Origin of the sequence: Marinobacter sp. CA1 (assembly GCF_020546665.1) — a bacterium.
Taxonomy (GTDB): domain Bacteria; phylum Pseudomonadota; class Gammaproteobacteria; order Pseudomonadales; family Oleiphilaceae; genus Marinobacter; species Marinobacter xestospongiae.
On record NZ_CP071785.1, the window covers coordinates 2,563,967 to 2,621,637 of the forward strand.

At 60.4% G+C, this 57,671-nt stretch carries 48 protein-coding genes and 3 tRNA genes (2 of these 51 running past the window's edge); 15 read left to right on the forward strand and 36 right to left on the reverse strand.

What is annotated here, in order from left to right; all coding sequences use genetic code 11:
* Positions 1–1,368, reverse strand: partial view of a PAS domain S-box protein gene (locus J2887_RS11710; protein WP_227171311.1) — the 5' end (the start) only. It extends 3,126 nt beyond the left edge of the window; 1,368 of the gene's 4,494 nt are visible here — the first part of the coding sequence; its start codon is at positions 1,366–1,368; its stop codon lies beyond the left edge, outside the window.
* 190 nt (positions 1,369–1,558) lie between these two features.
* Here J2887_RS11710 and J2887_RS11715 point away from each other — a divergent pair, with 190 nt between their 5' ends.
* Positions 1,559–3,934, forward strand: a complete 2,376-nt coding sequence (locus tag J2887_RS11715) for a TonB-dependent siderophore receptor (RefSeq protein WP_227171312.1) — start codon at positions 1,559–1,561, stop codon at positions 3,932–3,934.
* 36 nt (positions 3,935–3,970) lie between these two features.
* Here the strand turns inward: J2887_RS11715 and J2887_RS11720 are convergent, their stop codons facing one another.
* Positions 3,971–5,299 (reverse strand): DUF2252 domain-containing protein, encoded by a 1,329-nt coding sequence (locus tag J2887_RS11720; protein ID WP_227171313.1) that lies wholly within the window; start codon positions 5,297–5,299, stop codon positions 3,971–3,973.
* Positions 5,300–5,384: 85 nt separating this feature from the next.
* On the opposite strand from J2887_RS11720, the gene J2887_RS11725 reads away from it, so the two are divergent.
* Positions 5,385–6,140, forward strand: coding sequence for a class I SAM-dependent methyltransferase (locus tag J2887_RS11725; protein WP_227171314.1), 756 nt, complete (start codon positions 5,385–5,387; stop codon positions 6,138–6,140).
* A 13-nt stretch (positions 6,141–6,153) separates the two neighbouring features.
* Here J2887_RS11725 and J2887_RS11730 read toward each other — a convergent pair whose 3' ends face one another.
* The 14 genes from J2887_RS11730 to J2887_RS11795 all read right to left on the reverse strand — a co-directional run bounded on the left by J2887_RS11730 (position 6,154) and on the right by J2887_RS11795 (position 24,172).
* Positions 6,154–8,223: a TonB-dependent receptor gene (locus J2887_RS11730; protein ID WP_227171315.1), complete on the reverse strand. Its 2,070-nt coding sequence runs from the start codon at positions 8,221–8,223 to the stop codon at positions 6,154–6,156.
* A 178-nt stretch (positions 8,224–8,401) separates the two neighbouring features.
* Positions 8,402–9,712, reverse strand: coding sequence for an NtaA/DmoA family FMN-dependent monooxygenase (locus tag J2887_RS11735; protein WP_227171316.1), 1,311 nt, complete (start codon positions 9,710–9,712; stop codon positions 8,402–8,404).
* 22 nt (positions 9,713–9,734) lie between these two features.
* A complete protein-coding gene (locus J2887_RS11740; protein WP_227171317.1) occupies positions 9,735–10,550 on the reverse strand; it encodes an ABC transporter ATP-binding protein in 816 nt (271 codons plus the stop codon).
* Positions 10,551–10,564: 14 nt separating this feature from the next.
* Positions 10,565–11,608, reverse strand: coding sequence for a FecCD family ABC transporter permease (locus tag J2887_RS11745; RefSeq protein ID WP_227171318.1), 1,044 nt, complete (start codon positions 11,606–11,608; stop codon positions 10,565–10,567).
* A complete protein-coding gene (locus J2887_RS11750) occupies positions 11,605–12,630 on the reverse strand; it encodes a FecCD family ABC transporter permease (RefSeq protein WP_227171319.1) in 1,026 nt (341 codons plus the stop codon). The genes J2887_RS11745 and J2887_RS11750 overlap by 4 nt, the downstream gene beginning before the upstream one ends.
* The gene (gene fepB, locus J2887_RS11755; RefSeq protein WP_267461601.1) at positions 12,627–13,553 is read right to left on the reverse strand and encodes a Fe2+-enterobactin ABC transporter substrate-binding protein; all 927 of its coding nucleotides are present in this window, start codon (positions 13,551–13,553) and stop codon (positions 12,627–12,629) included. The genes J2887_RS11750 and fepB overlap by 4 nt, the downstream gene beginning before the upstream one ends.
* A gap of 177 nt (positions 13,554–13,730) precedes the next feature.
* A complete protein-coding gene (locus J2887_RS11760; protein ID WP_227171321.1) occupies positions 13,731–14,789 on the reverse strand; it encodes a helix-turn-helix transcriptional regulator in 1,059 nt (352 codons plus the stop codon).
* Between the two features lie 83 nt (positions 14,790–14,872).
* The gene (locus tag J2887_RS11765) at positions 14,873–15,655 is read right to left on the reverse strand and encodes a substrate-binding periplasmic protein (RefSeq protein ID WP_227171322.1); all 783 of its coding nucleotides are present in this window, start codon (positions 15,653–15,655) and stop codon (positions 14,873–14,875) included.
* Positions 15,656–15,665: 10 nt separating this feature from the next.
* The gene (locus J2887_RS11770; protein ID WP_227171323.1) at positions 15,666–17,456 is read right to left on the reverse strand and encodes a sensor histidine kinase; all 1,791 of its coding nucleotides are present in this window, start codon (positions 17,454–17,456) and stop codon (positions 15,666–15,668) included.
* Positions 17,457–17,874: 418 nt separating this feature from the next.
* Positions 17,875–18,228 carry a hypothetical protein gene (locus J2887_RS11775; protein WP_227171324.1) on the reverse strand — a complete coding sequence of 118 codons (354 nt, stop codon included), beginning with the start codon at positions 18,226–18,228 and terminating at the stop codon, positions 17,875–17,877.
* A 102-nt stretch (positions 18,229–18,330) separates the two neighbouring features.
* The gene (locus tag J2887_RS11780) at positions 18,331–20,979 is read right to left on the reverse strand and encodes an AAA family ATPase (protein WP_227171325.1); all 2,649 of its coding nucleotides are present in this window, start codon (positions 20,977–20,979) and stop codon (positions 18,331–18,333) included.
* Positions 20,976–22,097, reverse strand: coding sequence for a metallophosphoesterase family protein (locus J2887_RS11785; protein ID WP_227171326.1), 1,122 nt, complete (start codon positions 22,095–22,097; stop codon positions 20,976–20,978). Before J2887_RS11785 ends, J2887_RS11780 begins: the two co-directional genes overlap by 4 nt.
* Before the next feature lie 332 nt (positions 22,098–22,429).
* Positions 22,430–23,218, reverse strand: a complete 789-nt coding sequence (locus J2887_RS11790) for an alpha/beta fold hydrolase (RefSeq protein ID WP_227171327.1) — start codon at positions 23,216–23,218, stop codon at positions 22,430–22,432.
* A gap of 585 nt (positions 23,219–23,803) precedes the next feature.
* Entirely contained in the window at positions 23,804–24,172 is a 369-nt protein-coding gene (locus J2887_RS11795; protein ID WP_227171328.1) for a VOC family protein, read from the reverse strand.
* A 353-nt stretch (positions 24,173–24,525) separates the two neighbouring features.
* Here J2887_RS11795 and J2887_RS11800 point away from each other — a divergent pair, with 353 nt between their 5' ends.
* Positions 24,526–25,929, forward strand: coding sequence for a diguanylate cyclase (locus J2887_RS11800; RefSeq protein ID WP_227171329.1), 1,404 nt, complete (start codon positions 24,526–24,528; stop codon positions 25,927–25,929).
* Between the two features lie 206 nt (positions 25,930–26,135).
* Here the strand turns inward: J2887_RS11800 and J2887_RS11805 are convergent.
* The 7 genes from J2887_RS11805 to J2887_RS11835 all read right to left on the reverse strand — a co-directional run bounded on the left by J2887_RS11805 (position 26,136) and on the right by J2887_RS11835 (position 31,593).
* Positions 26,136–26,209 (reverse strand) — tRNA-Cys (locus J2887_RS11805).
* A gap of 88 nt (positions 26,210–26,297) precedes the next feature.
* Positions 26,298–26,373: transfer RNA gene (locus J2887_RS11810), tRNA-Gly, on the reverse strand.
* A 117-nt stretch (positions 26,374–26,490) separates the two neighbouring features.
* A complete protein-coding gene (pgsA, locus tag J2887_RS11815) occupies positions 26,491–27,072 on the reverse strand; it encodes a CDP-diacylglycerol--glycerol-3-phosphate 3-phosphatidyltransferase (RefSeq protein ID WP_227171330.1) in 582 nt (193 codons plus the stop codon).
* Between the two features lie 6 nt (positions 27,073–27,078).
* Entirely contained in the window at positions 27,079–28,935 is a 1,857-nt protein-coding gene (uvrC, locus tag J2887_RS11820) for an excinuclease ABC subunit UvrC (RefSeq protein WP_227171331.1), read from the reverse strand.
* Complete coding sequence (uvrY, locus tag J2887_RS11825) at positions 28,919–29,578, reverse strand: UvrY/SirA/GacA family response regulator transcription factor (protein WP_227171332.1); 660 nt, start codon at positions 29,576–29,578, stop codon at positions 28,919–28,921. Before uvrY ends, uvrC begins: the two co-directional genes overlap by 17 nt.
* A 129-nt stretch (positions 29,579–29,707) precedes the next feature.
* A complete protein-coding gene (locus J2887_RS11830) occupies positions 29,708–29,944 on the reverse strand; it encodes a hypothetical protein (RefSeq protein WP_227171333.1) in 237 nt (78 codons plus the stop codon).
* 38 nt (positions 29,945–29,982) lie between these two features.
* Positions 29,983–31,593, reverse strand: a complete 1,611-nt coding sequence (locus tag J2887_RS11835; RefSeq protein WP_227171334.1) for a methyl-accepting chemotaxis protein — start codon at positions 31,591–31,593, stop codon at positions 29,983–29,985.
* 154 nt (positions 31,594–31,747) lie between these two features.
* On the opposite strand from J2887_RS11835, the gene J2887_RS11840 reads away from it, so the two are divergent.
* The 4 genes from J2887_RS11840 to J2887_RS11855 all read left to right on the forward strand — a co-directional run bounded on the left by J2887_RS11840 (position 31,748) and on the right by J2887_RS11855 (position 33,325).
* The gene (locus J2887_RS11840; protein ID WP_227171335.1) at positions 31,748–32,452 is read left to right on the forward strand and encodes an AzlC family ABC transporter permease; all 705 of its coding nucleotides are present in this window, start codon (positions 31,748–31,750) and stop codon (positions 32,450–32,452) included.
* Positions 32,445–32,768, forward strand: coding sequence for a branched-chain amino acid transporter permease (locus J2887_RS11845; protein ID WP_227171336.1), 324 nt, complete (start codon positions 32,445–32,447; stop codon positions 32,766–32,768). Before J2887_RS11840 ends, J2887_RS11845 begins: the two co-directional genes overlap by 8 nt.
* Positions 32,769–32,842: 74 nt before the next feature.
* Complete coding sequence (gene yccX / locus J2887_RS11850; RefSeq protein ID WP_227171337.1) at positions 32,843–33,121, forward strand: acylphosphatase; 279 nt, start codon at positions 32,843–32,845, stop codon at positions 33,119–33,121.
* Positions 33,122–33,234: 113 nt separating this feature from the next.
* Positions 33,235–33,325: transfer RNA gene (locus J2887_RS11855), tRNA-Ser, on the forward strand.
* Positions 33,326–34,020: 695 nt separating this feature from the next.
* Here J2887_RS11855 and J2887_RS11860 read toward each other — a convergent pair.
* The 4 genes from J2887_RS11860 to J2887_RS11875 form a co-directional block, all read right to left on the reverse strand.
* Positions 34,021–34,221 (reverse strand): hypothetical protein, encoded by a 201-nt coding sequence (locus J2887_RS11860; protein WP_227171338.1) that lies wholly within the window; start codon positions 34,219–34,221, stop codon positions 34,021–34,023.
* 138 nt (positions 34,222–34,359) lie between these two features.
* Positions 34,360–35,061: an RES family NAD+ phosphorylase gene (locus tag J2887_RS11865; protein ID WP_227171339.1), complete on the reverse strand. Its 702-nt coding sequence runs from the start codon at positions 35,059–35,061 to the stop codon at positions 34,360–34,362.
* Entirely contained in the window at positions 35,055–35,450 is a 396-nt protein-coding gene (locus J2887_RS11870; protein ID WP_227171340.1) for an antitoxin Xre-like helix-turn-helix domain-containing protein, read from the reverse strand. The genes J2887_RS11865 and J2887_RS11870 overlap by 7 nt, the downstream gene beginning before the upstream one ends.
* Before the next feature lie 66 nt (positions 35,451–35,516).
* Positions 35,517–36,467: an ROK family protein gene (locus J2887_RS11875; RefSeq protein ID WP_227171341.1), complete on the reverse strand. Its 951-nt coding sequence runs from the start codon at positions 36,465–36,467 to the stop codon at positions 35,517–35,519.
* An 85-nt stretch (positions 36,468–36,552) separates the two neighbouring features.
* On the opposite strand from J2887_RS11875, the gene J2887_RS11880 reads away from it, so the two are divergent.
* Entirely contained in the window at positions 36,553–37,500 is a 948-nt protein-coding gene (locus J2887_RS11880; protein WP_227171342.1) for an AEC family transporter, read from the forward strand.
* Between the two features lie 3 nt (positions 37,501–37,503).
* Here J2887_RS11880 and J2887_RS11885 read toward each other — a convergent pair whose 3' ends face one another.
* From J2887_RS11885 to J2887_RS11895, 3 genes are all read right to left on the reverse strand, one after another.
* Positions 37,504–38,118 (reverse strand): flavin reductase family protein, encoded by a 615-nt coding sequence (locus J2887_RS11885; RefSeq protein ID WP_227171343.1) that lies wholly within the window; start codon positions 38,116–38,118, stop codon positions 37,504–37,506.
* 90 nt (positions 38,119–38,208) lie between these two features.
* Positions 38,209–39,036 carry a CheR family methyltransferase gene (locus J2887_RS11890; RefSeq protein WP_227171344.1) on the reverse strand — a complete coding sequence of 276 codons (828 nt, stop codon included), beginning with the start codon at positions 39,034–39,036 and terminating at the stop codon, positions 38,209–38,211.
* A 38-nt stretch (positions 39,037–39,074) separates the two neighbouring features.
* The gene (locus J2887_RS11895) at positions 39,075–40,004 is read right to left on the reverse strand and encodes a chemotaxis protein CheV (protein ID WP_227171345.1); all 930 of its coding nucleotides are present in this window, start codon (positions 40,002–40,004) and stop codon (positions 39,075–39,077) included.
* Between the two features lie 187 nt (positions 40,005–40,191).
* Between J2887_RS11895 and flgA the strand changes: the two genes are divergently transcribed.
* The 3 genes from flgA to J2887_RS11910 all read left to right on the forward strand — a co-directional run bounded on the left by flgA (position 40,192) and on the right by J2887_RS11910 (position 41,939).
* Positions 40,192–40,890, forward strand: a complete 699-nt coding sequence (gene flgA / locus J2887_RS11900; RefSeq protein WP_227171346.1) for a flagellar basal body P-ring formation chaperone FlgA — start codon at positions 40,192–40,194, stop codon at positions 40,888–40,890.
* 248 nt (positions 40,891–41,138) lie between these two features.
* Complete coding sequence (gene flgM / locus J2887_RS11905) at positions 41,139–41,462, forward strand: flagellar biosynthesis anti-sigma factor FlgM (RefSeq protein WP_227171347.1); 324 nt, start codon at positions 41,139–41,141, stop codon at positions 41,460–41,462.
* 6 nt (positions 41,463–41,468) lie between these two features.
* Positions 41,469–41,939, forward strand: coding sequence for a flagella synthesis protein FlgN (locus J2887_RS11910; RefSeq protein ID WP_227171348.1), 471 nt, complete (start codon positions 41,469–41,471; stop codon positions 41,937–41,939).
* Between the two features lie 76 nt (positions 41,940–42,015).
* On the opposite strand, the gene J2887_RS11915 is transcribed toward J2887_RS11910, so the two are convergent.
* Complete coding sequence (locus tag J2887_RS11915; protein WP_227171349.1) at positions 42,016–42,765, reverse strand: pilus assembly protein PilB; 750 nt, start codon at positions 42,763–42,765, stop codon at positions 42,016–42,018.
* Positions 42,766–43,068: 303 nt separating this feature from the next.
* Between J2887_RS11915 and J2887_RS11920 the strand changes: the two genes are divergently transcribed.
* The 3 genes from J2887_RS11920 to J2887_RS11930 all read left to right on the forward strand — a co-directional run bounded on the left by J2887_RS11920 (position 43,069) and on the right by J2887_RS11930 (position 46,356).
* A complete protein-coding gene (locus tag J2887_RS11920; protein WP_227171350.1) occupies positions 43,069–43,698 on the forward strand; it encodes a peptidylprolyl isomerase in 630 nt (209 codons plus the stop codon).
* The gene (gene mnmC / locus J2887_RS11925) at positions 43,695–45,590 is read left to right on the forward strand and encodes a bifunctional tRNA (5-methylaminomethyl-2-thiouridine)(34)-methyltransferase MnmD/FAD-dependent 5-carboxymethylaminomethyl-2-thiouridine(34) oxidoreductase MnmC (RefSeq protein WP_227171351.1); all 1,896 of its coding nucleotides are present in this window, start codon (positions 43,695–43,697) and stop codon (positions 45,588–45,590) included. Before J2887_RS11920 ends, mnmC begins: the two co-directional genes overlap by 4 nt.
* Positions 45,591–45,723: 133 nt before the next feature.
* Positions 45,724–46,356: an HPP family protein gene (locus J2887_RS11930; protein WP_227171352.1), complete on the forward strand. Its 633-nt coding sequence runs from the start codon at positions 45,724–45,726 to the stop codon at positions 46,354–46,356.
* A 79-nt stretch (positions 46,357–46,435) separates the two neighbouring features.
* Here the strand turns inward: J2887_RS11930 and J2887_RS11935 are convergent, their stop codons facing one another.
* The 5 genes from J2887_RS11935 to J2887_RS11955 form a co-directional block, all read right to left on the reverse strand.
* The gene (locus J2887_RS11935; protein ID WP_227171353.1) at positions 46,436–49,318 is read right to left on the reverse strand and encodes a hypothetical protein; all 2,883 of its coding nucleotides are present in this window, start codon (positions 49,316–49,318) and stop codon (positions 46,436–46,438) included.
* A 138-nt stretch (positions 49,319–49,456) separates the two neighbouring features.
* A complete protein-coding gene (gene ligA / locus J2887_RS11940) occupies positions 49,457–51,496 on the reverse strand; it encodes an NAD-dependent DNA ligase LigA (protein WP_227171354.1) in 2,040 nt (679 codons plus the stop codon).
* A 65-nt stretch (positions 51,497–51,561) separates the two neighbouring features.
* The gene (zipA, locus tag J2887_RS11945) at positions 51,562–52,590 is read right to left on the reverse strand and encodes a cell division protein ZipA (RefSeq protein WP_227171355.1); all 1,029 of its coding nucleotides are present in this window, start codon (positions 52,588–52,590) and stop codon (positions 51,562–51,564) included.
* A gap of 114 nt (positions 52,591–52,704) precedes the next feature.
* Entirely contained in the window at positions 52,705–56,199 is a 3,495-nt protein-coding gene (gene smc / locus J2887_RS11950) for a chromosome segregation protein SMC (protein WP_227171356.1), read from the reverse strand.
* 62 nt (positions 56,200–56,261) lie between these two features.
* Positions 56,262–56,948: a GntR family transcriptional regulator gene (locus J2887_RS11955; protein ID WP_227171357.1), complete on the reverse strand. Its 687-nt coding sequence runs from the start codon at positions 56,946–56,948 to the stop codon at positions 56,262–56,264.
* Positions 56,949–57,292: 344 nt separating this feature from the next.
* On the opposite strand from J2887_RS11955, the gene J2887_RS11960 reads away from it, so the two are divergent.
* Positions 57,293–57,671 carry the beginning of a GGDEF domain-containing protein gene (locus J2887_RS11960; RefSeq protein WP_227171358.1) on the forward strand. Its footprint extends 554 nt past the window's final position, so 379 of the gene's 933 nt are visible here — the first part of the coding sequence; its start codon is at positions 57,293–57,295; its stop codon lies off the right edge, out of view.

A 57,671-nucleotide genomic window follows, 5' to 3' on the forward strand; every position in this document is an offset into this window, starting at 1 on the left:
CGGTCTGCGCCCGAGAACCTTTTCCAGAATGTAGCCGCTGATCTCAGTGAAGCCCTGGTTGACCCAGGTAATCCGGCCCTCGGGGTCGGTAACGATCACCGCGTTGTCGGTATTGTTTGCAACCAGTGACATGGTGCGCAAATCGGCGTTCGCGTTCTGAAGACGCTGCTCGAATCGCCTGCGTTCAGTGATATCGTGAATTATTCCGGCAAAGCGCAACCCGCTTGCCAGTTCCAGGCGGCTAACGCTCAGCTCGATGGGGAATACAGTACCGTCGACACGCCTGGCCTCCACTTCGCGGCCAGCACCGATCACTCGAGCCTCACCGGTTTCGTGATAGCGACGCAGATAACCATCGTGATTCTCGGCGTGGGGCGCTGGCATCAGCATGCTGATGTTGTTGCCTACCAGGTTGGCCGCCGGATAACCGAAAAGGCGTTCAGTGGCCGGATTCACCGACTCGATGATGCCATTGCGGTCGATGATCACAATCGAGTCTACAGCCGTGTCGACCACGGCCTTGATTCGGCTCCTTGCTTCTTCGGCAGCCAGATGCGCCTGTCGAGCCTTGCCGAGCAGTTGCGCCTGGCTGGAGCGCCAAGATGCAAAGATACGCCACATCATCAACCAGATAGTAACCAGCACGGCGAGTCCAACGCTTGAGGCGACAACGGCAAGCCAGGAGCTTCGCTCAACGAAGCGCTCTGTTTGTTCAATCTCTTCCTGCAAAGTGTCAGCAACGGTTGCCATCCCAGAAGCATAGGCCTGCTTCAGTTCGCGATAGGTTGGACTATTCAGCAGTGTATGGGCCGCTTCGGCGTCACCGGCATCGACAAGGACGAACGACTGACGCTCTAATTCCACCAGTTGATTGTTGGCTGTCTCAGTCGCCTTGACGGCCAGCTTGAGTTTGCCGGTGTTACTCAGTGCCAGCGCATTTTCGAGGGATGTCAGAAGGCGGGGTTCGTATCGATTGTAGCGATCAATCCACTCGCGGTTGCCGGTAGCCGCAGCCATGGAGGCGGACATCGTCAGTATTTCGTCATACAGCAGTATATTGGCGTGTTCTTCGGCCAGGGCGTGGCCACGCTTGAGCGTCTCATTAACACGCCCCTCGATGTGACTGAAAAAGACCACCATTGCAACCAGGAGGAGCACCGAGACACCCAGCAATGCCAAGAGCAAACGTTTCGATCCTTCGTTAGCTTCGTGCTTTCCGGGTTCGTGCATTAACGCGCCCTCCTGACCTTCAGCACCGAACTGCTCGCCGGGGCTGAAGCCGAACTGTCCGATCTGTTCGATTTCGCGGTGGAAGATGCCTTTGTCATGCAGGCTAGTGTCCCGAGCGGTTAACACCCATGGCATCATAACTCGATAGTAGCACCTCGAAAGCCTCTCTCAAGCAGTGCATCCCGCGCTGCCATCGGTTACCCGATACCGCCAAATCGCCTCAAAGCGCGCCCTTCGGGACCTGGCCGAAAAAAGTTCCCCGGATCTGTCCCCTTTTCGTTTCCGCTGCGTCTTTGCCGATGAACCGACTGCTTAGGACACCGTTTCCATGATCCCAACTTCGATCCTGACCCCTTCCCTGTCTCGCCTGCGGCGGGGGATTCTCTGCTCGATCCTTGCCGGCGGCGCCGTGCTGCCGGGTGGCCCGCTGCTGGCAGCGGAGGCTCAGTCTGCCCAGCCGTACACCATTGATAGCGGTCCTCTCGCCACCGCGCTGACGGCGTTTGCAGCCCGGGCGGGTGTCACGGTGCAGTTTGATCCCGGACTTACCCGGGGGCTTGAGAGCGGTGGCCTGGACGGTCGTTACTCGGTCGACAGCGCCCTCGCCACCCTGCTGTCCGGGTCCGGCCTGACGGTGGTCGATCAGGGCAACGGTGTTTACACCCTGGTGCGCAGTGACAACACCAGCCTGCGGCCGCTGGAGGTCAGCGCTGACCACTACGCCAACCAGTCCGCCGGTACCGGCGCCTACACCTTTGAGGGCAGCAGCTTTGGTCGCGGTCTGGGCGAGCGTCAGAACGTCCCCCAGTCCGGCAGTGTGGTGACCCGTGCGCAGATCGAGGACCAGAACCTGACAACTCTGCGGGAGGTGATGCAGCGGGTCACCGGCGTCACCGTTGAGGACTATGGCGCCGGTGCTGCCCAGTTCCTGTCCCGCGGCTTTGCCATCGACACGGTCAGCATTGACGGCGTCGCCACCGGTTCTACCGGCAACGGCACCCACGGTGTCGGAGCTCCAGACATGGCACTGTATGACCGGGTGGAGGTCCTGCGGGGCCCGGCCGGTCTGCTGCAGGGCGCCGGCGAGCCCGGCGGTGGCATCAACCTGGCCCGTAAACGCGCGCTGGCTGACACCACCCGCCAGTTCAACTCCAGCGTTGATTCCTGGGGCGGCTACCGACTGGAGGCGGACCTCTCCGGCGCGCTTTCACAGGACGGAGCTCTCCGCGGTCGAGCGGTGACGGTGTATGAAGAGCTGGATTCGTTCATTGACGACATCGACTCCCGCAAAACCGTGCTCTACGGCACGATCGAGTACGATCTGGCGCCGACGACCACGGTCTCCGTTGGCGGAAGTGCCACCCGCGCAGACCGGGTCCCCTACGTGGGCTGGCCCGTGGGGCCGGACGGCGAGTTTGGCGATTTCAAACGCTCCACCAACCTGGGCTCGGACTGGAACAGCAAAGAGGAACGGCCAAAGCACCTGTTCATTGAACTGGAGCACCTGTTCGCCAACGGTGGCGAAGCCAAGATCAACCTCAGTCGCCGCACCGGCGATTTCGACTACAAACTGAACTACACCACCACAACCATCGATCCGGAGACCAACGAAGTCGGCCGGATCGCGCTGAACAGGGGCGGCAGCCGCGACGACCTGGCGCTGGATGCCTACCTGAATCAGCCATTCCGGCTGATGGACCGGGAACACTCGGTGCTGGTGGGCGTGAGTGGCCGCAAGAACGAAAGCGACCTGTACACCGGCGTCAACTATGACTACCCACCGGTGAATGTTTATGACCCGGTACGGGATCTGCCCCTGCCGGAGTTCGAATACGGCCCGCGCAGCAAATCCGAAACCAAGCAGTATGGCCTATACAGCCGCACTAACCTGGCCGTCACCGACAGCACCACCCTGGTGTTGGGCGGCCGGCTGAGCCACTGGGAAACCGGCCCCGACTCAACCCATGAGGAAAAAGGTCAGTTCACCCCCTACGCCGGCGTCATCCAGAGCCTGCAGCCGGACCTGTCGGTGTACGCCAGCTTCGCCGAGATTTTTCAGCCCCAGACCGCAACCGATCGCGATGGCAAGGTACTGGAACCGCGAGTGGGCAACCAGTTCGAGCTCGGCATCAAAGGACAGCTGAATCAGGGACGCCTGGACTACAGCGCCGCGCTCTTCCGCATCATCGACGAGAACCGTGCCATTGCCGACGCACTGATTGAGGACGCTTCCGTCGCCGGCGGCAAAGTGCGCAGCCAGGGCCTGGAAGCCGAACTGAGCGGCCGTCCATTGCCCGGGGTTGATGTGGTGATCGGGTATGCCTACACCGACACCGAACTGCTGGAAGATGCCGACGAGAACGCCGAGGGCAAACCGTTCGCACCCGGCACACCGGAACACAGCCTCAAGCTCTGGGGCCAATACGGCTTTGCCGGCGGCAGCCTCAATGGTCTGACCCTGGGCGCAGGCATGGAATACAGCAGCGGTATCCACACCGAACGGGATGGAGCACGCTATGAGCAGGGTTCCTACGCCACCCTGTCGGCCCGGGCGGCCTACCAGATCGAGCCAGGCACCACCGTCAGCCTTACCGGCACCAACCTCACCGACCGCCACTATTACAGCCGCATCATCGGTGGCGGACGCCAGAATTACTTCGGCGATCCCAGCCAGTTGGTGCTGGCACTACGCACCCAGTTCTGACGGCAATGCACCGGGGGCCGGCCTGCCGGGCCCCGGTTAATCTTGTGCCGAGATTGGCCCTGCGAGTGGCGCCAGAGTATCCATGAACGTGTGGTAGTCGCGCTCGACACACTCGGCGTAGTGAACAGCAATTGCCGTCACCAGGCCGGCAAACTCGGTTTCCCGGTCCTGCGTCATGGCCGCCAGCGTCTGCTCGAACAGAAACGGCTGGTCAGGATTGAGGCTGCGGCTGGCCCGCTTGTGCTCTGTCGCCAGGATCTCGCCCCATTGTGCCGCCATGCGGAAGTAGTGCTTTTTCTTGCTGAGACCGGTGGTGTCAAAGTCGTCCTTGAAGGGAGACCGCTCCCGCACCGAGTAAACCCCATCGTCCATTTCCAGCCAGCCCAGGTAACGGTCCGGATGCTCCGCCAGTGCCCGGAAGGCCTTGGCATGCCTTACCCCTTCATTCGGATAGGCGCGGGCATAGGCATCCTGCTCAACGGCCGTCATCGCCTGCAGCAGCGCCGGCCCATCCTGGCGTTTGACGTCCAGGATCAGGTCATTCTCGTGGTCACCACCCTCGCCCTCAACCAGCACGTAGTAACGGGGCGTCCCCATGGACCCGGTGCCGGCACGGATACGGCGCACCACGTCCTTGACCGTAAAGTCGTCCTCCAAACCCTCACCGCGGGTCTGGCGATAGTCTTCAAACGCCGCCAGAAACTGCTTGCGGGCCTGGGGCGACAGCCGCTTCAGCTTCGGATTCTCGGCATCGAACACCCGTTTGCCGTTCTTCTGGAAGCGGGTCCACTTCGCCAGCATGCGTTGGCGCCCTTTCTTGCGGGCCACTTTCTTCAGGAAGCCGTCCAGCGGTTTGGTGGCTGTTTCGGCGGTGAAGTGCACCTCCTGATCCAGGTCCTGCTCCTGATAGCAGGAGGCCACCTCCAGATAACGGCTGGCCAGGGTGACCACCGCTTGCCGGCAGTGATCGGCCTTGAACTGGCCGTTCTCGCGGGTGTCCAGCACCAGACTGATGGCCAGGCGCCAGAGGTCGTACTGGTAGTCGCTGACCACAGCGTCATCAAAGTCGTCCAGACCGTAGATCACCTCCCCGTCGTGGTTGGCGAAGGCACCAAAGTTGTAGACATGGGCATCGCCCTGAATCCAGGTCTGGGTGCCGGCCACGCCGCCAAACAGGGCAAACCGCCAGTCGTTGTACATGTCCTGCCAGAACAGGTGACTGGTGCCACGAAAGAAGCGGTAAGGTGACTCAGCCATGGCAGTAAATTTGCGGCTACGGGCGTCGGCATCCAGCTCGGCGTTGTTGGCCTCAATGGCCCGCACCACCTGCTGGTTGCGGTTATGCAGGGTCAGTTCCTTGTCCATGTAGACTCCCGTTCACAATGATTAACAGGACCCTACCTTAAAAGGTTTGGCGGTATGATGCGACGATCAACAGGGAGTGACAGAGATGATCAACCGATACGGAACCCTGGCCGCCTGGGTCTACCACCTTGATAAACCCATCGGCCATTCCTTTGGCGATATCGAATATTATCGTGACCGCCTCGCAGCCTGCACCGGCCCGATTCTGGAGCCGGCCACAGGCAATGGCCGGGTGCTGATACCACTGCTGGAAGCCGGCCTGTCGGTGACCGGATTTGACGGTTCAGAGGACATGCTGGCCTATTGCCGGCAGGAGTGCCGACGCCGTGACCTGGAGCCGCCGCTGACCTGCCAGCGGTTTGAGGACTTTCACTACGACCATCCGTTTGATGCCATTATCCTGCCGGCTGGCTCGTTCCAGCTGATCACGGACACCGCCGTCGCCCAGCAGGTGCTGGCCCGCTTCCTTGCGGCGTTGGCCCCGGGAGGCCGGCTGCTACTCGATCTCGACCCGATGTCATCACTGATCCATGCGGGCGCAAGCTGCCGCCACTGGCAAACCGGCGATGACCTGCTGACCCTGCAGCACACCCCGCTGGCAACCGATTACCTTCGGCAGACCACCCACGCCCAGCTCCGCTACGAGCACTGGCACAACGGCGAGCTTGCCCGCAGCCAGCTGGAGACCTTCCACCTGCGCTGGTGGGGCGTGCACGAAATGACGCTGGCTCTGGCAGCCGCCGGGTTCGCGGACATTGAGGTCTGCGGCGACTACCGGCATGGCCAGGTGCCAGGGCGTGATGCCGGCATACTCACCTTCGAGGCGACCAGACCCGGGTAGCAGCCGTGCCCCGTTAGAAACGGTACTCGAACGATGCCCCGGCCAGGCGCGGCTGAACCCGCAAGGGGTTATCCACCAGGCTGTTGAAGATCATGGTCTCGGCGTCGGTGTCAAACAGGTTGTTGACGAACACCGTCATGTGGGCCGGGCCATAGGTGTAGGCCAACTGCACATTGGCCACGGTGTAGCCCTCGATCTTCTCCGCCGGCAGGTTATCGTAGTCGGCGTAGTAGCTGTCGCTGTAGCGCACGTTGCCACTCAGCTCGAGGTTGTCGAGGGGCTCATAGACGGCTCCCAGGGTGGCGGCGTAGGCCGGTGCCCGGGGCAGTTCGTTGCCTTCGATCACGGTACCGTCGAAGTCTTCGACATCGGTCTTCAGCAAGGCCAGGCTGCCGGTCAGGGCGAAAGCCGGTGCCGGCATCCAGCGTGAGCCCAGTTCGGCGCCATAGCTGATGGCCTTGTCAGCGTTGCGGATGATGATGTCGTCGGCACCAACGTACTCCGGCAGCTGCATGTCACTGTAGTCGTTATAGAAAACGTTGGCGGTCAGTTCCAGCTCACCGTCCAGCAGGGCGTTGCGGGCGTAAACCTCGTAATTGATCACCGTTTCTTCGTCGTACTCGTAGGGCTGGAAGTTGGTGATCGACAGGCCGGCGCCGCCGGCGTTGTAGCCTTTGGCCACTTTCATGCCGAAGGTCTGCCCTGCCCGGGGTTTCCAGGCCAGGTCCAGGCGTGGCAGCAGGACGTTGTAGGTTTCATCGAAATCCAGATCCACACCAAAGACCGGATTCAACTGCACCAGCGCGGTCCGCTGGCGCCGCTCCCACTCGTATCGCAACCCGAAGGTCAGGTCCACGGTGGTTGCCAGCGGGTAGGTCAGTTCGCCAAACGCGGAGCGGGTCTGGGTCTCATCCTTCATCGGCTGGTTGCCAACGGCGTTGATGAACGCTTCATCGGCATCGGAATCGTACAGTCGAACGCCCACCAGACCACGGACGGACTCGTCGTCGGCGCCGAAATGCAGCAATGGCTCGATCTGGAACTCATCGCCGTCCGAGGTGAAGTTGGCAGAGGTGTTCTGGGTCCGGCGCTCGAACTCCAGCCTGCTGAAGGTCACGTTGTTCTCGAACCGCATCTGGCGGCCCAGGTCCCAAACCACGTCCCAGCTGGCGCTGGTGGAATCGGTGGTGTAGACCGGCCGGAACTCATTGGCCTGGCGCGAGGGCGGGTTGGACAGCTCGTACTCGGCCTGGGGTGCACGGGTATCCATATCGCTCACCGTCAGCGTGGTGCCAAAGTCCGGCAGGGCCGCAGGCTCATACTGCAGCTTGAAGCGAGCGGCGGTGGATTCCACCTCACGGGCGTCTCCAACCGGCTCGTAGGTGGCCAGATCAACGTAGCTTTCCCGCTGCTGGCGATCCACCGACAGGCGGAAGGCAAGCTCACCCTCGACAATCGGACCGGACACCAGGGCAGCGGTCTGGGCGTAGCCCTGGTTACCCACCGCCCCTTTCACCGCCCCTTCCCACTGGAAGCTGGGGCTATTGCTTTTCATCACCACCGCACCGGCCAGGGCGTTGCGACCCTGGATGTGGCTTTGCGGGCCGACGTAGGTCTCGACCTGACGCATGTCCCACAGCGAGCGGGGGCCAAACGCCATTTCGCTGTAGCTCAGCGAACGGCCATCCAGCGATACATTCAGCCGTGGTCGGACACCGGCAAAGGTGGCCAGGCCACCAATGGAGGAACCGGAGCCATCCACCCCGCGGACTGCTGGCATGTGGTTGCCGATACCCGGATCAACAATCGCCGGGTTCAGGTCCAGCACGTCGGACAGTTCGGTCGCACCGGGGGTGGACTCGATTCGTTGCTGGTCGTAAACCTCAACGCTGGAGCTGGTGTCGTAGATGGAACGCTCGACCTTCTCCCCGGTGACTACGATGGGCGGCAGGGCGTGAGCCGCTGGTGACGCATTGTCCGCCCAGGAGACCTGCACCGAACACAGACCCAGGCCAAGCACCAGAATCGGAAAACGTGGTTTCTCGGCAGCCAGGCACGGCTTTGCAGGAACAAGCTGGGGCATCGGGACATCTCCTTCTAAGCAGGTAACAACGCGGATCGCACAGAGTGCGGGAACGGTGCCGACGGAGCACGTTGGCACTCGCCCATATGAGAATGGGAATCTCTCTTAAATTTGCGTGAGACACCCACCCCCAAAGGGAAAAAAACACCCCCGATTGGAAAACCCGGGGGTCACCTCTTTACCTCCCAGTGATGCCGAGATGGTCTGCAAAGGTGGAACCGGCGTAGTCACGCCGGAAGACGCCCTGTTCCACCAGCTTCGGCACCACTTCGTCGAGGAACAGGTAGAGGGAGGCGTCCGAGCCCCCCGGCAACGCCACAAAGCCATCGGCGGCCTCGGCCCGAAAGCGCTCGAGAATGCTGGCCACGGCGTCGTCCGGTGTCCCCACCACCAGCCAATGGGCGGAGCCTGCCACCTCCGGCCGCACCAGCAGTTCACGGACCGTCGGTTGCTCCCGCTCGATTAGTCGACGCAACAGGTCGGCGTGGGTGCGACTGCGCACTGGCCGTTGCGGGTCCGGCAACAGCGCCGGGGTAAGACGCTGATCCGGAGCCAGTTCGCTGACATCCAGCCCCAGTGCCTCGCGGATAAAAGCGTATTTGCGCTGCGGGTTCTGGTCGGCATGGGTTTCGCGGTACAGCGCCTGAGCCTCCTCCCTGGTTCGGCCTAGGAACAGGCTCAGGCCGGGCAACACCTTGATGGCCCGAGCATCACGGCCATGATCCCGGGCACGGCTGCGGATGTCCGCGACCAACTCGGCACCGGCCTCCAGGTCCGGGGTCGCCGCAAAAATGGCGTCGGCCACCCGGGCGGCAAAGTCCCGCCCCCGATCCGACGCCCCGGCCTGCAGAAACGGCACCCGGCCAAAGTCCGACGCCGGCACGTTCAGCGGGCCCTTGACGCTAAAGCACGGCCCCTGGTGATTAACCGGCTGGATCTTGGCGCTATCGACGTACTGCCCTTGCACCCGATCATTCAGTCGCGCCGCCTGGGGGAAGCTCTGCCACAGCGCCTGCACCAGCTCCGTGAATTCCATCGCCCGGTCGTAGCGGGCATCGGCGTCCGGCATCACCTCCATACCGAAGTTCTCGTTGCCATCCAGCGCGGTGACAATGTTCCAGCCCGCACGCCCCTGGCTGAGCCAGTGCAGCGACTGAATCGACCGGGCCACGTGGTAGGGGTGGTTGAAGGTGGTCGACGCCGTGGTGACCAGGCCAATACGGGAGGTTTCCCGGGCCAGGGTCGCCAGCAGCAGGGTGGGATCAACCCCTGCCAGTCCTGGTGACTGGTTGAGTGTGTCCGGGTTGAGGAACAGGGAGTCCGGGCGAAACAGGAAATCCAGTTTGGCCGCCTCAGCCCGGCGGGCGTAGTCGACATAGAAATCCGTCTGGCAGATCTGTTCTACCCGGCTCTCCGGGCGGCGCCAGGCGTTGCCCGTCAGCCAGGTGGTCGCCAGGGACAACCCGATACACAGTTTTCTCTCGCTCATCCGACTCCTCCGTCTCCTTTTTTCAGTCGTCCATCTGGCCAGTGCTGGATACTGGCAGTACCCATGGACTGCCGCTCTCCGGGTCTATGCCCACCCGGGCGCGAATGCTGAACACCCGCTCGATCAGTGCTTCGGTCATTACTTCGGCCGGAGTCCCGGCGGCGACCACCTCGCCCGCTTTCATCGCCACCAGGTAATCGGCGTAGCGGGCAGCCTGGTTGAGGTCATGGAGCACCATCACCAGGGTCCGACCCTGGTCGCGGTTCAGACGTCGGCACAGCTCCAGCACGTCCAGTTGATGGGCAATGTCCAGCCAGGTGGTGGGTTCGTCCAGCAGCATCACCGGGGTGTCCTGGGCCAGCAACATGGCCAGCCACACCCGCTGGCGCTGGCCGCCGGACAACTCTTCAAGGGTGGCGTCCGCCAGCCCCGTGACTCCGGTTGCGGCCATGGCCTGGTCGACCGCAGCCTCATCGGCGGCGGTCCACTGACGCAGGAGCGTCTGGTGGGGAAAGCGGCCGCGGGCCACCAGATCGGCCACGCAGATTCCCGGCGGCGCGGTGGATGACTGCGGTAACAGCCCAAGCCGACGGGCCACCGCCCGCGACGGGTAGCGGTGAATGTCGCGACCATCCAGCAGCACGTGGCCTTGATCCGGCACCAGCAGCCGGGACAGAGTTCGCAACAGCGATGACTTGCCACAGGCGTTAGGGCCGACAATGACAGTGATCTTGCCGGAGGGAATAGTCAGGCTGAGGTCCCGGAACACCTGCCGCGACTCATAGGACAGCGCCAGGGACTCACCCCGCAGCACGGCGGAATCGATCGTGGTCGTCATACACTTATCCTCAACTAGATCGATCGGGTGCGGCTGAGCAGCCACAACAGGTAGAGGCCGCCGACCACACCGGTCATGCGGCCAATGGGCAGCGCGGCCTCCACCGGCAGCATCTGGGTCAGGACATCGGCGAACACCAGCAGGCAGGCTCCCATCGCGGCGGCGGCCATCACCGGCAGACTACCGGCAGGCAGCAGGCGCCTAACCAATTGCGGTGCCGCCAGGGCAATAAAGGCAATCGGCCCGGCGGCCCCGGTGGCCAGGGCCGCCAACAGAACGGCAAAGATCACCATCAGCAGGCGGATGCGCTCCACTCGGATGCCCAGTTGGGCGGCCAGATCGTCCCCCATCTCCATCAGGTGGAGTTGCCGGGCAAACAGCAGGGTCACCGGAATCAGGACCAGGCACCCCGCCAGCACGGGCAACAGGTGCCCCCAGTTGCGGGCGCTCAGCGAGCCGGCCAGCCACAGGTTGGCGGTCACCGCGTTGTCCAGACTGCCTTTCACTAACAGCAGGCCGTTGACCGCGCTGAGAATCGAGCCAATGCCAATACCCACCAGCACCAGCCGATAGCTGCCCACCACACGCCCCTGCACCGCCAGAAAGTACACCAGCACCGACGTCAGCAATCCGCCGGCCACCGCGGCCAGCATGACGCCGGCGGCCTGCTGGCCAAAAAACACGATCTGGGCGATGGCGCCGGTCGCCGCACCGGTGGTAAAGCCGATGATGTCCGGCGACCCCAGGGCGTTACGCGACACCGACTGGAACACCGCTCCGGACACCCCCAGCGCAGCCCCCACAAACACCGCCGTCAATCCTCTCGGCAACCGGATGCCCACCACCACGCGCTCCGTCAGGTCGCCATCTCCGGCACCAGACAGAATCTGAAGCAGTTGCCAGGGGCCAACGTCCACTCGCCCGATCGACAGCGACACCAGCACCAGGCCGGCCGAGATGAGTAACAGAACAAGGGTGACCAGCAACGAACGCGGACAGACCAGAATGGCACCGCCCAGCGGCCTCCACACCCGATTGGCAGAGCGGTGACGAATCATAATTGCGCCAGCCTCCGGCGACGGGCCAGGGCCACAAAGAAGGGGCCACCAATCAACGCCACCATGATCCCCACCCCCACTTCGCCCGGGTGCGCCACCAGGCGCCCCAGCACATCCGCCGCCAGGGTCAGGATAGCGGCCAACAGGGTGGTGTACGGCAGCAGCCAGCGGTGATCCGGCCCCACGGTCATCCGGGCCAGATGCGGTGCCGCCAGCCCGACAAAACTGATGGGCCCCGCGGCGGCCGTCGCCGCACCCGCCAACAGCACGATGGCGGCGGCCGCCAGCAACCACACCAGCCCGGGCCTGAGCCCCAGCGACTGACCGAAGTCGCCGCCCAGCGCCAGCACATCCAGCGCCCGGGATAGGTAGAACGCCAGCGCCAGACCAAGGCATACCAGCACCAGAACCGGGATGATCAACTGGCTGCCCCGGCCCTGCAGCGACCCCACCGCCCAATGGCGGAACTGGTCGAACACCAGTTCGTTGCTGTTGATGATGATGATCTGCGCCATGGCCATCAGCATCACCGTGACCGCCGCACCGGCCAGCAGTACCCGCACCGGATTGATGCCCTGCTTGAGGCCGCCAAGCAGGTATACCGCCACGCTGGCCACCGCCGCGCCAACAAACCCCAGGCCAAGATGACCGAGTACGTCGGTCACCCCCCAGTAGGCGACACCGGCAACAATCGCCACGGCCGCCCCGGCATTGATTCCCAGCAGCCCCGGATCGGCCAGCGGATTGCGGGTGATCGCCTGTAGCACCACCCCGGCTACCCCAAGGGCACAGCCCACCAGCACCGCGACCAGGGTTCTGGGCAGCCGCAACTGGCGAACCAGCAGGTGGTCGCTGATACCGGGATCAAACGCACTCAGGGCGTCCAGGGTGACCGACACCGGCACCCAGCGCGCGCCGATACCGACGCTCAGGGCCATCAGTCCCAGCAGCAACAACACACCCGCCACCAGGCCACGCCGACGCTGTTGCTGTTGGCGTCGGCGCAGGTTCGACAGAATCACCGGCCAAACCGCGCCAGCATGCCGTCGATGATTTCCAGGCTGCTGTAGCAGTCGATACGGAAGGAGTTGGCCCCCAGGCCGTAGACCTGTCCGGTCTGTACCGAGGGCAGATTGGCCAGCACCGGATCATTGAGGAAGTCGCTGACCTGGTCATCGGTCTTCCGGGTCAGAAAGGTAGTCGGCGCCTTCAGCAGTGTGAGGTGTTCGTACTGGGCCCGCACAAAATCCTTGCGCTCGCCCCAGCCCGGACTGTGCCAGGCCGGGTCCGGCTCTTCGAGGGTGAACCCGAGGGCTTTCAGCAGCTTGCCGTGAACCCCGGCGTTGGTGGCAATCGGGTTGCTGATGCCGGGGCCGTGATAACTGACAATGTTCACCTTTCCCGGTGGCGGTTCCAGGCGGTCGCGGGCCTCAGCCAGATAGCGATTGAAGTTGTCGATCCGCTGCCGGGCGCGATTCTCCAGGCCGGTCGCCTCCCCCAGGCGGGCTGCCAGGGACTGCCAGCTCTGGGTGCTGTAATCCACCACGATGGTCGGGGCAATGGCCTGAAGCTCCGCCAGGGCATGCCGGGCCGAATCGCCGCCGGTGGAAGACATCACGATCAGGTCCGGCGCCAGGGTCATCGCAGCCTCCAGATCCACCTCACCCGCCGGCCACAGCTTGGTGACGCCGCGCTCGTGGGCAATGGGCTGCCACTGTCTGAAGAAGCTGCCATCCGCAGCAGCGGCGCTGGCGGCCAACGGAGCATCAATCGCCAGCAGCACACCGGTCACCGTCACCGAAGTAGACAGAATGCGCTCGGGTTTGGCGGGAATGGGGGTTACCGAACCATCGGCGTTTACAAACTCACGCCACACCGGCTCGCTGGCAACGTCAGGGCTGCCGCCGGATTGACCACAGGCGGCGAGTGCCAGTGCAAGACACACTGCTAGAAGCCTGTTCGAACGGAAGAATGACTGCATGCCGTGGCCCGTGAAGAGTGACTGGAAAACCGGGGCCAGACTGTGTCGCAACTGCTGGAATCCGGCCACCCGAAGCGGGAAAAACACCACCGCAAACGGGAAAACCGGACGAGAGCCTGCCAATCCCTGGCAGTTACAAAATCAATGACCAGCAGTGATCGCCGCTTCCGAAGGCCGATGGCCGAAGTACGAGCGGAACGCCGCCGAGAAGTGACTGGGGTTGGAGAAACCCACTTCCAGCGCGGCCTGCTGAACGGTATAGCCCTGCTTGGCCAGTAACTGCCTGGCCTGCTCCATGCGCAATCCACGCACGTACTGGCCGATGGTGGAGCCCACGACGTCCTTGAAGCCCACCTTGAGGTAGCACTCATTCATACCCACTCGCGCGGCCAGCTGGGCAATGGTGGGAGGCCTACGCCATTCGGCGTGAAGAATGTCTAACGCCTCGGAAATCAGCCGTTTCTGCCTGGCCTGGCGACGTTCCGTCACACTCAGGTTGAGCCCACCGTCCCCCATGCTCAGCAGGGATGCCAGCAGACTGAGCGCCATGGATTCGTACTCCAGGCGCATACAGAGACTGGTGGTGGGGCAGCGCAGCATCTTCAGCGCCAGCCGCTGAATGGTGGGCGTCATGGGCGTATAGGGGGCGCAGATGCCGCCCCGGTCCGCCAAGGCATCCCGCAATGCCCGCCGCAACGGCTCCGGAGCCTCATCCTGCCAGGCTTCCACCATCTGTGGCGACAGATCCAGGCCAATGCCAGTCATCCGTTTGCCCGGCACGTGGCGGGTGGTCACCGAGGCCAGTCGTCCACTGCTCACCCACACCGAGCCGGACTGCACCCGATCGCACACGCTGAGCTGAGGGATACGAACGTCAAAGGCGCCGTCGAGAATCAGGCTGAAGCCTAGGGTACGGGACACCTGCTGGTATCGACTGGTCATCGGCCGCGACAGCGCGCAATCCTTGCGGCTGATCACCAGCCCGCTCGGCAGCCGCATGGATTCCAGGTACCCCTCGCCCAACGGCGGGTTCAGGCAGAGCCGGGTGTGACCATTGCGTGGGTGATCAGCGAGGGAGGTTGCCTCCAGGGTGGTTTCGGCAGAGGCCCTGGATAACTGGTCGCCAAACTGCTGGAGACGACGGACCACCACACTGTCGTTCTGCAGCGACGACGTCTTGATATCGGACAATGCACTCATGCCACACCTGAACAATAATGAGTATCATTTGATTTTCCTCATTGTTCATGGCCCTGGCAAGGGTCGTGTCGGGAAGCTAGACCTTAATTCAGGTAGCTTGAGAGAATCTGATCGTATTCTCCTGATCTCTTGAGCGACTCCAGCGCCTCGTTGAACTTCTGCACCGTGTCTTTCTGAACAGCGTTCTTGCTGAACATCAAATGAATATGGTCGCTGTTCACCGCCATGGGGTGGGCCTGAATCCAGCCGGTTGGCCCATGCTCCCGAATCAACCGGGCCGCGACGAACTGATCGGCGAGAAAGCCGTCAATACGGCCAGCCTCCAGCTTAAGAATGTTCTGCAGATCGGTGTTCACTTCCTCCATCAAGCCACGGAATTGTGGATTCTTCATGACCTCCAGAAAGGCGTCGCCGTAGAAGAAATTCCGCGCCGTACCCAGCCGGAAGCCGCTGCCGACCATATCCTCGAAGCGGGTAAAATCGTAGCGCGCCAGGTCCTCCCGACGCATGAACAGTTGCATGGTCTCATCCCGATAAGGCTCCGAGAACCAGGCGTAATCCTCCCGTTCCGGTATGCGGGATGCCCCGGTGACCACCTGAAGGCTCTGCCCTGACCGCAGGGCCTCCAGCAGACGCCCCCACGGCATCCGCTCAAAACTCACCGCACAGCCCGCCTCCGCAGCCATCGCCCGGACCAGTACCACATCCAGGCCAGTAAGCGCCCCCTCCTCATCCAGGTAGCTGTAAGGCTTCCAGGGCTCCCAGCCCACCTTGAGCTCACAGTCCGCAACCGTGATCGTTGACATCAACATCAGGGCCGCCGCTGCCAGACATTGCAACAGGCGCATAGTGGGAATGAATGTCACTCGATACACCTCATATCTTTTGTGGCTGTGTGTTTTGTGATCCGGAGCTGGTCTCCCCGGCATCGGAGGGCGCATCCGGCTCCCGGGGGAACCAGAGCGTAAATCGGGTGCCCTCCCCGACCTGGCTTTCCATCTCGATGGTTCCGCCGTGCTTGTTGACCACAATGTCGTACACGATATTCATGCCAAGGCCTGTGCCCTCGCCCACGGGCTTGGTGGTGTAGAACGGGTCGAAGACTTTCTGCTTGGTGACCTCGTCCATACCGCTGCCGTTGTCCTCAATGGAGAAACCTGACTGGGTTGGTGTCTCCAGTAACGTCACCGTGATCTGGCCATGCACGCCCTTGGCCTTGATGGCGTGGGCGGAGTTCACCAGCAGATTGGAGGCCACCTGGCACAGCTCACCGTAGTTGCCCTGAATCGCGGCCACCGGGGACTCGTCAAACGACAGCTCGCAATCGTACTTCAGCTCATTCCACACCAGCTTGATGGTGTTTTTGAGCACCTGGTGCAGCCCCAGCTCGCCGTGTTCTCCGCTCGCCTCAATGTGGGAGAAGTCCTTCAGATTCTGAACAATGTCCCGCACCCGCTCACTGCCCTCCAGGCAGTCGCTGATCAGCTCGGGAAAGTCTTCGCGGATAAACTCGAAATCCGCATCCTTCTTGACCGCCTCAAAACGTTCGATCAACGCGGCCCGCTGTGGCTCAGGCAGCCTGCCGAGATCCTCTGCGACCGACACAATGATCTCCTCGTAACTGGCCAGATACTCACTCAGCCGGTTGAGGTTACTGGCGATGAAACCGATGGGATTGTTGATCTCGTGGGCGATACCCGCTGCCAGCTGGCCGATGGAGGCCAGCTTCTCCTGCTGCACCAGGGTGGATTGGGCGGTGCGCAGCGACGTCAGGGATTTCTGCAGCGCCTCGGTGGATTCCTCAAGCTCCCGGGTACGCTGCCTGACCCGCTCTTCCAGCTCATCGTTCAGGTGGGACAATGCCTCGGTCTTGGCGGAGAGCATGGCCGCCAGCCCGGAGTAGTTGGTCAATAACGTGCCAAAAGTGCGGGCAAAGTAGCCAAACTCGTCTTTCTGGCCTGGCTGAATGTCCGCCGCCTTGAACAGGTTCTTCCGGTCCGGCAGGGCGTTGGCGTCTGCACTGCCGCTTTTCTCAATACGCTTCTGGAAGCCCCGCAGGCGGTCACTGGCTTCGCTCACCACCGCATGCAGCCGCTGGAACGGTCGGCCAAAGAAACGGGCCAAAACCAGCCAGGTCACCAACAGGCTGGACAACAGCATCGCTAGGAAAATGATCACCAGTTCCAGCGTACGGCTGACGATGTCCTGCATCAGCTGATCGCCCTGGAAGTACAGGTAGACGTGGGCGATCTCTGCGCCGTTTCTCATCACCGGCGTGTGGCGGGTGAGAAAATCGTAGTAATCCGAGTCCGGCGGTACCAGCTCATCCAGTTCTATCCGCTGGGACACCGGCCCCAGGTGCTCCAGGTACCCAACAATACTGGGCGGGGCATCGTTTACGCTCGCCCTGTCCTGCACCACCAGGCAACCAGCCAGCGCCGGCTCCTGACAGAAGGCATCCGTGACGCGCTCAAGCACTGCGTTGTTGAAATTCCAAACCGGTTCCGAGGAGATGGAGGCGGCGGTATCAATCAGGTAATCCGCCCGCTGATCCAGCCTCGACCGCTCTTCCTTGTAGAAAAAATGAATCGCGATGGCAGCAAACAGCGAAAACAACAGCAACTGCGCCACCACACTGATCAGAACTACCCGTTTGGTCACACTCATGCCGTATTCCCTTCGGGCGCTGCATTCCAGAGCAGGCTCATCCTTGGGGTTGATGTCACTCTAACTGTAGCAGGTCAGCAGGGATGTGCCGGGAGTAGCAGCTGAACGTAGCCCGGCAAATCACCCGCGCTGCCCGGCATCATCATTGACAGTACCGGTATCGAGTCGACAACCACCCAATAGTTGCTATCCGGGCTTTGGAAGCTGCTGTAACCACTTGAGCATCGGGCTTTTTTATCGGGAAATGAAACAGATAGGCCTATGTGGCGACAACGCAGACGATTACGCCTGCTCCGACAAGAAGCCGCGAAGCGGCAGAGAAGCGAAATACTTTTTCATCTGTCGTGAAGTCCAGAACATCCTTCCCTATAAATAAGCCCGCACGCTCAATGATTAAATAAACTCTATTTTTCAGCCTTTAAGCACGCCACTGCAACCACCCATCCACACAGGTAATAGCCCGAACTTCATCTTCAGTTCCATCGTCGCAAGTCACAGTCCATAGACCATCTCTACTCAGTTTCAGGTCTTCCATAGACAGGCCAAGTTCCGAACGCTTTTTCTCCCATAAAGCCTCCTCTTCGCTCTCAGGCAGTTCTTGCTCTTCAAGTTCGATATCGAAATTTTTAAAAGCAGCAAGATTCTCCAGTTTGATGCCCAACTCAGCATTCTCAAACTTGACTGCGGCATATGCCCACGGAAATTCGTAGCTGAACTTAGTCAATCTAGCGACAACTTTTCCTTTATGTAAAAGCTTTTCTGGTGTTCTCATAGTTTCACCTAGCAAGACTGCGGGAAATGCTTAGCAACGCCATTTCTCATGGCATTGTTTCAAATATTTTCAGGCCAGCATCTGGCCGATTCCGGCGCCTAACTATGGGTGAATTGCACCCTGCTCCTTCGATACCTGAATATCCAAAGGCGGCACGCCAAGGTCCTGCCACTTCTCCGGATGGCAGGTCAGTAACAGTATCTGATGCCGGCTGGCCGCATCAAACAGGATGCGTTTCATGTCTTCGAGGCGATCGCTGTCACTGTGCACCAGGGTGTCGTCGAGTATCACCAGCGTCGGCCTTCCTGCTTCCCGCAGCAGATCGGCGTAGGCCAGGCGGCTGATGAGGCCCATCTGCTCCCGTGCCCCGAAACTCAGTTCGGTAATCTGCCCCAGTTCGGCGCCCCGGCTCAAGGTGCCCGGCCGAAGTTGCTCATCCACTTCCAGCGACGCTTCTGGAAACAGCACTGAAAGGTAGTGGTTCAGGTGTTTTTGTAGCGGTGCCTGTAGGCGGCGTGTGAGGGCCTGGCGCTTTTCGGTGAGCAGATTCAACAGCAGATCCAGCGCCTGGGCGCGGCGGTGCAGTTCCTGGTAGCGGCGATTGCACTGGTCGTACTCCGCTTCTTTCTCATTGAGCTGTTCTTCCAGTCCTTCTGCGCCCCAGGCTTCCAGCCTGACTTTGATATCTCGAAGCTCACGCCCCCGCTGCTCCTGGGTCTGGCGCAGCTGGTTGACCGCGTTTTGGTAGCGTTCGATGTCCTGTTTTAGAAACTCTGGGCGGGCCTCGCGGATTTCCCGTTCACGGCGTTCCAGGCTGGCTCCGAGTTCGGCCTGCTGTTTTTCGATGGTCGCCAGATCAGCGCTGATCTGGCGCAGCTGTTGCTGCCGTTCCGGGCTCTTCTCTTCATCCGCCAGCCGCTGCCATTCGGTTTGCGCGTTGTCCCGGGCCTGCTTCAGGGCAGACAGCCCGGACTGATGCTCGCGAGCGTCGGATTCGGCCTTATCCAGTGCCGCAGACGCCCGCGCGAACGCTGCCTCCGCTTCTTCCAGAACCGGCACACCCTCGTCCGGATTCGGTTTGGGCGTGGCTTCCAGTTGGCGTCTGGTCTTCTCCAGTTCGCTTTCTGCTTCGTTCTGTTCGGAGACCAGTTGCTCAAAACCGGCCGGCGCCACGGATTTCAACAGATCTTCGGCATGCTTCTGGGCTCTTCCCGCGCTCTCAAAAGCAGAAAGACGTTCTTCTGCCTGCTCCACGGAGTCCGCACCAAGGGCCTTCAGTTGCTCTGCCAGGTCTTCCTCAAGGGTTTTGAGTGTCCTGCGGGTGCTGGCCAGCTCTTCACCACCCGGTGTAATGCCGAGGGTGCCCACGCCTGGAATCACCAGTGTAGATTCTTCCAAAAGCTGCTGCTCGCCCTGCCCGGTGAGCGCTTCGTTGTTCAGGGTCAGGGATGCGTCAGCATCCAGTTGCCAGCTCAACCGGGTGGCGATGGTCCGTGAGCGAATGGTTTCATCGTTCAGCTGGTTTCCCGTTGCTCTCAGCTTTCTGACCAGTTCTGAGTCAGTACGGTTTTCCCGGGCCTGTTGTCTGGCTTGCTCCAACTGCTGGTGGTATTCCCTCGCTTTGGCCAGGTTCTGGCCCAGCATCTGTCTTTGCTGTTCGAGCCGCCGCACATCCTGCTCCAGACGCGCCCGGGTTTGCAGCAAGCCCGCCAGTTTGCGCCGCTTTTCCGCCTGCTCATAGGCGGTTTTTGCTTCGGTCAAACGGCCGGTGATTGCCGGCATTTGAGCTTCCGCCACAGTGAGGTCGCGCTCGGCGCGATCCAGTTCCGCCTTTCGGCCTTCAAGCTGGCGACTGAGCCCTTCCAGGTGTTCTTTGTTCTGCTGCAACAGGCGGTGGGTTTGCTGCTGTTGGGCGAGTGTGGCTTTCTCCTGCTCCTGTTGCTGTTGCAGGCGCTCAACCTGCTGATAACGCGCCCGTGCTTGCTCCAGTTGGCGTTGGGCGTCGTCCCAGGGGCGCTCGAGCTCTGCCTGATCATAGTCATGGGTCAGTTTTCCAAGCCGGTCGACCTGCTCCTGGTATTTGTGCACCCGCTCCTGCAACTGTTCAATCTCGAGTACATAGTGGGCGCGGTCTTTCTCCAGCTTCTGATAGTCACCCCGGGGCTTGCCGGTGCCTGTCAGCAAGGTGTCCCGCTGGCTGCGAACCGTCTCGATGAGGTCGTCTCCCCCGGAGCTGGCCACCTCTCCGACCATGGAGTTCAAGGCGGACTTGAGGTGATCGCCGGCATGCTCTATGGCCGCTTCAATGTCCTGCCCGGTGCCCTGCTCCACCCACAGCAATCCCGGTATGCCCCAGTGTTCGGCCTTGCTGGCACCACGTTTCGGGTACTGGTAGCCCAGCAGTTCAGCCAGCTTCTCTTCGGCGTCGTCTTCACTGTAGGTCTCGGTGCCGACAACCAGGTCGCACCGCTTGCGCTGGAGAAAGCTTTTGGTGAGACGCCAAGCGCGGTTGTCGTGCTCGAAATCCAGCTCAATGGTGGGTGCTGCGGCGGAGTCACCCCACGGGCGCAGATCGTCAACCGCCGTTGAGCGATAACGCTCGAAGAACGCGGCACGGATGGCTCGCACCAGCGTGCTCTTGCCGGATTCATTGGGGCCGTGAATCAGGTTGAGACCGGGTTGCAGGTTGTCCAGCACAAAGGGTTTGCGGAACTGGCGCAGCTGTTCAATGCGCATTCGCTGCAACTTCATTGCGCCGCCTCCTGTTCCCGCTCCCTGAGCAGACCCGCCAGAATGGCCAAGGCATCCCGGGCGACATCGTCCTGTGCTACTTCTTGGCGCTCTCGCAGGCTCTCAACCACCTCGCCCACGTAGCCATCCGCTTTCAGGGCCGCAATGTCTTCCTCGGTGGGGGCAAGCTGAAGCCCGCTCCGCTCGCAGCGAAGACTGCGGAATCGTGCTTCGGCAACCGACAACGCCTTCAACAGGGCTTCTTCGCCGGCCAGGGTCACCGAGCCTTCAAGGCGCAGATCAACAACGGCGGATTCCGGCAAGGAACTCAGACAATCCAGCAGTTGCTCAAGATCAGAGTGGACGGCCAGGGTTTCCCGCAACTGGTGCCATTGATACCGCCCTGTTGGAACAGGCGTTACCGTGGGAGTTGCACCCGGCTCGGATACGTCAACAATCAGGGCATTCCCCGCTTCGTTATTGCGGAACCGTTCCGGCTCCGGGGTTCCGCTGTACCAGGTACGCTCATCGATCTGTTTGGTGCCGTGCCAGTCACCCAGGGCGAGGTAGTCCAGCCTGCTGGCTTCGGCACGGTTCGGTGCGATGGGGTTGGCGGAATCAATCTCGTCCGGCAACAGGCCCTGGACACTGCCATGGGCCAGGCCGACTCGAAGAAAGCCTTCAGGTGTCTGGTAGCCGCTGAATGGCTCGGTCAGATCGCTGTAGGTGTGGCGTTGTGTCAGCGGGGCACAGAGGATACTGAGGCGCTGGGGTTCCAGATCAATCACACCGGGATGAAGCGCGAGATGCACGTTCTCAGGCACTGCCCCCAGGCGCTGAGCTCGCGTCCACACGCTCTCTGCCAGGGCGGCATCGTGGTTACCGGGAAGCATGACCCAGGGGCCAGCAAAACCCTGCGTGGCATTGAACACCCTGCGAATGGTCCGGTCAGCGACCGTTTGGGCGTCGAAGACGTCACCCGCCACCAATACCGCATCACACTGATTTTCTGTGGCCAGCCGTGCAAGCGTCTCGATGGCCTCAAACCGGGCCTCAACCAACGCAGCGCCATCTTCCGTTTCGAAGCGGGTAAACGCCCGGCCCATCTGCCAGTCCGCCGTGTGCAAAAACTTTAGCATCTTATCTTCCTGATAGATCTCGGAATTTTTGCGTCATTCTAGCCTACCTGTGACTACTTTACAGACGCGATGCAGCAGGTGTAGTGGTGGCAGCCCTTGAGCTTGGGGAGGAATCTGTATTCTTCAATTCGTTGGGGGTGTGGTTCGGTTGATAGCACAGTTACTTATTAAGTGACCGTAGCCACGCTTAAACCAATAGACTCCAATACCAATCATTGGGAGGCTGATACCAAATGAGCCAAGACTAGTGATGACCCACATACCCCTTCCTTGAATCACTTAGCGAATGACCAGGACTCCCCCTGTTCGCCGGCATCGGGTTGAATGAATCGCTAAGCCTCAGCCTGCACCTTCCTTGGATTGAGAAGGAACCGGCGGACAATTTCTCCAGTAATTTCGGGAGCTTCCTCTATCGCAGCATGTCCGGCAAATGGAATGTTGCCGAATGAAGAGCCAGAAATCATGGCTTGGGCCTCTGCTGCTTCCTCCAGCGAAAGAAGAAAGTCGCCATCCCCTCGGAGAATGAGCGTAGGGCAATCAATACTAGAGATCGAATCTTGGGGGTAGCCCGTCGTGCCGAGGTCGGTCCAGAGATTGACGCAGGACTTGACCAGTCCATTGAAACTCCCCTGCGGGTTAAGCGCACCATATTTTTGTGGCGCATCAGGGAACATCGCTGTCCACGCGGCTGCAGTCACCCCGTCAAGAATTTCGAATGACGGGTCTTGCGTGGAAAGTCGCCACTGAGCACCTATGGTGACGAGCGCACAGACTACATTGTTGGCGGCTGCAAGCCGGTAGGCGACGATGCCGCCATCGCTGAAACCCAGAAGCGAATACTCTTTCAGGTTTAGGTGCCTGATGAGTGACTGGATATCAGCCTGATGCTGCTGGTACGTGAGGGGTTTCGTGCCGAGTGTGGAACGACCGTGTCCACGCATGTCTATCGCGACGACTTGAAACGAATCTGGAATCAGGCCGGTGATGGGATGAAAATCTTCGAGGCTGCCAAGGCCTCCGTGCAGGAGAATGACCGGATGGCCGTGCGGTGATCCTGCCATTTCGTAATAGATGCGCGCATCGTCTAGATCAAGGAATGCGCCGCTTTGATGATCAAGCATGATTATTCCTTAGGCATACTAACGGGAAAAAGCGGCTTCGGGGTCTTAGATACCCGATGGCCGGGTCGGCCAGAACATCGGGTGGGCGAAGTCGATCCAGGTTCAGCGTGCAGCTCATCACATCCTTTAGAGGTGTCATCCGGCTGACAGACCGGCCATCACTCCGGAAGACCAGGTACCGCCATGGTCGGCAATGGGCTGCTGGCGACTCCAGAACCAACCACCGGCGCTTCATGACGTTGTGTTAGGTAAAAACTATCTCGCTCAGCGCTGTGTGGCAAGGGCGTGCAACAGTCTTTGGCAATTGTGGGGGCGTGAAGGATGGTGAGATCATGCATTTTGGGGCCGGTTACCGGTCTGCTAACCAGCACGGTTCCGCTCATCCCCTGCTTGGTGATAGAGGGCGGTCTCTGAAGGCCCTCATCATGTCGAGGAAACCAGGCAGACTCACGCGCCAGCCTGGCGCCCTACCCTCTGCTCGAGCAACTAGCCGCTGCGATCCGAGCTGTCGGCGTCCAGCGTACATCGCGTTCGATGCTACCTGGCCTTGTATCTTTCATTCGCAGATATAACGCTTAAGAAGCTTTAATCACTGGAGCTATCTGAAATGTCTTGAACAAAAGATATTTTGTTTCCGTCCGGGTCAACAGCTTCCGCCATTTTGATAACCCCTGGATACTCTACAACGTCTCCTACTGGCACGTTGGCCTCTGAACACGTTTTACACTGTGCCTCTACATCGTTTACACCAAGAACTACGGTTGTGCTGCCCGCATTTTCAGGGTCTATTGAAACCTGAATCCATGCTGATTCTACAACTTGCCATTCCGCGATACCTTCCATAGGTACAACATCCGGATCACGACCAAACAGCTTTTTATACCAATTGAGCGATTCCTCGAAGTTCTTTACAGGGATTACTGAGATCACGCTATTAATATTGTTAGCTTGCATCGTATTTCCTTATTTTGATTAATTGCACAATGGTTTCTGAGTGAGGCTCTGTCTTTTTTACTCGGCTGGGAAAGAGTTTCCTGATAGACACGATTGTCGGGGTTTCGGAAAGGTAAAAGTCATTCCCTATGGGCGGCTGGCGACTCCAGAGCCAGTCACCGGCACGCCATGACGTTGTGTTCGGTAAAAAGCTATATGGCTCGAGGCTCTGTGGCAAGGGCGTGGGACAGAGTTTGACCATAAAAGAGGCATGGCGCTGGTGCTCAAGAGTACCGTGTGTCGCCTTTGGTCCGACTTTCTGTGCACCTTTTGTGTGCTAACCTCTTAAAAAATCGGATTCATTGGAGCCAGTGATGGACCAGAACAACAGCATCGAGGCGCTGCCATCAAGCGTTGATCAGCTCTTGCCCTACATTTTCTCGCACATGGATGATGCTGTGATTATCGCCAACAGCGATCGGGAAATGGTGACCACCAATGATGCCGCAAGACTGTTGTTCGGATACAACGAACAGGAAATGGAGGGCAACAAGACCCTGATGCTGTACGCAAATGCCGACGACTATGCGGACCAGGGGAAGAAGCGCTTTAACCACGCTGCACAAGCGGCCGGTGAAGCCTATGTCACTTCCTATAAGCGCAAGGACGGCACGGTGTTTGATGGCGAAACACTGGGCGGGGCGGTCAGGGACAAGTCCGGTCAGGTTCTGTTTTTCATCGGGATTGTAAAGGATGTCTCTACCAGGGTGGCCACCGAGCAAACCCTTAACGAGCTGCACTCCATCACGTCTTCCCGTGCACTGGACTTTGAGCAGCGGGTTGATGCGATGCTGAAGCTGGGCAGTCGGCACTTCGGCCTGCCGATTGGCATCTTCAGTAAGATTGAAGGCAACACCTACACCGTGATGCAGGCCATTCATCCGGAAAACGCGCTCACTCCGGGCATGACGTTTGAGTTGGAAGGCACCTACTGCAGCCATGTTTATGCGGCCAATAACACCCAGGGGTTCCACCATGTAGCGCACAGCTCCATTCAGAAGCATCCCTGCTATCTCAATTTCGGACTGGAGGCCTACCTGGGGGCGCCAATCTTCGTTGACGAGAAGCGCTATGGCACGCTGAATTTCTCGAGCCCCAGTCCAACCAGGCCTTTTATCCAGCAGGACTACGAACTGGTGAAGCTGTTCGCAGAATGGATCGGCCATGAGTTGGCACGACTTTACGATCTTAAAGCTCTGGAGCAGGCTCGGCAGGAGCTGGAGACCCTCTCTCAGACCGACCCATTGACGGGCCTCTACAACCGGAGACATATGGAAGGCGTTATGAACGAGGAGGTTGAGCGGGCGGCTCGCTACGCAAAGCCTTTGTCAGTGGCCTTGTTCGATTTCGATCACTTCAAACGGCTCAATGACACCTATGGCCATGCGGCCGGTGATGATGCCCTGAAGCTATTTGCCCGTACGGTAAAGGACGCTTCCCGCTGTGTCGATCTCTACTGTCGGTGGGGCGGTGAGGAATTCATCGCGGCTTTTCCGGAAACGTCCGCCTCAGATGCGAGAAAGCTGCTGGAGCGCATCATCAGCAAGCTGAAGGATGCAAATTTCTCAGCGAACAATGAACACATTACACTGACAATGAGCATCGGGCTTACTGAAATCCGGCAAGGGGATTCTATCGACACTCTTATCCAACGAGCTGACGAGGCGATGTATGAAGCCAAGCATGGAGGTCGAGACCGGATCGTTACTCATCTTTGAACATTCGCCGACTTCCCTCAGCGACTCATGAGACCGAAGCAATGCGCAAACATTACCGATTGGTTCGCCCGCCAGAACGATCAAAATCGACTCTGAAATCGCTCCGCGATCCGGAAAATTCATGAATCGTTGTCGCCATGATGTCGCTGCCGAAACGCCGGCTCTGGCTCGAAACTGGTAACTGACTGTAAATAAGGGGAAAGAAATGGAGGCGCGGGTCGGAATCGAACCGGCGTACACGGAGTTGCAGTCCGCTGCATAACCACTCTGCCACCGCGCCGGGAAAGTCCGGTAGGAATCTGGACTTTATGCTCTCAGGTGGGCTGTGAGAGACTTGGATTTTCAACCGGTTGGACCGGAGGAAAAATTGGAGCGGGAAACGAGATTCGAACTCGCGACCCCAACCTTGGCAAGGTTGTGCTCTACCAACTGAGCTATTCCCGCTTTAAGTCACTTCGTTTGGCTGTTGCCGTTGAAGTGGCGCATATATTAATGGATTCCGGCGGAGAGTCAACCCCTTTTTTTCATTTTTTTCACTGTAACTGATTGATTACTTTATAGTCAGTCCGTTGACTGGGGATTTGCGCCCTGCTTCGCCTTGGCGGGAAACAGGTCCGGCCAGGCGGCACGCAGGTACAGCACCATGGACCACAGGGTCAGCGCCGCGGCGATGTAGAGCAGCACCGTGCCGACCAACGCCCAGCTGATACCAGGCGGGAACGCCAGCAACATGATGATCGCCACCATCTGGGCAGTGGTCTTGATCTTGCCGATGTAGGACACCGCCACACTGGCGCGGGAGCCCATCTCCGCCATCCATTCCCGCAGGGCCGAGATCACGATCTCCCTGCCAATGATGATAACCGCAGGCAGGGTGAGAATGGCGCTGTGGTGTTCTTCCACCAATACCGTCAGGGCCACCGCCACCATCAGTTTATCGGCCACCGGATCGAGGAAGGCGCCGAACGGGGTGGCCTGGTTGAGGCGGCGCGCCAGGTAGCCGTCCAGCCAGTCGGTGGCGCCTGCCAGCGCAAAGATCGCGGCGCTGACGCTGAAGCGCCAGTCGACCGGTAGATAGAACACCGCCACGAAGACCGGGATCATGACAATTCGTGACATCGTCAGTATGTTGGGCAGATTCATGAAGTCCTACTCATCGTGCAAGGCCGCGTAGATGCTCTCCGCCAGCGTTTTGCTGATGCCTTTCACCTTGGCAATCTCGTCAACGCTGGCCTTGCGAATTTCCTGGATACCACCGAAATACCGTATCAGCTCCCGGCGGCGCTTGGCGCCCACTCCGTCGATCCCTTCCAGGGTGGACTGCCGTCGTTTCTTGTCGCGACGAGCCCGGTGCCCGGTAATGGCAAAGCGGTGCGACTCGTCCCGTATGTGCTGGATCAGGTGCAATGCCGGTGAGTCGGCGGGCACCCTGAATACATCGCCTGTCATGGCGTCGATCAACTGCTCCATTCCCGCTCGCCGGGTCACGCCTTTCGCCACACCGATCAGCGGAATGTCGGAAATCTCAAGTTCATCAAAGACTTCCCGAGCAATATTGAGCTGGCCTTTACCACCATCGATAAACACCAGGTCCGGCCGCTTGCCCTCGCCCGCAGCCACCCGCCGGTAGCGCCGGGTCAGTACCTGGCGCATGGCGGCGTAATCGTCACCGGCGGTGATGTCTTCGATGTTGTACAGCCGGTAATCGGATTTCAGCGGACCATTCTCATCAAAAACCACGCAAGATGCGACCGTATTTTCGCCATGGCTGTGGCTGATGTCGAAGCATTCCATCCGTGCGGGGGTCTCGGTCAGCTCCAGCAACTCCCGCAACGCCAGCAGGCGACGGTAGACTGTTTCCTTGCTGGCGAGGTGGCTCAGCAGGGTCTGGCGGGCATTGGTGGTAGCCAGTTCCAGCCATCGCCGACGCTCGCCACGCACGTTGCCGCGGATGCGCACTTCGCGCCCGGCGGCTTCGCTAAGAGCCTGGGCCAGCAGCTCCCGGCCATCCACGTCCGCATCCACCAGCACGTCCCGGGGTATGTCCCGTTTGACGTCGCCACCGAAGTAAAACTGGCCCAGAAAGGCACTGAGCAACTCGCCTTCTGACTGCTCGAGGGAGAAACGGGGGAAGTAATCCTTGGTGCCAAGCACCCTGCCCCCGCGCACGATGATGACCACCACACAGGTGATGCCGGCGTCCTGTGCCAGAGCGATCACATCGGCATCGCCCCCCTCGGCCTCCACCGACTGCTGTTCCTGTACGTGGCGCAGATGGTTGATCTGGTCCCGATAGGCCGCTGCCTGCTCAAACTGGAGCGCCTGGGAGGCCTGCTCCATGGCGGTCATCAGATCCTGGATGATCGCCGGGTTCTTGCCTTCCAGGAACATGGTGGCATGGCGAATGTCTTCCAGGTACGCCTCTGGCGATACAAACTCCACACAGGGGGCGGTGCAACGGTTGATCTGATACTGCAGGCAGGGCCGGGTTCGGTTGCGGAAGTAGCTTTCACTGCAGGATCGGATCTTGAAGATCTTCTGCAGGATGTTCAGGCTTTCACGCACCGCACCAGAGCTGGGGAACGGTCCGAACCAGGTGCCTCCGCCCTTTTTGCTGCGCCCGCGCCGAAACGTCAGTGACGGGTAGTCCTGATGGGACGACAGGTAGATGTAGGGGTAGGACTTATCGTCCCTCAGCAGAATGTTGTACGGCGGCTTGAGGGACTTGATGAGGTTCTGTTCCAGCAGCAGCGCTTCCGTCTCGCTGCCAGTGATGGTGACCTCGATACGCTCAATCCGGGCCACCAGCGCTTCGGTTTTCGGCGCCAGACCGGTCTTGCGGAAGTAGCTGGAAACCCGCTTGCGCAGGTTGCGGGCCTTGCCCACGTACAACACCTGATCCTCCCGGTCATACATGCGGTAGACGCCGGGACGTTCAGTCAGTTGTTTGAGAAAGGCCTTGCTGTCGAAGCCCTGGGGAGAAGCGGCGTCAGACCTTGTCGGCATCGAGCAATCCGAGCCGGACCGCCATCAGGGCCAGTTCCACGTCGCTGGAGATTTCCAGCTTCTCAAAGATCCGATAGCGGTAGGTGTTCACGGTTTTGGGGCTGAGGCACAGCTTGTCTGAGATGTCCTGCACTTTCTGGCAGTCCACCACCATCATGGCAATCTGCAGCTCCCGCTCAGACAGGCGATCGAACAGGCTTTCTCCGGGCTCTTCGCCCACATCGCCGCCCAGGTTCTTGAGCGCCATTTTCTGGGCAATCTCGGGACTGATGTAACGCTGGCCGGAGTGGGCCATGCGGATCGCCCGAACCATCTCGCGGATATCCGCCCCCTTGGTAATGTAAGCGGTGGCACCCGCCTGCATCACCCGGGTGGGATAGGGATCGTCCGCACAGGCGGTCACCACAATGACCCGGATGGAGTCATCAATGCGGAGAATGCGACGGGTGGCCTCAAGTCCCCCGATGCCGGGCATGCGAATGTCCATCAGCACGATGTCCGGGCGATTCTGTCGCACGGCATCAATGGCGTCCTCGCCGGAGGCCACCTCGCCAATCACTTCGATGTCGGCGTCGTCCACCAGCATCCGGGTGATGCCGGAGCGCACCAATTCGTGGTCGTCGACAACCAGTACCCTGATCAAATCTCACCTCTCGCAAGGCTGTTTTTACGCCGGAAAGTTCGGGCCAGAAGATAACGGGATTGTAACGCCTGAGAAACGAGAGCGATAGTAACGTCTCGCAATTCCGGGATTCAGGCAGCCCTGACGAGGTCAGGCAGGATGGGGCTGGCCGAGACCTGCGGTGTTCTCGACCGGGTCGAACCAGACCACCAGTTCACCACGTTTCACCGCGGCCATCACGCGGCTCTGCTCTCCCATGGGGGACTCCTGCTCGTTCAGGCCGTGGTATCGGGTGCAGTATTCCGCCACCAGGCCTTCGAGCTGATCTGCGGTCAGCAGGTCGGTGTCGACAATAAAAGGTTCCTGGCGCGGGTCCGGGGCTGACATGACACCTCCTGGCGTTGAGCGTGAAGTTCGCCAGTATACTACCCAGCGGTGGTAAAACTCGATGCCAATGATGTCATCGAACGGGACGCTTCCCGGAGGCCGTCACTCACCTGTCGGGTATTGGCCACACTGTCCGTCAACAGTCCGGCGCTTTCATCCAGAGCCCGGGCGCGACGCCCCACCCGATCGATCTCTTCACGCTGCAACGCGATTGCACCGTTGATCTCTTCACTGTGTCTGGCCAGCTCCTCAAACTGCGCCCTCAGCCCACCAAGCTGCAGCTTCAGGACATCCAGGCGCTCGCTGTTGCGACTGCCGGCATCACGCATGTCCGCCAGCAGCGACTCCACCTCGCGAACACCGTTTAGCAGATCGTTCACCCACTGGCGGATCTCACCGGTTGACTGACCGGTACGGCGGGACAGGTTGCGCACTTCGTCGGCCACCACAGCAAAACCGCGCCCGCTCTCTCCTGCCCGCGCAGCCTCAATGGCCGCATTCAGGGCCAGCAGGTTGGTTTGCTCGGCAATGTCGGCAATAACACCAATCACCTGCTCGATCTTGCCGGAGGAGTCGTTCAACACTGAGATGGAAGTAGCGACCCGGTCAATCACCGTCATCGCATGTTCGGCGGCCTCCTCACTCTGGCGCAACCCGTCCTGCACTTCCCGGTTGCTCTCCACCGCGGTTCTGACGGTGGCGTCGGAAGCCTGGGTGGCCTGTTCGATGGCCGAAGCCTGATCGGCAATGGCAGCCATCGACTGGTTCACATCGCTGATTTGCTGACGGGTGCGGCCGGTCGAGGCCTGAACCTCTTCAGCCTGTGCCTCCAGGGTCTCGGATCGGTCACTGACGCTGAGGGCGGTGTGGCGGATATCGTGAATAAACTGTTCAAACCGGCCGACCAGCCCGGACAGGGCTGATCCAACGCCCGCCACCTCGTCGCGGCCTGAAACCACCGGCAGGCAGGTAAGGTCGGAACTGGCCTCCATGGCCCGCAAGTCCCTTTCCATCCGCTGCAGCCGGACGATCACCAGCGCCCGCAACCACAATGTCATCGCCACTATGGCAATCAGAAAGGCCACGGAACCCACCACCAGAATGCGCTGTTGTTGCACCAGGAACGCCAGCAGGTCCGAAGATTCCTGCTCAACATCGGCGCGACTGGCCGCTCGCCGCTCGGCAATGGCTTTAAGCATTGGGTCAAGCGACGGGAACAGCTGGAAGTCCACCACCTTGCCGGCTTGGTAGTAGCTGCGCTCCTCAATCCCCTCCTGCAACGCTGCCAGCAACGCCTCCACTTTCTGGTAAGCGTCTCGGTGTTCGTCAGCCCATTCCGCCAGCGAAGCCGAGCGCTGCACCCGCTGCCAATGCCGGGGAACCTCGGCCTGGATACGCTCAAACTCGGTGTCAATCTCATCCCACAGCAGCAACTGGGCTTTGATCCGGTAGGCCAGGTCCTGCAGGTGGCGGTGTTCTGCTTCCAGATCACTGAGCGCCCAGGAATCCGTCAGGCTCTCCTGCACCAGCTTATGGGTGGCCTGCTCCGCGGTCGTCATGATTGTCCATGCCAGCGCCGCCAAAGCGGCCAGCGCCAGGATCGATAGACTGGAAAAGAACAGGATGCGGCTGCGGACGGTTCTGAGCATGGGATAACCCCAGGAAGACGACATGTAAACGCAGGGTATGACTTTTTTATGACGGTATAATTGCAGAACCAGCGCCCGGTTTCTGACAACGTGACCGCCGCCCTTGGCAGCTCAACTGGAATAATCTAATATCATTCGGTTTTAAGAGCCCGCCATGATCCCCAACATCTTTCGTCTGACCCTGCCGATCCTCTTCGGCTATGTGCCGCTGGGCACTGCTTTTGGCGTTCTGTTCGCCACCCAACTCGATTACGCCTGGTGGCTGGCGCCGCTGATGGGGGTGGTGATCTACGCCGGTGCGGGGCAGATTCTGGCCGTCAGCCTGCTGGCAGCCCACGCCGGGTTGCTGGAAGTGTTTGTCGCCATGCTCGTGCTCAATGCCCGCCATGTCTTCTATGGCCTGTCGCTGCTGCGGCAGTTCCGTGGTGCCGGCCTCAAGAAGCTCTATCTGATCTTTGGGCTCACCGATGAAACCTATTCCCTGCTGACCACCCGACCGCGCGGAGGCTCGCCTCAGGAAGAGCACCGTACTGACGTCGCCATCACCTTTGCCAACCAGATTTATTGGGTCCTTGGCTGCGCCATTGGCGCGTTGCTCGGCCGTTCGGTGGAGTTCGACAGCACCGGCATCGAGTTTGCGCTGGTTGCGCTGTTTATCGTGCTCGCCATTGAACAGTTCAAGGCCCTGGGCAGCCAGAAGCCCCTGTGGATGGGGGCGGCGGCGGCCGGTCTCGCCCTGGCGCTGCTGCCGCCGGCACAGCAGTTGATTGGCGCCATCGTGATGGTGACCGCCGCCCTGTTGCTGCAATACAACCTGCAGCGGAATACCACCCTGACCCGGGAGGCCAACCATGACTGAACCGATGTACCTGGCCGCCTTTATCGCCGTTACCGCCCTGGCCACCTTTCTGACCCGGGTTACGCCATTCGTGTTTCTGTCACGGCACAGCGAACACCCGCTGCTTCAGCATCTGGGCCAGTTTCTCCCCGCAGCGGTGATGACTCTGCTGGTGATCATCTTCCTGCACCGGTCCGCCCACTGGTCAGCTCCGTCCTTCGGAATTGATGCCATTGGGCCGGCATTGGTGGTGGTTGTGCTGCATCTGTGGAAGCGACACGCCCTGCTCTCAATTGCGGCAGGTACGGTCTGTTATATGCTGGTACAGCAGTTCTAGGTACCTTCTCTAGACTAGAACCCTCTGCCCCACACCTAAGGAGCCTCTGATAAACTCCAACAGGGAGAATCGCCATGAACAACGAACGCTGGACACTTCTCATCCACGGCCGGGTCCAGGGCGTGTACTATCGCGCCAGCACGGTTGAAACCGCCGGCGAGCTTGGGCTCACCGGCTACGCCCGAAATTTGCCTGACGGCTCGGTGGAAGTCGTTGCCGAGGGCGACAGGGAAGCACTGGAGCAACTCCACCGCTGGTGCGAGCAGGGACCACCGGCAGCCCGGGTGGATCGAACCGAGGTGGCACGCTCGGAAGCCTCCGGTGAGTTCGGCACTTTCGACGTTCGCCGGTAACCTGCAAATTTTTTTCATCAATTTCAGAATTCGGTGTTGCCAAAGCCGGATAAAACCATTAAAGTTTGCGCCCTCAAATGAGCGAGGACATCGCTGATTTGAAACAGTTTATTGGAGAGGTGGCCGAGTGGCTGAAGGCGCACGCCTGGAAAGTGTGTATACGTTAATAGCGTATCGAGGGTTCGAATCCCTCCCTCTCCGCCAAATCAAAGCCCTGATTTACAACGCGTAGATCAGGGCTTTTTTTGTTTTTGGCAAAACTGGGGCTGGATCAATATGCTTCAGCCAGCACCTCTTTCCCTCCCCCTCTGATCACATTGCCCAGCAAGTGAATCCCAGGCAGCAAGGCCCATCCAAATGCCGAAAGTCAACTACTCTAAAGGCACAAGAACGCCAAATCAGACTGCTGGAGAAAGGCATGGTCACGGCGTCAAAGATCGAGGCAGGCCGCTACGCTGCGTCCGATGGAAGATTAATAGTTAAGGACGGATCAAGTTGGTACGTCCTCAAAAAAGATGGAACACATGATTTTGGGCCACTGACAATTTTAAGAGTAGCCAAGCAATATGTGACCACCGACTCAGTATCAGTCGGAGAACACAATAACAGCTCATCGCATGGCAGACGGCAAAGGAAGAAGGAATTCAACTCCTATCTAGCAGCAGAAGCAAAGAGGGGAAACTACGGCCCACTAGTTCTATGGTTTTTGTTTTTTGGCGGCTTCTTACTACTGATGGAGATAATTCGAAACGGCTAGACTTCATACGGGAAGCCCGGGGCCATCAGAGCCCTACTCAAACCAGTAACCCCAGGCACGACAATCACACGCGAGTCCAAACCCTCATATCAACTCCATGAACGAAGCCTCTACGGCAGAATACTAACCATCATCGCCGTCATCACCCCCAAATAAATAGCCAACCCCAGCCGGAAGGTATTCCCGACCGACATACATAAAAAAACACGCCCACAATCGTCAGCGGGATGCATTCAGGCACGTCGAGCAGATTGTCTTCCGGCGGTATCTGATCCTGAAGGCCAATAGACAGAACCCCCAACACAGCGAAACAAATACCAAGCCAACCCAGAATCAACTTCATTGGCAGCCTCCCCCCCAAAAAAATCAGACACTATCGCCAGAAAGTCTGCATAGATCTTTGAATGTTTGCCAATCAGAATCCGTTGAGATCTTAAGCCTTACCCGATCCGATTGATCGCCGCTCTTGCGTACATCCACACTACGGCAAGGTAATCCGGTTGATGGAACCGATCGCCTCCCCCGTCCAGATAAATTCGTAATGGCAGCTCTGGTGTATTCGCTGGACGGATCTGGGCGTGAACAGCCCCCAGCAATGCGCACCCGGTCGTCGGACGGCGTGGTATCGGAGGCCGTTTATACCGGACTGCCGCCGGAGGGATCGGCCTGCCGCCTGGGAGGCCTGGTAGCTGTCGGGGTCATAGATTGGGTCGTCCGGCGGCAGGGAGGTTGCGTCGCAGATACCGGTGGTCTGGAAAGTACATACCAGGCCACGAAACACCAGGCGGTCAAAGGCAAGGTTGTGCACGCCCTGCCAGTAACGCTGCTGGTGATAGGCCACTTCGGCGATGGCGGTCTCCATCGCATCAGCGATGTAGAGCACACCAAACTGGCCGTCGTTGAATCGACCACCATCCGGATTGACGTGGGTAAACGGCGCCGTGGCATACGAGCAGCCATCGATACCGAACGGGATCTCATCCAGCCGCAGCAGGTTGAGGTCGCCCACCTCGGCACGCAGACGGGGATTGGTCAGTGCCTGAAGCTGGTAGAGCGCGTCAAAGTCGTCAGCATCGGCAACATCTTCAAACAGGTCGATGGGCGGGAACTTGGAGTTGACCAGGCGGTAACCGCTGGCCTCTCCGTCCGCCATCCGTGGCAGCGTCGTGTAATCCGTCACCATAGCCCTCCGCGCAAGGCGTCAATACGTTTGAAGGTCTCGTAAAGATCGGCGAACTGGCCGGAGCCGATCACCGCCAGCGGCGTGCGACCGTTGAAATAAGGGTTGTCATTGGGCAGCGACATGAACCCGTAAACGTTCTTCGGGTTGTCAAACAGAGTCCGCAGGCTGGCGTGGATATTGAGCACATAGCTGAGCCGCTCAAGCTGATCCCGTGAAAGGCTGGCACTCTGAGGATTCTGGCGATAGCGGTAAAGGGCCGCCCGGGAGATGCCAAGGATGTGCTGAATCTGGGTGATGGAACAGCCCCATTTATCCAGGATGTTGAAGACAACCTTCAGACCGGTGGCAGCCTGGCTGTCCCGGGGTTGTTGATTGGCAGCGGAATGCATGATTCACCTCACGAGGCATTTGTCTCATTATGCACCCTGAAATCAAATAATGTCTATATGAGATACCTAGGACGCCACCCCCAACCAGGCGGCACCACGGACACCGGACGAATCCCCGTGCGTCGCCACCACAACCGGAGTCTCACACTCTCCGCCAAAAACATACTGTGCCAAGCGCCCCGGCACAGCACGGACCATACCTGAGATGTTAGAGAGCCCACCTCCCAAAACAATCACATCGGGGTCCAACAGGTTGATGACACCCGCCAGCCCGCGGGCAAGATGATCCACGTAGGTTGCCATGGTCGCCTGAGCGTGGGCATCGCCATCTGTCGCGGCGGCAACGATGGCGCGACTGTCACGAACTTCGCCGTGCATCAGGCGATGGCTTTCTGCCAGCCCGGGGCCGGAGAGGAAGGTTTCAGTGCAACCGAAGCGCCCGCAGAAACAGGGACGCTCCCGGTGGGCGCTTTCCGGCGTCCATGGCAGCGGGTTATGCCCCCACTCCCCCGCCACGCCGTTGGGGCCGGTCAGCACCCTGCCGTCCACACTGACGCCGGCACCACAACCGGTGCCCAGAATGGCCGCGAACACCACCGCGAAGCCCTGCCCGGCACCGTCGGTGGCCTCAGACAGCGCCAGGCAGTTGGCGTCGTTGGTAACCGCGACAGGCCTGTTGAGCAGCGCCCGCAGGTCGTCCGCCAGAGGCTGGCCGTTGAGCCAGGTGGAGTTGCCGTTCTTCACCAGCCCCGTCAGGCGGGACACCGAACCTGGAATGCCGACTCCCACTGGCAGACCGGACACCCCTGCCTGTCGCTCGGCCTCCGCCACCAGCTCGGCAATCAACGCCAGGGTAGCGCCGTAGTCACCCACAGGTGTCGGACGACGATGGCGAAACCGGGTCTGACTGTGCTGGTCCATCAGGATGACTTCGGTCTTGGTCCCACCCAGATCCACCCCTACCAGCCAGCGTGATTCGCGTTTCAGGTGGGCCCGCGTAGCAGAATGATTTGACACAGACATACTCTTAGACCTTGGTTTTCTTTCTAACTCTGTGGAAATTGGCGACAATTACCGCCCATTGTCTCACCACCGCCGCACTATGAACCTGACCAGCCTGTTCTTCCATACTCTGGAAACCACCCTGCCCGTCTTCGCAATGGTATTCATTGGTCTTGGACTGCGCCGGGCCGGCTGGATCGACGCCGCCTTTATCAACACCGCCTCTGCCCTGGTGTTCAAGGCAACCCTGCCCACCCTGGTGTTCCTCAGCATTGTGCAGGCGGACCTCGAAAGCGCATTCAACCCGGCCCTGCTGGGCTATTACCTGGTGGCAACGCTGGGGTCGTTCCTGCTTGCCTGGCAGTGGGCCCGCTGGCGTGTCGCCCGGGAGGATCGGGGGGTCTACGTTCAGGGCGCCTTCCGCGGCAACTGCGGCATCGTCGGCCTGGCGCTGGCCGCCAATCTTTACGGCGATTACGGGCTGTCGGCCGGCGGCATCCTGCTTGGGGCGGTGATCATTTCCTACAACGCCCTGTCGGTGGTGGTGCTGACCACCTATCAGCCAGGCAAACAGGCGAACTGGCGCAGCATCCTCCACGATATCCTGCGCAATCCGCTGATTCTGGCGGTACTGGCAGCCATTCCGGTGGCCTGGTCCGGCGTAACCCTGCCGAACTGGATTGAAACCAGTGGTCAGTATTTCGCGTCGCTGACCATGCCACTGGCCCTGCTGTGCATTGGCGGCACGCTCTCCCTTCACGCCATCCGCAGTGACAGCCGGGTTGCCTTCAGCGCCAGCGTCATGAAAATGGCGGTGCTGCCCGCGCTGGCAACCACCGGCGCCTGGCTGGCCGGGTTTGAAGGTCAGGAACTGGGGCTGATGTTCCTGTTCTTTGCCAGCCCGACCGCCGCCGCCAGCTTTGTCATGGTCAAGGCACTTGGCGGCAACGACCGACTGGCCGCCAACATTGTTGCCCTCACCACACTGCTGGCCAGCATCACCGTCACCGCCGGCATCTTTATCCTCCGGGTGACGGTGGGCGCCTGAACGCTATTCCGGCCGCGGAATAGTCAACACCTCACCAAAGGTGACGTACTCGCTGCCGCCCAGCCGGCCAATGGGGTCCACCGTGGCGGCATCCACGGTAAAGCGGCCGTCTTCGGCGAGCTTGGCGGCGGTATCATCAACGTACAGCTGGCGAATGCGCCCGAACACCAGGGTCTGCGGCGCGGCGCCAATTTCCTGAATGTCATAGAGTTCGCAGGCCATGGCAATGCGGCAATCTGCCAGCCGAGGTACCGCAAAGCCGTCGAAGTCCACCAGCTCCAGACCAATTCGGTCCAGCTCCGACTCTCCGTGGGGCAGCCCGCGCGAGGTTTCCGTCATTGCCTGCGCCAGCTCCCGATGGGCAATGTGCACGGTGAACTGTTTGCGGGCCTCGATGTTGGTGCGGGTATCCTTGAACTCCCCTTCGGGCTTGCGTCCCACAGACAGCATCAGCAGTGGCGGATTGCTGGTAATGGCCGTGAAGAACGAGAACGGCGCCAGGTTATAGTCACCATCCGGGTTTTCGCTGAGCACCCAGGCCACCGGGCGGGGAATGAGCGTCTGCGTGATGGCGTGATAGATCTGGCGGGAAGGCATGCCCTCAAAATCCATAATCATGGATACACTCCTCAGTACAGGTGAGGCAAGAGGGTAACAGGCGGCCGGGCGCCCTGTCCGCAGACACTCGCCCGGCGCCACTGGCAGGCACTATTTCTTGCGGTAGATGATACCGGGCTGGCACTGCACCATTTCGTACAGGTCCGGCAACCCGTTGAGGGACTCCGACGACCCCAGAATCAGGTAACCGCCAGGGTTCAGGGTGGCGTGGATACGGGTGAGAATGTCCCGCTTGAGCTCCGCCGAGAAGTAGATCAGAACGTTGCGACAGAACACCACATCAAACTTGCCAAACATGTAGCGCTCCAGCAGGTTGAGCTCCTTGAACTCCACCATGCTCTTGATCTGCGGTTTGATCTGCCAGCCACCGTTGGGCGAGGCTGCAAAAAACGCTTTCTGCCTCTCCGGTGACAGCCCGCGACCAATCGCCAGCATCTCGTACTCTCCCTGACGGGCCACGTCCAGCACACTCTTGGAGATATCCGTCGCCGTGATGCGAACATCCCGCAACTTGCCTGGCCGCATGCGCCGGTACTCATCCACCACCATGGCAATGGAATAAGGCTCCTGGCCGGTGGAACAGGCCGCCGACCAGATCCGCAACGACCCCGCCGCTTTGCGTTCGGCAAACTCCGGCAGCAGCTTCTCATTGAGAATGCGGAATGGGTGGTTGTCGCGGAACCAGAGGGTTTCGTTGGTGGTCATCGCATCGATGACGGTTTCCCTCAGTGAGCTGCGCCCCGGCCTCTGCATGCGATTAAGCAGATCAGTAATACCAGAGACCTCATGTTCCTCCAGGATGCGACGCAGCCGACTCTTCACCAGGTACTGCTTGTTGTCGCCCAGAAGGATGCCGCACGCGTCCTGCAGGAACTTCTTGAAGGCCTCATATTCCTGTGGCGTGATGTCTGCTTTCATTGGTTCTCTTTGCAGTTGGTTCGGTAAATTCACGGTCATCAAAGGTTATCGATGATGTGCATGACCCGCTCAGCAAGCTCGTCGGGGCTGAACTTCGCCATGAAGTCATCAGCACCCACCTTCTCTACCATGGCGCGGTTGAACACGCCGCTGAGGGACGTATGGAGCATGATGTACAGGCCGCTCAGTGACGGATCGGCTTTGCAGTTGGTCACCAAGGTGTAGCCGTCCATCTCGGGCATTTCAACGTCAGATATCATCATCGCCAGGTGATCGGTGACGTTGGAGCCGTCCGCGGTGATCTCCTTGAGGAATTCCAGCGCTTTCTTGCCATCGTTCTTGGTGATGACTTCCAGACCTACCGCCGTCACGCATCGTTCGATCTGACGCCGGGCGACGGAGGAGTCATCCACCACCAGCACCGGGCGCAGGCCACCGCGGTCCCGCTCGTTCCGACTCAGGACGTCCTCGGTGACATCTTCTTCCATTGGAGAAACTTCTGAAAGTATCTTTTCTACATCGATGATTTCAATAAGCTTATCGTCGAGTTTTGTTACTGCTGTGAGGTAAACCTCGCGCCCTGCCCCTTTTGGCGGCGGCAGGATGTCCTCCCAGTTCATGTTGATGATCCGGTCCACGCCGGCCACCAGGAAGCCCTGAGTCTTGCGGTTGTACTCAGTGATGATCACGAAACTGGTGGGCAGATTTTCTTCCGGTACGCCAGGCAGCCCGATGGACATGCCCAGGTCTATGATCGGTATGGTTTCACCGCGGATATGCGCCACCCCACGAACCACACTACGACTGTTGGGGATCGCCGTCATCCGGGGACACTGCAGCACCTCTTTTACCTTGAAGACGTTAATACCATAGACCTGCCGACCCCGCAGACGGAACAGCAGCAACTCCAGCCTGTTCTGTCCAACCAGCTGGGTTCGTTGATTCACACTATCCAATACACCTGCCATTACCTAGATCTCCCGCGTCTGCTTACCAATCAACCGGCACGGATATTGCCTGATTACTGTTAACGCCATCATACCGCCAGGAATTTGACCTGGTCTCTGGAAATAACGGCCAAGGGCCGAAAAAGCTGAGCAGTTTCATCCGTAAAACCGGTAATCGCGCACGATACTTAGAGCATAGGACAATCTGATGCATATGCGCACCATCATTTTGCTGACCCTGGTTCTGGCTGCCACCCCAACAGTGGCGGCGACCACCGCCGAGCAGATCCGTCAGGCTGCCAACCGCTTTCTGGGCGAGTTCGCCGAAGAGCTGTCGGCATCGGGCTATGAGGTCCGCTCAGAGGTTGGCCGGCTCGACCCGCGCTTGGCGCTGGCGCCCTGTGCCGAGCCGCTGGCCGCCAGCTTTACCGGCGACCCCTGGGAGAGCAATCAGCCCACCCTGCAGATGCAGTGTGAGGGTCAGCGCCCCTGGCGCATGTTCCTGCCGGTGTCGGTGACCATTGAAGGTGAACTGTACAGCGCCGCCCAGCCCATCGGCCGTGGCGAGCGTTTGACCGAATCGATGATCGAGCGCGTCAGCGGCGTGATGAACGCCAGTCGGCGACGCCCGATCACCCAGCTCGAGGATCTCCTCGGCAAAGAAATGACCCGCTCGATCAACCGTGGCACCGTGCTGACCCCCAATCTGGTGGTTGAGCCGGACGCGGTGCAGCGGGGCGACCATGTTATTATCACCGCCCGCTCCGGCAACTTCACGGTCAATTCCCGCGGCAAGGCTCTGGCCAATGGACGCCCGGGCGAGCAGGTCATGGTGGAAAATCTGTCTTCCTCCCGCCGAATTCGGGGACGGGTTGTCGCCCCGGGTCGGGTGGAAATTCCGATGTAGCGACGACCAGCCGAAGCGGCAAACAATCGCCGCCCGGCAAAAAAGAAGCGGCACCCTGTTGCCCAGACTGAGAGCGATAAGGAGTACAGGCTGGCAGTCGCATTGGCACGTGGAACCTGCGAACATTGCGTGAGATCAAAACATGAAAAAGTTCGCTAAAGATTCATTCCACCCTGCCGATAGACGAGTAACAGGTAAATTCAGCAGGGCCACGCACTGTGGCCAGACACCGTTAAGCAGGTAACGCCATGTCAGTTGACTTCAATGGAATTGGCCCCGGCCAGGTCAACACCCAGAAAACCACGGCCGACAAGACCGGTTCCGCCCCCAAGCAGCCGGCAACTCCCACCGAGCAGGCGCAACAGACCCAGAATGCGCGCGGCGAGAGTGTGAAACTCAGCAGTCAGGCAAAAGACCTGAAGCAGGTAGAACAGCGCCTCAGTGACTATCCCGAGGTGGACGACGAACGCATCGAACAGATCCGTAACGCCCTGGCGGACGGCTCCTACAAAGTCGATGCTCAAAAGCTGGCCCAGAAAATGCTTGATATGGATAAAAGCATTTTCGGATGATGAATCATGGCCGCAGTCAACACGCTGAAGAACCTTCTGAACGATGATATCCGCCAGCTGAACGAACTGGCGGATCTCCTCAAAACCGAGAAAGAAAAGCTGGCGGAATCGGACATTGCCGCCCTCGAACCCCTGACCCAGCAAAAGAATGACCTGCTGGGACAGATCCGGGAACGGGCCAAACGCAAAATTCACGTACTGGTGGAAATGGGTTACCGCCCCAACAGCGGCAGCCCTTCCCGCTTTATCCAGAGCAGTGGCGTGGAAGACCTGATCAAGCCCTGGCAAGCCGCCGAGGATGCCATGATGGCCTGCCACGAACTGAACAGCGTCAATCATCGGGTGGTCACCCATGTGCAGAAGCGACTGGCGCGTCTCAGCGATATCTTCCGTGGCACCAGCGGCCAGCAGAAGCTGTATGGCGCCACCGGTGAACAGACCTCGATGAACCATCGCACCATTCTGGCCAGCGCCTGAGCGAGCCGTTCAGTCCACCTCAGGCAACCAAAAAAGCCTCCTGGATCAGGAGGCTTTTTTATGCCCATTCAATCGATTAGCGTGGTGTGATGGTAATACTTGAATTGGCGCTGAAGCGGATGTCACTGATGATGATATTGCCCATCGAAGGGCCTGCGCCGCCGGCAACGCGAATATTGTCCATGCGGATCTGCTCGATACGCTCCGGCAAAGCCAACTGTAACGAGCCGTCGCTGCCCAGATGGAAGCGCGACTCGCCCTCACGATAGTGCACACCGGAAATCGACATATCGGAATCCAGGAAATGGGTAATTGGCACAAAGGCGCCGGCCACCATCTTCAACCCGTCAAGGGCATCTTCAGGCGCATCGCCGAGCGAGTCGCCACCGGTTTCCTGGGCGGTGACAGTGCGGTCACGCAAGGTCTCAAGACGCTGCATGAAATCGTCCGCGGCGCGGCCAACCGACTCTGACATTTCAACATCAGTCAGCGGTTCAAACCCCGACTGATCGTAGAACTCCCCGGCTTCCTGGTTGCTGTACTGGCCGGAGCCGTTATTGGAGGCAAAGCTGACCAGAGGCTGAAACGGCAGCACCACCATGGTGACAATCGCCGCAGCATTGCGGTAACGGGACTGATGTTTGAGGACCCGGTGCAGTTCCTTCTCGGTGATCCAGCCAGACTGGACAAAGACTTCACCCAGGCGCTGACCGGTCTCGCGTTGGACTTTGAGGCCCGATTCCAGCTGGGCTTCGGTCAGGTAACCCCGGCCAACCAACAATCGTCCGAGTCGTGATTTTTCCTCATGACCGTGACTGATGTTCACAAGATCCTCCACTGAGTAACTGACGCGTACCGTACAGCCCGGCCCGGTTGTTGAGACAATGATGTTCGCAATGGCAACTGTGAGTACAGAAACGATTCACTCCGTTGTGTTACCGGAAGTTAATCGTTGCTCAGCGGTTACTTACCCGGCTGGTCGACATTGCTGTGACTGGTTCTGTAAGCGTAGCTGAAGGATGGCCCCGGGGCCTCCAAATGGCACGGATTCAGCGTATTTCTGATAGACTTCGGCCTCTTATAGGCTCTTTCTTGTTTTACACAACCCGAGTTAACCACGAGGTCTGGTATGGTGACGACAGTGAAAAGGCAAAATCTGGTAAAATCACGGACAAATGCCCTCAAATCCCTGACATTTTCCACCGTTTGCCTGTTTTTGGCCGCAACCGCGCCGTCGCTTGCGAGTGCGGACACCTTGCCCAAAGTAAGCATCCAGACATCCGAAGGTGCCATGCAGCTGACGCTGCGCCCTGACGTGGCGCCGGAAACCGTGGAGAACTTCCTCGCCTATGTCGACAGTGGCTTCTACGAAGGCACCATCTTCCATCGGGTGATTCCCGGCTTCATGATTCAGGGCGGCGGCTTTGACGCCTCCATGAACCGCAAACAGACTCGCGATCCGGTGCGCAACGAAGCGGTCGCCACGCTCAAGAACCTGCGGGGCACCATCGCCATGGCGCGCACCAACGATCCCGATTCCGCCACGTCCCAGTTCTTCATCAACGTGGTGGACAACCCCTTCCTCAACGCTGGCGTCCGTGGTGCCGGCTACACCGTGTTTGGCCGTGTGACCGAGGGCATGGGCGTTGTTGATGCCATCGCCGCCAAGCAGACCGGCCGTCGCAACGGCATGTCGGATGTACCGATGCAGGCGGTCACCATTGAGCGCATCACCCGGGTCGACGCCGACCAGCAATGAACATTCCTTCCCTGTTGCCGCCGGCCATTGAGCCGGCGGATCTGGTCTGGCGTGACGGCGTTCCCGAATCGCAACAGTTTGGCGACGTCTATTTCAGCCGTGACGACGGCCTCGAAGAAACCCGCTACGTCTTCCTGCAACACAACCGACTGGCCGAGCGGTTCGCCAATGTCGAGCCTGGCCAGGCCTTCGTGGTGGCAGAGTCCGGATTCGGTACCGGGCTGAACTTCCTGGCCACCTGGCAGCAATGGCGCGCCAGCAATCCCCCCAGGGGGGCGGTGCTGCACTTTGTCTCGGTCGAACGCTTTCCGCTGACCGCCAGCGATCTGGTGAAAGCGCACCAGTTGTGGCCGGAACTGGCAGACCTGGCCAGCACTCTCCAGGCCCACTACCCGGCCCTGGTCCAGGGTTGTCACCGTCTGGTGCTGGACGGCGGCCAGGTGCGGCTGACGCTGTTCTTTGGTGATGCCCTGGACGGCTGGCAACAGCTGAACTTCCAGGCCGATGCCTGGTTCCTCGACGGTTTTGCCCCCGCTCTGAACCCCGATCTCTGGGTCGACGACGTAGTGGAAGCCGTGCGTCGTCACAGCCGGCCCGGCACCACTGTGGCCACCTTTACCGCAGTGGGCCGGGTTCGGCGGGCGTTGATTGCGGCCGGTTTTGCCATGAAGAAGGTGCCGGGTTTCGGTCGCAAACGCGACATGCTCGCCGGCCACTTCCAGCCTGACTCAGCCAAATCGACGGCGCCTGACAGTCACCCGGCGGCGGTCACCATTGTTGGTGCGGGCATTGCTGGCTGCCTGCTGGCCAGAAACCTCGCTGAACGCGGCATCAACGTCACGGTGGTCGACGCCGGCAACGGACCGGCATCGGCCGCTTCCGGTAATCGTCAGGGTGCGCTTTACGTCAAACTGGGCGTGGAGCACAACGATCAGACCCGGCTGGCGCTCAGCGCACTGCAGTTCGCCCAGCGCTGTTATCAGCCCTACCAGGGGCAGGGCTGGCACCCCTGCGGCGTACTTCAACTGGCCGACAATGAGCGCGAGCAAGAGCGTCAGGCCAAGTTTCTGCAGCGTAACCACTACCCCGAGAGCCTCACCCGCCCGGTGGACGCCGCGGAGGCCAGCCAGTTGGCTGGCATTCCACTGCAATCCCCGGGACTGTGGTTTCCGGCAAGCGGCTGGCTGTACCCGGCGGAGGTATGTCGCCAGGCCCTTAAGCATCCGGCGATCCAGTGTCGCTTTGACGTTGCGGTCAAACGCATAGAGCGCCAGGCCGACCAGTGGAGCCTGGTCACCGCCGAGGGCTGGCAACACCAGACCCAGGCGCTGGTGCTGTGTGGCGGCCATCTCAGCGGCCAGTTACTCCCGGAGGGCCTGCGCTCCCGCTTCAAGACCATTCGCGGTCAGGTCACGCTGCTGGAGGAAAACACGCTCAACGCCCCCAATACGGTGATCTGCGGCAGTCGCTATCTCAATCCGGCCTGCCAGGGACAGAGCCTGACCGGTGCGACCTTTGATCTGCACGACGACACCCCGTCGCTGTCGGCCAGCAGCCAACAGGAGAACCTGGAGGCCCTGGAAACCATGCTGCCCGGTGTCCTCAATCAACCGGTCGACCGCTTTGACGCATTGTCCGGGCGAGTAGGATTCCGCTGCACCACTCATGATTACCAGCCCGTCGCAGGCAAGGTGGTAACCGGCCAGGCGGCAACCGATGACACCGCCGGCGGGCTGTATCTGCTGACCGGCCTCGGCAGCAAGGGCCTTGCCTACGCACCGTTGCTGGCGGAGTATCTGGCGGATTGCCTTAGCAACCAGCCGCAGGCTCTGCCCGCACCATTACAGTTCCGTGTTCGGCCCGAACGCTGTGTGACTCCTGCTGACCACTGACAGCCCATAGCCGCCCCGGGCACCACGGGCTGGCCCGGGGCTTCCCTACCCTCAACTTCCGTGTAAACTGGCCGTTAGAGTCAGTAAGGACGTCCGTCTCCCGGAGTGGAGGTTAATCGCGGGAGTCATTGCCATGTCGATACACGTCAGTGAACCGGGCCGCCCGGTGGGAACCCGGCTGCCAGAAGTTTTCCGAAACCGGCCGGTGGGCAACGTCACCGAACTGGAACCGGAACACGCCATCAATCCCCGGCGCAGCGATGCGACCGATGCCGAAGTCATCAATGCACAATGGTCCACCCGCCGACGGGCTCTGGAAGAGTATGGCCAGGTAACCGGCCAGGATACCGATACCGAGGGCAGCTACCTGCCGGCGTCGCGTCTGGCGTCCACCTCACTGATCTCCCTGCCGGCCTCAGCCAGCCTGGAAGAAGGGCTGGCCGCCATGAACCGTCACGACATTGATCACCTGGCCGTCACCGCGGACCAGAGTGTTGCCGGGCTGGTGGATCGCCAGTGGATTCTGAACTGGGGCCACGACCATCCGGATCAGGGGATGGCAGAGAGCTTCAGCCATATTGAACTGCCGGCCTTCCTCACCGCCACACCGGAAACGGATGCCCATCAGCTCGCCCGCCTGATGCTGGCGCACCATCTGGATGCCGCCCTGCTGATTGATCGCGATGGCACGGCTATCGGCATCGTCACCGGCACGGATTTCCTTCGTCTCTATGCCGAGGCCAGCCGCCACGAGGGCAGCGTCTAGTGTCCCGTCTGGTTAATTCGTTGACTTACTGAGCACTGACAACCCGAAGAGCTAGGCGTACTGGTGACGGTTTGGTGGCTCAGGGCCCCGCGTTGAGCTGCCGACCGTCGCCGCTGAACAGCACCAGATGCCAGCGGCGATTGCCTGGGTTGCCGCTTTCCACCAGCGCGGTAATCTCCTCGTTGCGGTACTCGCCCAGACGCACAACGGTGGCGTTATCGATGGCGGCCTGACTGCGCCAGACAACCTCACCGATCTCTTCGTTCTGACCACCATCGTCATCGCCGTTTCCGTCATCGCCGTCGTCACCATCATCGCCGTCACCGCTATCGTCATCGTCGTCCTGGGTGCGGGAAAGGGTAATGCGGGCCAGCACCGGCTGAGGCTGCCCCTGAGGATTGCTGGCATCTTCGGCAAAAACGCCGTCGCTACTGCCGGCGACAATGACGTCGCCATCCAGCAGCGCCGCAACCCGGAACGCCTCCGTTGCAACATCGTCGGCATCGTTGAGGGCAATTGCGCCGTTGAGCAACCCGGAGGGCGAGTAGCGCAACAGGAAGCCGGCCTGGCTGTTGGTTGCCGTGCGCACCAGGGTCAACTCACCGCCACCATTGCCACCATCATCATCACCGGCCTCTTCGGCTGCATACAATCCGCGGGAATTACCCAGCAGCCACAGCAGGCTGTCGTCCAGCACCATGGCCGTGCCGTTGTCATCCGCCTCGGTGCCCACCTGAGTCACATCCAGCGGTTGACTGGCGTCGAGTACGTCGTAGAAATACAGGTCCTGACCGCCCAGCTGAGATTCACCGGCCACGGCACCGGCGGAGCTGCCCGCCAGCAGCACACCGTTCTGGAACAGGCTGCCACCCACCACCTGGTCATCCAGACCGGAACCGCCCTGCTCGGTCCACGCCACCTCAGGGACCAGCGTGTCGCCTTCCAGGTTGCTGTCGATCCGTTGGGCAAAGCTGTCAACGCCACCCGCCGCACTCTGCTCCGGCCAGGCTCCGGTGGTCTCACCGGTAATCATCACGGTGTTCTCTTCGGTCAGCCCCACCCAGCGGGGAATGTCGTCACCCCCACTGCCACTCTGAATGCGCCACGTCTCCACATACGCCGGTGGCTGCGCCGCCGTGTCGAAACGGAACAGCACGGTCACCAGGTCGATGCCGCCAGCATTGGTTTGTCCCGCCAGGGCATCTCGGGTGCCCCAGGTCACCAGCAGTGAACGCAGGGTGTCTTCACCCACCCGCTCCTCCTGAAAGCTCAGCAGCGGGGGCGCTTCGGCTGCAACTGCCACGTTCGGGAAAACGGTCTCGCCCAGGGAAGGCTGCCCCAGCCGATCAAATATCCGCACCATCGGTGCACCATCACTGCGGCGATACCCTGCAACAAAGCTGCGACCATCGTGAGCAACCAGCAGGTCAGAAGCGACAAAATCCGACTCCTCTGCCACCGGCGCTACCCCGGTCAGCTCATTCAGTGACACTCGCAAAGCGGTGTCCGGCACAGCACCGGCAAAGTTCTCCCGGCCGGCCTGATAGACCTGATCGATCACCAGGTTGGCAAACTTGTCATTCGCCAACAAATTGCTGTAGTTCGCCGGCACCACCAGGCGGAAGCGGCGCTCCAGCTCCCCGGCGGGGAAATCCAGCCGGCGGCTGTTCTGCCACTGGCCGTTGCCGTCACGAACCTGGATGCGGTAGTCATTTTCAATCAGGGCAGTGGAAGCCTCGCCACCGTTGAGCTGAACAGAAAAGGTGGTGTCCCGCTTGCCGTCCAGTGTGACCCGGTACTCCGGGCTGACGAACTCAGCACCGCCTCCGGCATTGATCACGTCACGACTGTTGCCCTGCAGGGTCTCCAGGATCGCCCGTGGCTCATCGTCCTCGATACTCAGGCCAAGATCGAGATCGGTATCGTTGCCGAAGCTGGCCAGCCCCTCACGAACCTCGGTCATGCTGACCCGGAAAGTCTCATTCTGCTCTGCGACGGTGTCGTTGATCACCTCAAGACGGATGTAACACTCGGTGATTCCCGGCGCCAGGGTGATAAGCCCCCGAGTGTAGTGGCCATCGTCATCAGGCAGATACTGCAGGTACTCCGGAACTGGCAGATCATCCGCGCTGTTGCTGCCCCACAGCACCACATCACGCCCGATGATGGCCTGGTTGCGATTGTCCTGGCCGTATTCGCACTGCTGATGGGGGGCCGACACGCCGTTATCGCAGCGCTCGGGCTGGAATCCGCTGTCGAGTTCAAAGGCGATGGTCACCGGAATGACGGACGGCTGCTCCAGAGTCACCTTGACCGCCAGCGGTTCAGTGACTTCGGTCCGCTCTTCACTGCCAGCCAGGCTGCCATCCTCGCCGTACAGGTTTCGGGTATAGGTATGACGGCCGGAGGCCATCACCGGCGGCTCGCAGTACGTGCTCGGGGTGTCGTCATCGGTGCTATCAGCGTCATCATCACTGTCGGCATCCGGATCGCCCAGATCGCTGTCGTCCGCCGTGCCTTCCACCACACTGGCAGCAGCCATGCTGATCTCGTTCTCCCGCACCTCAATGGAGAACGGCTGCAGTCCGACCCGGTCGCCATCGGTCGTCAGCAGGGTGATGTTCTCGGTCTTGCCCAGATCCTCCGGGCCGCGTTCGCCACCGGTGATGCCCGGCACACCGCGCATGATGATGCCCTGACGCGCCTTGTTGCTGGTGTCTTCCAGCCCCAGCCAGGTGGGCGCATTGCTCAGCGAGTAATCCAGGATGCGATCACCGCCATCGGCGCCAAAGTTGTAGGCGTATTCCACCCCGAGATAGGCCGTGGGTGGCGGCACACCAATCACCTTGGGATCATCGGAGGACTGTTCGGTCTTACACCCGGCGAGACTGGCCAGGGCGACGATGGTCAGAAGCGGGACCGCACGACGACGGCCAGGGCAGGAAGGGAAATCGGCACGCATGCATACATCCGTTTGGCAGATTATTGTTATCGGACGGCGTGTTACACACCGTTACAGATAGCCACCATGGTAATGAATAAACCCCGATGGCTATCTGCGCGAGTTCTCAGATTCTAATCAGCAGCACTGCTGGCCCGATCAGCCGTTCTGGCCGTGACTGGCCAGGAAAGCGACAAAACCGGCCTCGTCAAGCACCTCAAGCCCCAGTGACTCGGCCTTGGCGAGCTTCGAGCCTGCCGCTTCACCGGCTACGACGCAAGCGGTTTTCTTGGACACGCTGCCGGCGACCTTGGCACCCAGAGCCTCCAGCTTTTCCTTAGCTTCGCTGCGGGTCATCTCGGTCAGGGTGCCGGTCAGCACCCAGGTCTGGCCTTCCAGCGGGCGTGCGTCGGCATCAGCGGCCACTTCTTCTTCCTGCCACTGCACTCCGTTGGCTCTCAAGGCAGCGATGGTCTCCTGGTTATGGGGCTGATCAAAGAAGCTGCGTACGTGCCCGGCCACGATGGGGCCAACATCAGGCACCGCCTGCAATGCTTCTTCATCGGCCCCGGCCAGGGCCTCCAGGGTACCGAAGTGCCTGGCCAGCCCCTTGGCGGTGGCCTCACCCACTTCACGGATGCCCAGCGCGTAGATAAACCGCCACAGCTCCGGCGTCTTGCTGGCATCGATGGCGGCGATCAGGTTGCTGGCGGACTTGTCCCCCATGCGCTCAAGCCCCAGCAGGTCGCCCTTGCGCAGGGTGTAGATGTCCGCCACGGTCTTCAGCAACTCCCGATCCACCAGAATGTCGATCCATTTGTCGCCCAGCCCTTCGATGTCCAGAGCCTTGCGGGAAGCGTAATGGCGGATGGCCTCCTTGCGCTGGGCCGGACAGAACAGACCACCGGAGCAGCGGGCCACGGCCTCGCCCTCCACCTGGATCACGTCGGAATCACACACCGGGCACTGGTCCGGCAGCTCAATCTCCCCGGCATTGTCGGGGCGCTTGTCGGCCACCACTTTAACCACCTGGGGAATGACATCACCCGCACGCCGGACGAACACCGTATCGCCGATGCGCACATCCAGACGGCGAATCTCGTCCATGTTGTGTAGGGTCGCATTGCTCACCGTTACACCACCGACAAACACTGGTTTCAGACGGGCAACTGGCGTCACCGCGCCGGTCCGCCCCACCTGGAACTCGACATCCTCGAGCACCGTCAGCGCCTCCTCGGCGGGAAACTTGTGGGCGATGGCCCAGCGTGGCGCGCGGGAAACAAAACCCAGCCGGGCCTGAAGGTCCAGGCGATTGACCTTGAACACAATGCCGTCGATTTCATAGCTCAGGTCCGCCCGCTTGGCGAGCAGGTCCTCATAGGCCTCCAAACAGGCTTCAACACCGTCGGCAAGCCGCATTTCCGGGTTGGTGCGAAAGCCCCACTCCCGCACCTGGTGCAGGCAATCCCATTGGGTATCCGGCAACACCCCTTCATCCGGCACCGCCACGCTGTAGGCGCACATCTCCAGTGGCCGGCGGGCGGTAACCTTGGGGTTCTTCTGGCGCAGACTGCCTGCGGCGGCGTTGCGGGGGTTCACGAAGGTCTTCTCACCCTGCTCCGCCAGGCTCTTGTTGAGCCGCTCGAAGCCGGCCTTGGGCATGTACACCTCACCGCGCACCTCAAGCTGGTCCGGCACCTGCTCCCCTCTCAGTTTCAGCGGCACCGAGGGGATGGTACGCACATTGCCGGTGATGTCCTCACCAACGTAGCCGTCGCCCCGGGTGGCCGCCCGGGTCAAAACGCCATTCTGGTAGTGCAGACTGACCGCCAGACCATCCAACTTGGGTTCACACACGTACTCGACCACCTCGTCCGTCTCCAGGCGATCGTGGATGCGGCGATCAAACTCTCGCATCTCCTCTTCATCAAAGGCGTTGTCCAGCGACAGCATAGGGATGCGGTGGGTGACCGACTCAAACGTGGTGTCACCACCGGCACCGACCCGCTGGGTGGGAGAATCAGAGGTGACAAGCTCGGGATGCTCCGCCTCCAGCGCCTGCAACTGACGGAACAGCCGGTCATACTCAACATCGGGTATGCCGGGATCATCCAGCACGTAGTAACGGTAGTTGTGATCATCAATCTGCCGTCGCAGTTCATCCATCTGCTCGGCTACGCTGGGCTCGCCTTGGGTCATGGTGTAATCCTGAAACTGAATCAAAAACGCCCGGGGGTCCCGGGCGTTGTTTGGCCATCGCGCGCTCAGTGCGGTCGCGACCGCCGCTTGCGTTCGTATTCGCGGATGCGCTGTCGACAGTGTTCGATGGTCTGGCCGGTCATGACGCTGCGACGTTCATCCTTGAGCTCCCCGCCCAGATTGTGCACCACACACTGGGCGGTCTCCAGCATGAAATCGAACGCCTGCAGGGCATTGGATGGCCCGGGCAGACTCATGAAGAAGCTGATGCCCGGCGTGGACTGTTGCGCCATGTCCGCCGGGCTGAAGGTGCCGGGTTCCACGGCGTTGGCGACACTGAACTGCACCGGGCTGCGGGTATCCGAAGACTCGTGGCGATGGTAGATCCCCATATCGCCGTGCAACAGGCCGCAGGCATCAAACAGCTTGCGCAGTGCGCCACCCTGGAAATCGCTGTCGGCCTTGGCCAGCACATTGATCACAATGACTTCCTGAGCCTCGGGACGGTTGGCGCCGGCCGGCGGCTGGTCCGGATCGGCCGCCGGCCGGCGGGCGGTATCTTCCTCCACATCGCTCAACTCCCCGGCTGCGGGTGCCGTCTGTGGCTCTGGCTGCACGTCGTCCGTCTGCATCGGCTCGGGTTCGGGCTCAGGCTGGGGCTGGGGCTCGGCTGTTGACTCATCGTCGAGCGCGCTCCAGCCGCTCTCCAGTGCCTCGTGCTCTTCTTCCCGGGGCCAGGGCTCCTGCGGAATCTCCTGCTCCGGCTCACTGGCTGGCGGGGCCTGAGGGTCACTCTCTGCGGTATAAACCGGGCGAGTCGGCTTTGGCGTGGTTTTGCCGAACCGGCTCTTCGTCGACTTCTTGACGTAGCCACGCTCTTCCAGGGTATCCCTGGAGATGGTTCTGGCCCCACCGTTGGGCAGCTCCGGATTGAACTCCTGGTCCAGTGGCGACTCCTCAAGCTCGTTGGCGCCCATACCGGATGAAATGGCCATGGACTCCTTACGGGCACGGCGCATGCGACGGAGACCGTCGATAACAATACCAAGAATAACCAGGGTACCTATGGCTATTAACCATTCCCTAAGTGACATAATGACGCTGTCCTGTCTGCAATCCGCTGATCGTCGATACTCTATGAAAAGCCCGCAATGAATACAACGCGCCACCGGGCCAGATGGCGTGATTGTCATAATATTGGCGTTTGCTCAGGCCTCCGCCAGGGCGGCCGCCTCTTCCACATCCACCGACACCAACCGGGAACATCCCGGCTCGTGCATGGTCACCCCCATCAACTGATCCGCCATCTCCATGGCGATCTTGTTGTGGGAGATGTAGATAAACTGTACATGCTGAGACATCTCTTTGACCATATTGGCGTAACGACCCACGTTGGCATCGTCCAGCGGCGCATCCACCTCATCCAGCATACAGAACGGTGCCGGGTTGAGCTGGAAGATGGAGAACACCAGAGCGATGGCGGTTAGCGCCTTCTCACCACCGGACAGCAAATGGATGGTGCTGTTTTTCTTGCCGGGCGGGCGTGCCATGATCGCAACCCCGGTTTCCAGCAGGTCCTCACCGGTCAGTTCCAGATAGGCGTTACCACCCCCAAAGACCTTGGGAAACAGTGCCTGCAGACCACCATTGACCTGATCAAAGGTCTCCTTGAAACGCTGGCGGGTCTCCCGGTCGATCTTGCGGATGGCATTGTCGAGGGTTTCCAGCGCTTCCATCAGGTCTTCATGCTGGCTATCGAGGTAGGTCTTGCGCTCACTCTGGACCTGGTACTCCTCAATCGCGGCAAGGTTGATGGCCCCCAGACGCTGGATGCGGGCACCAATTTTCTCAAGCTCCTCGGCCCAGTCCTTTTCAGTGGCCTCCTCCGGCATCGCCTCAAGCACATCCCGCAGTCGGACATTGAGCTCCTGCAACTGTTCCACATGATTACCGGCACGGATTTCCAGCGCCTGGCTTTCCATTTTCAGTTTTTCCAGCTGCCCGCGAACGTCCTGAATTCGGTGCTCCGCTCCACCACGGCCCTGCTCTTTTTCCCGCACTTCCCGGTCGATGTCTTCCAGCGCGTCCCGGGCCCGGGAAAGCTTTTCTTCCTCTGCCAGGCGCCGCTCCAACAGGCCTTCCAGCTGCATCTGCAGGTCTTCCAGCGGCTCTTCCGCGCTCTCCCGGGTTTCCCGCAGCACGTCCACCCGCTCTTCCAGGCGCTCCTTCTGCATCTGCATCCGCTCGATGGTCTGCTTCAGGCCGTCACGCTGGCTGTGGAGGGACTGCAACTGCAGTTGCAACTGATGGGCGTGATCCCGGTCGTGACGGGCATCCTGACGCAACCGGTCGAGGTTTTCCCGCAGCCGGTCACGCTGTTCCAGCAGGCGCTCTTTTTCCTCGTCGCTGTCTTCGCTCTCGGCCAGCGCCAATTGCCATTCCTCGCGCTGCTCATCAAGCTGTTCGCGCTGTAGCACCTGCTGCTCGGCCACGTCTTCGATGTCGTCGCGGATGCGCTGCAGGCGGGCATCGATCTGCTCACTGCGGGCCCGCAGGGCGCTGATCTGTGACGCCAGGCCGGAGCGCTCCCGGTCAGCCTCGGCCAGACTGGCCTGGGCCTCCTCGCGTTCAGCTTCCATCCGCTCCTGGGCTTCCTGGGCCTGCAGCAATCGCTCTTCGCCATCCGCCAGAGCCGTTTCGGCCAGATCAAGGTCCGACTGCAACTGCTCCAGTTTGTTCTGGCGCTCCAGCACCCCCATCTGGCCGGCATCGGAGTCCGGCATGCGCAGCCAGTGGCGAGCCAGCCAGATGCCCTCCCGGGTGACGATGGACTCTCCCGGCGGCAGTTGATCACGCTGCTGCAGTGCCTGCTCCAGAGAGTCAGCAGTGCGGATCGCCGTCAGCATGGTGGTCAGACCGCCGGCCTGGCCGACCTGATCCAGCAGGGTGCCAGGTCTGGCGTCGGTTTCTGCGTCAGTGGTAACCAGAGCCACACCTTTGGGCGCACCGGCTAACGCCTGCTCCAGGGCGTTCAGATCACCGACGCTGACCGCCTGGCTGAACTGCCCCAGAACCTGCTCAACGGCAAATTCCCACCCTGGTGTGATGGACAACTGTTGCGCCATTCGCGGCAGATCAATCAGCCCATGCTCGGTCAGCCACTGCTGGAGTGGCTCATCGCCGCTGCCAAGCTGTTCATCCAACAGCGCCTGCTGGGACTCCAGCGTGGCCCGGAGGGTCTGGGCCCGCTGGCGCTGCTCCACCACCACCTGGTCGGCGTCCCGCAACTGCTGACGGACCTGCTGGTAGCGATCGTTGATGCTTTCGATCCGTTCGGCGGCCTCTTCCCGCTGCATCAGCAGGGTCTCTTCCTGCTCCTGTAGCAACTCCAGCTCTTCCCGGTCCAGCTGACCTTCCAGCAGTGTCTGCTCTTCGCTCAGGCGTTGCTGGCGCTGGCGCAGCTGCTCGATGGCATCTTCCAGTGAGCGAATGCGCGACTGCGCCAGCTCGGCCTGCCGTCGGGCATCGGAGGACCGGGCACTGAAGGCCTCCCACCCCTGCTGCCACTCAGACATGGCCTCTTCCGCCTGCTGCAACTGCTCGCCGGATTCCTCGGAGCGCATCGACAGCGCCTCCTGCTCCGGCTCCAGCATGTCGACTTCTTCCTGAATGCCGGTCAGCTTGGCCTCGTCCTGCTCCAGTTCACGGGTCAGCTCGCGCTGGTTGGCGAGCGCCTGATCCAGTTCGGTTGCCGCCTGGCGACCGCGTTCGCGCTGATGCTCCAGGCTCTGTTCAATGCGGGCAATGTCGGCGCCTGCCTCATAGTAGCGGGCCTGGGCCTTGTTGAAGTGCTCGGTGCGCTCGTGATGACTCTCCCGCAGCGACTCCAGGGAGGACTCCAGGCTCACCCGCTCCGTCAACAGCCGTTCCAGTTCCAGTTCGGTTTCGCTGATCTTGCCGCGCCAGGTCTGCAGGTCGCTATCCAGTGACTGCCATCGCAACGCCGTCAGTTCGGCTTTCTTTTGCCGCTCTTCCTGTTTGTAGGCTTTGTACTTTTCCGCTGACTGGGCCTGGCGCTTGAGGTGCTGAAGCTGACGATCCAGCTCCTCCCGCAGGTCTGTCAGACGCTCCAGGTTCTCCTGGGTGCGGCGGATCCGGTTCTCGGTTTCTCGACGACGCTCCTTGTACTTGGAGATACCGGCCGCTTCCTCGATGTAAATCCGCAACTCTTCAGGCTTGGCCTCGATCAGGCGAGAGATCATGCCCTGCTCGATAATGGCGTAGCTGCGAGGCCCCAGTCCGGTGCCCAGGAACAGATCGGTGATATCGCGACGCCGGCATTTGGAGCCATTGAGGAAGTACTCGGACTGGCCCTCCCGGGAAACCCGGCGCTTGACGGAGATTTCGGCGAACTGCGCGAACTCCCCCGGTGCCGAGCCGTCGCCGTTATCGAACACCAGTTCGATCGACGCCTGACCCACGGGCTTGCGGGCACTCGAGCCGTTGAAAATCACGTCAGTCATGGATTCGCCGCGGAGGTACTTGGCGGAACTCTCGCCCATGACCCAGCGCACGGCGTCGATGATGTTGGACTTGCCACAGCCATTTGGCCCGACCACGGCGGTCATGTTGGTCGGGAACGGCACCGTGGTTGGGTCCACGAAGGATTTGAAACCAGCCAGTTTGATCGATTTGAGGCGCATGTCGGTAGTCTTCGTTCTCTCGGCGAGTCAGGCAACCGGCGGCAGGCCGGTCGTGGGCCGGTTCAGGCGGTCGTTTCCTGTTCCAGAATAGCCAGTACCTGACGGCGCTGGTGCTCACCAAAACGGCGAATGGCCGCATCCAGCGCATCCGCATCGCCCTGCTGCACGGCAGCCGTCAGCTCCTGCAGGAACTGCTGGGTATTGTCGGTGCCCCCCTGGTATCCCTCCATGGCCACGTAGTAGGTGCGGCTGATGGCGGGACGGAAGTTCTCCAGGGTTTCCTCCAGAAAGGGGTTGTCCACCAGGCCATAGGCATAGCGCATCAGCCCGAAGCCGGCGCCCACCACACGGTGGATACCGTCATCGTCCGACGGCCCGGCCGTCTGTTTCAGAGTGCGCTGAAGTTCATCCATGGCAGCAAACAGGCCGGCCAGGTCTTCCGCCGACCACTGCTCAAGCACCTTGCGGCCAAGCATGCACAGCAGCTCGATATAGATGTCATACAGACTGTTGACCAGGGAGGGAGTCAGCCGGGACACCACCGCCCCCCGACGCGGAAAGATCTCCACCAGGTAGCGGCGCTCAAGAATCAACAGCGCCTCGCGCACCGAGCCACGACTGACATCCAGCTCACCGGCCACCTTGAGTTCCTGAACCCGCTCACCCGGCACCAGCACACCGGTAATAATGCGCTGGCCAAGATGTTGGGCGATCTGTTCGGAAAGACTTTCCGGTGCCTGGAACTGCATGGGTCTGAACGCTGTCCTTTGAATGTTTGGCTAACCCGGTTGGCGGGCGTCATGTTTTTGCCGGATGCCGGCAAAACCAGCTCCGATAGTGGGCCGAAAGTGTACCACAGCCAGGTTTCGGCCCCAGTGCCTGGGGCAATTTTTCCGCCGGCAGGGCTGGCGTCGGTTTTCTGCCACCCTGCACCGGCAATGTGCCGCCGGTTTTGCGTCAAATAACCGTCAACCGCCCCTGGAAATCCTTGGAAGCTTATCAAGACCCGGACTTATCAGGCTGATAATAATGCCTTATTTGGTACTGGCACAAAGTCTGCTTTAACAGGAGCAGATCACTTCGAGGATGTACCATGTCGAGCAAACACACCCCCAGCATTGCCCGTATCAGCAAGGCCACGGACCAATTGGCCAACTTGCGGCAAGCCACCACGGAATGGCAGCAGAGCGACAACCCCCTGCTCCGTTTGAGTCGGCGCCTGGGGACCACCCTGATCCTGGATCAGCAGGTGGCGATGTTTGCCGACAGCCTCAAGGAGCTGGTCGAGTATGACCAACTGACTTACCGGCACCGCATCGGCCGTCAGGAGATGGTTTTCAGCATCGGTCTCGGTGGCCAGCACCACTGCGAGTACCGCCTCAACCTGGAAGGCGAAAGCTACGGTCTGATCACCATCAACCGCCGCCGTCGTTTTGCCGAAGAGGAGCTGGCCGCCATCGAGCAGCTGCTGT

Bases quoted from the DNA above. Each gene is read 5' to 3' on its own strand.
- J2887_RS11880 (WP_227171342.1), top strand. From the start codon at position 36,553: ATGAACCTGACCAGCCTGTTCTTCCATACTCTGGAAACCACCCTGCCC.
- mnmC (WP_227171351.1), top strand. From the start codon at position 43,695: ATGAACATTCCTTCCCTGTTGCCGCCGGCCATTGAGCCGGCGGATCTG.
- J2887_RS11870 (WP_227171340.1), bottom strand. From the start codon at position 35,450: ATGCATTCCGCTGCCAATCAACAACCCCGGGACAGCCAGGCTGCCACC.
- J2887_RS11840 (WP_227171335.1), top strand. From the start codon at position 31,748: ATGATCCCCAACATCTTTCGTCTGACCCTGCCGATCCTCTTCGGCTAT.
- J2887_RS11865 (WP_227171339.1), bottom strand. From the start codon at position 35,061: ATGGTGACGGATTACACGACGCTGCCACGGATGGCGGACGGAGAGGCC.
- J2887_RS11790 (WP_227171327.1), bottom strand. From the start codon at position 23,218: ATGCTTGATCATCAAAGCGGCGCATTCCTTGATCTAGACGATGCGCGC.
- J2887_RS11715 (WP_227171312.1), top strand. From the start codon at position 1,559: ATGATCCCAACTTCGATCCTGACCCCTTCCCTGTCTCGCCTGCGGCGG.
- J2887_RS11720 (WP_227171313.1), bottom strand. From the start codon at position 5,299: ATGGACAAGGAACTGACCCTGCATAACCGCAACCAGCAGGTGGTGCGG.
- J2887_RS11955 (WP_227171357.1), bottom strand. From the start codon at position 56,948: ATGCAGTTCCAGGCACCGGAAAGTCTTTCCGAACAGATCGCCCAACAT.
- uvrC (WP_227171331.1), bottom strand. From the start codon at position 28,935: ATGCCGACAAGGTCTGACGCCGCTTCTCCCCAGGGCTTCGACAGCAAG.
- J2887_RS11930 (WP_227171352.1), top strand. From the start codon at position 45,724: ATGTCGATACACGTCAGTGAACCGGGCCGCCCGGTGGGAACCCGGCTG.
- J2887_RS11860 (WP_227171338.1), bottom strand. From the start codon at position 34,221: ATGAAGTTGATTCTGGGTTGGCTTGGTATTTGTTTCGCTGTGTTGGGG.
- J2887_RS11890 (WP_227171344.1), bottom strand. From the start codon at position 39,036: ATGAAAGCAGACATCACGCCACAGGAATATGAGGCCTTCAAGAAGTTC.
- zipA (WP_227171355.1), bottom strand. From the start codon at position 52,590: ATGTCACTTAGGGAATGGTTAATAGCCATAGGTACCCTGGTTATTCTT.
- ligA (WP_227171354.1), bottom strand. From the start codon at position 51,496: ATGACCCAAGGCGAGCCCAGCGTAGCCGAGCAGATGGATGAACTGCGA.
- J2887_RS11775 (WP_227171324.1), bottom strand. From the start codon at position 18,228: ATGAGAACACCAGAAAAGCTTTTACATAAAGGAAAAGTTGTCGCTAGA.
- J2887_RS11760 (WP_227171321.1), bottom strand. From the start codon at position 14,789: ATGAGTGCATTGTCCGATATCAAGACGTCGTCGCTGCAGAACGACAGT.
- smc (WP_227171356.1), bottom strand. From the start codon at position 56,199: ATGCGCCTCAAATCGATCAAACTGGCTGGTTTCAAATCCTTCGTGGAC.
- J2887_RS11740 (WP_227171317.1), bottom strand. From the start codon at position 10,550: ATGACGACCACGATCGATTCCGCCGTGCTGCGGGGTGAGTCCCTGGCG.
- J2887_RS11935 (WP_227171353.1), bottom strand. From the start codon at position 49,318: ATGCGTGCCGATTTCCCTTCCTGCCCTGGCCGTCGTCGTGCGGTCCCG.
- J2887_RS11830 (WP_227171333.1), bottom strand. From the start codon at position 29,944: ATGTCAGCCCCGGACCCGCGCCAGGAACCTTTTATTGTCGACACCGAC.
- J2887_RS11920 (WP_227171350.1), top strand. From the start codon at position 43,069: ATGGTGACGACAGTGAAAAGGCAAAATCTGGTAAAATCACGGACAAAT.
- J2887_RS11785 (WP_227171326.1), bottom strand. From the start codon at position 22,097: ATGCTAAAGTTTTTGCACACGGCGGACTGGCAGATGGGCCGGGCGTTT.
- J2887_RS11780 (WP_227171325.1), bottom strand. From the start codon at position 20,979: ATGAAGTTGCAGCGAATGCGCATTGAACAGCTGCGCCAGTTCCGCAAA.
- J2887_RS11845 (WP_227171336.1), top strand. From the start codon at position 32,445: ATGACTGAACCGATGTACCTGGCCGCCTTTATCGCCGTTACCGCCCTG.
- J2887_RS11745 (WP_227171318.1), bottom strand. From the start codon at position 11,608: ATGATTCGTCACCGCTCTGCCAATCGGGTGTGGAGGCCGCTGGGCGGT.
- J2887_RS11895 (WP_227171345.1), bottom strand. From the start codon at position 40,004: ATGGCAGGTGTATTGGATAGTGTGAATCAACGAACCCAGCTGGTTGGA.
- J2887_RS11800 (WP_227171329.1), top strand. From the start codon at position 24,526: ATGGACCAGAACAACAGCATCGAGGCGCTGCCATCAAGCGTTGATCAG.
- flgM (WP_227171347.1), top strand. From the start codon at position 41,139: ATGTCAGTTGACTTCAATGGAATTGGCCCCGGCCAGGTCAACACCCAG.
- J2887_RS11725 (WP_227171314.1), top strand. From the start codon at position 5,385: ATGATCAACCGATACGGAACCCTGGCCGCCTGGGTCTACCACCTTGAT.
- pgsA (WP_227171330.1), bottom strand. From the start codon at position 27,072: ATGAATCTGCCCAACATACTGACGATGTCACGAATTGTCATGATCCCG.
- J2887_RS11885 (WP_227171343.1), bottom strand. From the start codon at position 38,118: ATGATTATGGATTTTGAGGGCATGCCTTCCCGCCAGATCTATCACGCC.
- J2887_RS11770 (WP_227171323.1), bottom strand. From the start codon at position 17,456: ATGAGTGTGACCAAACGGGTAGTTCTGATCAGTGTGGTGGCGCAGTTG.
- flgA (WP_227171346.1), top strand. From the start codon at position 40,192: ATGCATATGCGCACCATCATTTTGCTGACCCTGGTTCTGGCTGCCACC.
- J2887_RS11795 (WP_227171328.1), bottom strand. From the start codon at position 24,172: ATGCAAGCTAACAATATTAATAGCGTGATCTCAGTAATCCCTGTAAAG.
- J2887_RS11910 (WP_227171348.1), top strand. From the start codon at position 41,469: ATGGCCGCAGTCAACACGCTGAAGAACCTTCTGAACGATGATATCCGC.
- J2887_RS11730 (WP_227171315.1), bottom strand. From the start codon at position 8,223: ATGCCCCAGCTTGTTCCTGCAAAGCCGTGCCTGGCTGCCGAGAAACCA.
- yccX (WP_227171337.1), top strand. From the start codon at position 32,843: ATGAACAACGAACGCTGGACACTTCTCATCCACGGCCGGGTCCAGGGC.
- J2887_RS11735 (WP_227171316.1), bottom strand. From the start codon at position 9,712: ATGAGCGAGAGAAAACTGTGTATCGGGTTGTCCCTGGCGACCACCTGG.
- J2887_RS11835 (WP_227171334.1), bottom strand. From the start codon at position 31,593: ATGCTCAGAACCGTCCGCAGCCGCATCCTGTTCTTTTCCAGTCTATCG.